The organism is Variovorax sp. OV329, assembly GCF_900114785.1.
Classification (GTDB): domain Bacteria; phylum Pseudomonadota; class Gammaproteobacteria; order Burkholderiales; family Burkholderiaceae_C; genus Variovorax.
The window spans coordinates 1-56,963 of record NZ_FOUG01000025.1; the positions used below are offsets into that span (position 1 = coordinate 1).

A 56,963-nucleotide genomic window follows, 5' to 3' on the forward strand; every position below is an offset into this window, starting at 1 on the left:
CCTGAGCTACTACAACGCCCGAAGGCCGCACTCGGCCTTGGGATACCAGCCGCCAGCCTCCCGCCTTGGCGGGAAGAACCTATTGCAACTCAACACCTAGATGGCGCCTTCGCGCCGCATGAATGCAATGTCGGGGTCCGGCCACCCCAGCTCGCGCAGGATGGCGTCGGTGTGCTCGCCCAGGGCCGGCACCGCATCCATGCGGGGTGCGTAGGCCTGCGTCCTGCCCGGCGGCAGGAGTGCCGGAATGGCGCCCTGCGGCGTGGGCACCTCGGTCCAGCGGCCGCGCGCGCGCAGTTGCGGATGGGCCCACACGTCGTGCATGTCGTTCACGCTCGCGTTGGCGATCTGCGCCTGCTCCAGCCGGGCGACCACCTGCTCCGCCGTCAGGCTGCCGAAGCATTCGACGATCAGCGCGCGCAACTCGTCCCGCTGCGCCACGCGCCTGGAATTGGAGGAGAAGCGCTCCTCTCCCGCCAGACCGGGCCGCTGCATCACCAGCCGGCAGAAGGCCTCCCACTCGCGCTCGTTCTGCACGCCCAGCATCACCGTGCGCCCGTCGCCCGCCGTGAAGGGGCCGTACGGAAAGATGGTGGCGTGCGCCGCACCGGCGCGCGGCGGGGGCGGGGCGCCCTCGAAGGCGTAGTACATCGGGAAGCCCATCCACTCCACCATGCTCTCCAGCATGGAAATGTCGATGCGGCTGCCCTTGCCGGTTCTTCCACGCTGCAGCAGGGCCGCCAGGATGCTGCTGTAGGCATGCATGCCCGCCGAGATGTCCGCGATGGAGCAGCCCGCCTTGGCCGGTTCGTCGGCGGAGCCGGTCACCGACAGGAAGCCCGCCTCGCTCTGGATCAGCAGGTCGTAGGCCTTCTTGTCACGATAGGGACCGTCGTCGCCATAGCCCGAGATGTCGCACACGACGAGGCGCGGGTGCTTCTCGTGCAGCGCCTCGAAGGACAGACCCAGGCGCCCGGCCGCGCCTGGCGCGAGGTTCTGCACCAGCACGTCGGCACCCTCCAGCAGCCGCGCAAGCACCTCGGCTGCCTTGGGATGCTTCACGTTCAGCGTAAGGCTTTCCTTGGAGCGGTTGGTCCAGACGAAATGCGAGGCCATGCCGCGCACCCGCTCGTCGTAGGCGCGCGCGAAGTCGCCCACGCCGGGCCGCTCGACCTTGATGACGCGCGCGCCCAGGTCGGCCAGCTGGCGGGTGCAGAAGGGCGCGGCGATTGCGTGCTCCAGCGTGACCACCGTCACGCCGTCCAGGGGCCGTGTCATCAGCGTGTCTCCCCAACTCAGAACGAGCGCGGCAGCCCGAGGATGTGCTCGGCCACGTAGGAATAGATGAGGTTGGTCGAGATCGGCGCCACCTGGTAGAGGCGCGTCTCGCGGAACTTGCGCTCGATGTCGTATTCCTTGGCGAAACCGAAGCCGCCGTGCGTCTGCAGGCACACGTTGGCCGCCTCCCAGCTGGCCTTGGCCGCCAGGTACTTCGCCATGTTGGCCTGCGCCCCGCAGTTCTGCTGCGCATCGAAACGGCGCGCGGCCTCGAAGCGCATGAGGTTGGCCGCCTCCACCTCGATGAAGGCATCGGCCAGCGGGAACTGCACGCCCTGGTTCTTGCCGATGGGCCGGTCGAACACCACGCGCTCGTTGGCGTAGTTGCGCGCCCGCTCGATGAACCAGTAGCCGTCGCCGATGCACTCGGCCGCGATCAGCGTGCGCTCGGCGTTCAGGCCGTCCAGGATGTACTTGAAGCCCCTCCCTTCCTCGCCGATCAGGTTCTCCTCGGGAATCTCCAGGTTGTCGAAGAACAGTTCGTTGGTCTCGTGGTTGACCAGGTTGGGAATGGGCCGCACCTCCAGCCCCTTGCCGATGGACTGGTGCAGGTCGACGATGAACACCGACATGCCCTCGGACTTCTTCTTCACCTCGGCCAGCGGCGTGGTGCGCGCCAGCAGGATCATCAGGTCGGAGTGCTGCACGCGAGAGATCCAGACCTTCTGTCCGTTGACCACCCAGCGTCCGTCCTTCTTCACCGCCGTGGTCTTGATCCTGGTGGTGTCGGTGCCGGTGGTGGGCTCGGTCACCGCCATCGACTGGATGCGAAGGCGCCCGGCGGCGATCTCGGGCAGGTACTTCTTCTTCTGCGCGGGGCTGCCGCTGCGCAGCAGGGTGCCCATGTTGTACATCTGGCCGTGCACCGCACCGGCGTTGCCGCCGCTGCGGTTGATCTCTTCCATGATGACGCTGGCCGCGGTGAGCCCCAGGCCGGTACCGCCGTATTCCTCGGGAATCATCGCGGCGAGCCAGCCCGCGCTCATCAGCGCATCGACGAAGGCCTCGGGGTAGGCCTCCTTGCGGTCGACCTCGCGGAAGTACTCGTCGGGGTACTGCCTGCACAGCTGGCGGATCGCGTCCCGGATCTCCTGGAACTCGTCGCTTTCGTTGAACATGGATGCTCTCTTTTCTGTCTGGCTTCAATCAATCAATGGTGGCGCTGGCTTCCATGGCCAGTTGGCCATCGGCATTGCGCGCCCACAGGCTGACTGTCTTGCCGTCCTGTGGGCGGCCGCATACCCAGAAGGGCGCGATGTCGAACAGCGGCTTCACCGCCCGGAAGCTGAACGCCTTCACCGTCGCCTGCGGCATTTCGCGGCGCAGCAGGTCCAGCAGCAGCGTGGCGATCAAGGGCCCGTGCACGACCAGGCCTGGGTAGCCCTCGACCTCGGTGACGTAGCGCCGGTCGTAGTGGATGCGGTGGCCGTTGAAGGTGAGCGCGGAATAGCGGAACAGCAGCACGTCGTCCGGGTCGATGCGGCGCGACCACGCCTCGCCTGTCGGCGCCGCCACGGGGGCCGGCGCTGCTTCGCCGGGCGTGGGCAGCTCCCGGTAGACGATGTCGTGCCGCTCCAGGATGGCCCGCTTGCCCTGGGTGCGCACCTCGTGGTCGACGTTGACGAAGACCAGCGGTCCGCTGCGACCCTCCTTGAGGCGCACGTCCGCGATGCGCGACGTGCGCGTCATGCGCTGGCCCGCGCGCAGCGGCGTGAAGAACTGCAGCTGGCTGCCCGCCCACATGCGGCGCGGCAGCGGCACCGGCGGCAGGAAGCCGCCGCGCTTCGGATGCCCGTCGGGGCCGATCTCCGATTGCCGCTGCACCGGCAGGAAGTAGAGCCAGTGCCAGCAGGGCGGCAGCGACGCATCGGGACCGATGGGCGGGTCGTCCCGGTCCAGCGTGGCCGTCATCGCCTGCAGCGGCACGGGCGTGACCACGTCCTCCGCGGTGACGCTCTGGCCGATCCAGCTGCGCAGGTGGTCGATGTCGATGCTCATCGTCGGGCTCCTTGTCTGCCCCCGATTGTGCGAAGACACGGCCTGCGTGTGAAATACATAATCGGGCTATCCGCTAGAGGAAATCCATATACCCTCGCCATGGAACTGAGACAGCTGCGCTACTTCATCGGGGCGGCCGAGGCCGGCAGCCTGCTCAAGGCCTCGGCGCGGCTGCACGTGGCGCAGCCGGCGCTCAGCCAGCAGGTGGCCGCGCTGGAGGCGGAAGTGGGCGCGAAGCTCTTCGACCGCTCCAGCCGCGGCGTCACGCTCACCGACGCCGGCAAGGTCTTCCTGGTGCATGCCCAGGTGGTGCTGGCCGACCTGGAGCGCGCGCGCGACGCGGTGCGCGAAGTCCATTCGGTGCCGCGCGGCGAGGTAGCCGTGGGCCTGCCCACCACCGTCGGCCTCACCGCCACCCTGCCCGTGCTCGGTGCCTGCCGCGCGCAGCTGCCCGAAGTGCGCCTCAAGGTGGTGGAGGCTTACAGCGGCTTCCTGCGTGAATGGCTGCTGTCGGGACGGCTGGACGTGGCGGTGCTCTTCGGCGACGCCCCCGAGCCCGGCCTGTACAAGGAGGTGCTGCTGGACGAATGGCTGGTCTTCGTCACCGGCCCCGAGGGCCCGCGGCTGCCGAAGACGCTGGCGCTGCAGGCCCTGGCGCAGTGGCCGCTGGTGCTGCCGGGCAAGGAGCACGGCCTGCGCCGCATCATCGACGAGGCCTGCGCGCCGCACGGCGTCGAGCTGAACGTCGTGGCCGAGATCGAGTCGCTGCGCAGCGTCAAGCTGGCGGCCCAGCACGGCCTGGGCGCCACCATCCTGCCCATGGCCGCGGTGGCCGAGGAAGTGGCCGCGGGCCAGTTGCGCAGTGCGCGCCTGGACAGCCCCGCCATGACCCGGCGCGTGGTGTGCGCCACCAGCACTTCGCGCCCTTCCACGCTGGCTCGCTCTGCCGTGCATTCGATACTGGTGGGCGTGGTGAAAGACATGGTCCGCTCGGGCGCCTGGCCCGCGCGCCGGCCGGTCGACAAGCCAGGCCGGGGCTGAACGCCGGCTCCTTTCGAGTATGGACGCGGGACTACAGCAGAAGCCGCCGCAGGCCTACAGGGCCGGCCCGTGCATGCGGTAGCTTCGCCAACCGGTTGGAACCCACAATGCGATGAATCAGCTCGAACACCCCGCCGGCACCATGAACGATGCGGACTACCGCCTGATCGTGGAGTCGATGCGGGACTACGCGATCTTCATGCTCGATCCGAGTGGCGTGGTGCTGAGCTGGAACCCGGGGGCAGAACGGCTCAAGGGATACACGACGCCCGAGATCATCGGCCAGCACTTCTCCCGGTTCTACCCGCCCGAACTGCTGGCCAAGGAATGGCCGCGCCACGCGCTGGAAACGGCCCGCGACACGGGCAAGTTCGAGGAGGAAGGCTGGCGCCTGCGCAAGGACGGCACGCGCTTCTGGGCCCACGTGATCCTCACCCGCCTGGACGGGCCCGACGGCCGCCTGCGCGGCTTTTCAAAGTTCACCCGCGACCTCACCGAGCGCCAGCAAGAGCAGGAGAAGCTGCGCGCCAGCGAGGAGCGCTTCCGCCTGATGGTGGAAACCGTCAAGGACTACGCCATCTTCATGCTGGACCCCAGCGGCCACATCGTCAGCTGGAACGCCGGTGCCCGTGCGACCAAGGGCTACGAAGCCACGGAGATCGTGGGCAAGCACTTCTCGATCTTCTACCCGCCCGAGGTCGCCGCCACCGGCTTTCCCGACCACGAGCTGAAGGAGGCCTACCGCACCGGCCGCTTCGAGGACGAGGGCTGGCGCGTTCGCAAGGACGGCAGCCGCTTCTGGGCCAGCGTGGTGATCACCGCGGTGCGCGACGCCTCGGGCCAGCTGCACGGCTACTCCAAGGTGACGCGCGACCTGAGCGACCGCCGCAAGATGTCGCAGCTGCAGGACGAGAACCAGCGCATGAACAACTTCCTGGCCGTGCTGGGCCACGAGCTGCGCAATCCGCTGGCGCCCATCGCCAACGCGGCCGAGGTGCTGAACCGCCGCGAGCAGTCGCCGGCCATCCAGCGGCTCTCGCAGATCATGCTGCGCCAGGTGCGGCAGATCACGCGCCTGGTGGACGACCTGATGGACCTGGGCCGCACCACCGGCGGCAAGATCCGGCTTGAGAGCCGCCCGGTGTCGCTGGCCGACGTGCTGGAAGAAGCCATGGAGTCCGCCCGCCCGGCGGTGCTGGCCAAGTCGCATTCGATCAGCCTGTCGGGCGATGGCTCCCAGCCCTGGATCCAGGGCGACCGCGCGCGCATGGTGCAGGTGGTGGTCAACCTGCTGAACAACGCCGTCAAGTTCACCCCGCCACAGGGCGCCATCTCGGTGTCGCTGGAGAGCGAGGTGGAGGACGCGTTGATCCGCGTGCGCGACAACGGCCCGGGCATCGCGCCCTCCGCCCTGCCCCGCGTCTTCGAGATGTTCCAGCAGGGCGACGAGCGCGCCCGCGCGCTGGGCGGCCTGGGCCTCGGGCTGACGCTGGTGCGCCAGCTGGTGCAGCTGCACGGCGGCGAGGTCACGGCGCACAGCAGTGGCATTGCCGGCGAGGGCAGCGAATTCACCGTGCGGCTGCCACGCATGGCCGCGCCGGTGGTCATCGGCAGCTCGGCGGAGACCCTCAAGCGGGTGCTCATCGTGGACGACGAGGAGGATTCCGCCGAGACGCTGTCACTGCTGGTGGAGGCCATGGGCTACGAGCCCTTCAGCGTGAGCGACGGCTTCCGTGCGCTGGAGGCCATCAAGTCCAGGCACCCGCACGTGGTGCTGCTGGACTTCGGGCTGCCGGGCCTCTCGGGCCTGGAGGTGGCGCGGCGCCTGCGCATGGAGGTGGCCGACCCGCCGCCCCTGGTCGCGGTGACCGGCCACGGGCAGGTGACCGACCGGCAGGCCAGCCTCAATGCCGGCTTCTACGCGCACCTGTCCAAGCCCGTGGACGCGGGCGAGCTGCAGCGCATCCTGGACAAGCTGCTGGGCTGAGGCCCAAAGCACTCGCGCCGCCGCTCCTACCGGAGCGACTACGCACAGTGCGCGCAACGTCCGACGTGCCGTGCGGCCCAGGCTTGCTACGTTGGCACCTTGCCTCCCGCCACCGCATCGTCGCGAAACCCTTGCGGCAGTCCGGGGGCCCGTTGCCTCCCCACGAAAGTCCTCCATGAACACAGACACCACATCGCCCTGCCCCGGCGGCAGCGGCGCGGCAATCACGCGCCGCAACCTGCTCGCGGCAGGCGCGGCGTCGGCCACGGCGGTGGCCGTACCCGCGACGGTTCACGCGCAGTCCCGGCCCCCCGCGACGCGCACGCCCAGCGGCGGCAGCGGCGACGGGGCCATCCCGATGGCGACGGTGACGCTGATCGTCAACGGCACGCGCCACCGCCTCGAACTGGACAACCGCACCTCGCTGCTGGACGCACTGCGCGAGCACCTGCACCTGACCGGCACCAAGAAGGGCTGCGACCACGGCCAGTGCGGCGCCTGCACGGTGATGCTGGACGGCCGCCGCATCAATTCCTGCCTGACGCTGGCGGTGATGCACGAAGGCGCCGCCGTCACCACCATCGAGGGCCTGGGCACGCCCGAGCGCATGCACCCGCTGCAGGCAGCCTTCGTGAAGTACGACGGCTACCAGTGCGGCTACTGCACGCCGGGCCAGATCTGCTCGGCCGTGGGCATGCTGGACGAGCTGCGCGCCGGCGTGCCCAGCCACGTCACCGCCGACCTCAACACACGGCCGCTGCTGTCGGCGGACGAGCTTCGCGAGCGCATGAGCGGCAACATCTGCCGCTGCGGCGCCTATTCCAACATCGTCGAGGCCATCACCGACGTCGCGGGAGGCCGCTCATGATCCCCTTTGCCTACCAGCGGGCGCGCACGCCCGCCGAAGCAGCCGCCGCGGTGGCCCGCAATCCGGACGCGCGCTTCATCGCCGGCGGCACCAACCTGCTGGACCTGATGAAGCTGCAGATCGAGACGCCCACGCAGCTGGTGGACGTGAACGGCCTGGGCCTGGACAAGATCGAGTCCGGCCCGGACGGCGGCCTGCGCATCGGCGCGCTGGTGCGCAACACCGACCTGGCGGCCGACGAACGCGTGCGGCGCGACTACGCCGTGCTGTCGCGCGCGCTGCTGGCCGGCGCATCGGGCCAGCTGCGCAACCGCGCGACCACCGGCGGCAACCTGCTGCAGCGCACCCGCTGCCCCTACTTCTACGACACGCGCCAGCCCTGCAACAAGCGCCAGCCCGGCAGCGGCTGCGGCGCGCTTGCGGGCGTGAGTCGGCAGAACGCAGTGATCGGCGGCACCCAGGCCTGCATCGCCACGCATCCCAGCGACATGGCGGTGGCCATGCGCGCGCTGGACGCGACGGTGGAGACCGTGCAGCCCAGCGGCCAGATGCGCCGCATCCCCATCGCCGACTTCCACAAGCTGCCCGGCAACACGCCGCAGGTGGAGACCACGCTGGCGCACGGCGAATTCATCACCGCGGTGACGCTGCCGCGCCCGGTGGGCGGCGTGCAGCTCTACCAGAAGGTGCGCGACCGGGCTTCCTACGCCTTCGCACTGGTGTCGGTCGCCGCCATCGTGCAGAAGGACGGCAGCGGCCGCGTCGCGCTGGGCGGCGTGGCCCACAAGCCCTGGCGCGACGAGGCGGCGGAAGCCGAGCTGCCGCGCGGCGCCCAGGCCATGGCGGCCCGGCTGCTGCAGGGCGCACAGCCCACGCCCGAGAACGCCTTCAAGGTGCAGCTGGCCGAGCGCACGCTGCAGTCCGTTCTGAACCAGGCCAGGGGACAGGCATGAAATTCGACACCCCCGCCACCACCAACCCGATCGACCGGATGAAGGTCATCGGCCAGCCGACCGACCGCATCGACGGCCCCTTGAAGACCACCGGCACCGCACGCTACGCCTACGAGTACCACGAGGAGGTGCCGGGCGCGCCGGCCTACGGCGTGATCGTGGGCGCGGGCATCGCCAAGGGCCGCGTCGTCTCCATGGACCTCAAGGCCGCGCAGGCCGCGCCCGGCGTGCTGGGCATCGTCACCGCCGAGACCGCCGGCAAGCTGGGCAAGGGCAAGTTCAACACCGCGCGCATGCTCGCCGGCCCCGGCGTGGAGCACTACCACCAGGCCGTGGCGCTGGTGGTGGCGCAGACCTTCGAGCAGGCACGCGCTGCCGCCGAACTGGTGCGCGTCGACTACGAAGTCAGCCGCGGCGCCTTCGACCTGGAGGCAGCCCGGCCCTCGGCCTCGGTGCCGCAGGACGAACAGCCGGCGGACACCCGCGCGGGCGACTTCAGCACCGGCTTCGCATCGGCCCCGGTGCAGTTCGACGCCAGCTACACCACGCCCGACCAGGCCCACGCGATGATGGAACCGCACGCCACCATCGCGGCCTGGGAAGGCGACAAGCTCACCGTCTGGACCGCCAACCAGATGGTCGACTGGAGCACCGGCGACCTCGCCAAGACGCTCAACCTCCAGAAGAACCAGGTGCGCCTGATCTCGCGCTACGTGGGCGGCGGCTTCGGCGGCAAGCTCTTCGTGCGCGCCGACGTGGTGATGGCCGCGCTGGGCGCGCGCGCCGTGCGGCGGCCGGTGAAGGTGGCGCTGGCGCGGCCCATGATCTTCAACAACACCACGCACCGGCCCGCCACCGTGCAGCGCATCCGCATCGGCGCCGGGCGCGACGGCCGCATCGTGGCCATGGCGCACGAGAGCTGGTCTGGCGACCTGCCCGGCGGCAAGCCGGAGATGGCGGTGGCGCAGACGCGGCTGCTGTATGCGGGGCCGCATCGCCTCACTGCCACGCGCCTGGCAGTGCTGGACCTGCCCGAGGGCAACGCGATGCGCGCGCCCGGCGAGGCACCGGGCCTGATGGCGCTGGAGATCGCCATGGACGAGATGGCCGAGAAGCTGGGCCTGGACCCGGTCGAGTTCCGTGTGCGCAACGACACGCAGGTGGACCCCGAGAAACCGCAGCGACCGTTCTCGCAGCGCCAGCTGGTGCAGTGCATGCAGCTGGGCGCCGAGCGCTTCGGCTGGAGCAAGCGGCAGGCGCGGCCGGCCAGCGTGCGCGAAGGCCGCTGGCTGGTGGGCATGGGCATGGCGGCGGCCTTCCGCAACAACCTGCTGACCAAGTCGGCCGCCCGCGTGCGGCTGGATGCGCGCGGCATGGTGATCGTCGAGACCGACATGACCGACATCGGCACCGGCAGCTACACCATCATTGCGCAGACGGCCGCCGAGATGATGGGCGTGCCGCTGGAGCGCGTGCAGGTGCGGCTGGGCGACTCCAGCTTTCCGGTGTCCGCCGGTTCGGGCGGCCAGTGGGGCGCCAACAACTCGACCTCGGGCGTGTACGCGGCCTGCGTGAAGCTGCGCGAGGCCGTGGCCCAGCGCCTGGGCATGAATGCCGCCGAGGCCAACTTCGCCGACGGCAAGGTCAGCGCGGGCGGGCGCGCCGTGCCGCTGGCCGAGGCGGCGGCAGCGGGCGAGCTGGTCGCCGAAGACGCCATCGAATATGGCGAGCTGGACAAGAAGTACCAGCAGTCCACCTTCGGCGCGCACTTCGCCGAGGTGCGGGTGGACAGCTACACCGGCGAGGTGCGGGTGCGCCGCATGCTGGCGGTGTGCGCGGCCGGGCGCATCCTCAACCCCAAGTCGGCGCGCAGCCAGGTGATCGGCGCCATGACCATGGGCGTGGGCGCGGCGCTGATGGAGCACCTGGCCATCGACAAGCGGCGCGGCTTCTTCGTCAACCACGACCTGGCCGGCTACGAGGTGCCGGTGCATGCCGACATCCCGCACCAGGACGTGCTTTTCCTGGACGAGGCCGACCCCATCTCCTCGCCCATGAAAGCCAAGGGCGTGGGCGAGCTGGGCATCTGCGGCGCGGCGGCGGCGGTGGCGAACGCCATCTACAACGCCACCGGCGTGCGCGTGCGCGACTACCCGGTGACGCTGGACAAGCTGATCGGGCGGCTGCCGGACGCGGCCTGAGCCGCAGCCTCAGACGCGGCGCCCGGCGTCCAGCTTCGGATCGGCCTTGCCGAGGAAGAAGCCCATCGCCAGGCGCTGCACCCAGCTGCCGTAGGGCGGATAGAACAGCCCGATGGGGAAGAAGCGGTGCCGCTTGAACACGGTGCGCGCATGCGAGAGCTCGCGGAAGCCCTCCACGCCGTGGTAGCTGCCCATGCCGGAGTTGCCCACGCCGCCGAAGGGCGCGTCGTGGTTGACCACCTGCCAGCCCCAGTCGTTGATGGCCACGCTCCCCGACTGCGTGCGCGAGAGCACCGTGTCGCACTCGGCGCGGTCGCGGCTGAAGCAGTAGAGCGCCAGCGGATGCGGGCCGCGCCCGACGAGGGCGATGGCTTCGTCCAGCGTGTCGTAGGGGATCACCGGCAGGATGGGGCCGAAGAGCTCTTCCTTCATGAGGCGCATGTCTTCCGTCACGCCGGTGACGATGTGCAGCGGCATCTGCCGGCCGGCGCCCGCGGGCATGGGTCCGCAGGGAATCACCTTCGCTCCCTTGCTGCGCGCATCTTCCAGCAGCGCGCGCATGCGCGCGTACTGGCGCTCGTTGACGATGGCGGTGTAGTCCTCGTGGCCATCCACCTTGCCGCCGAAGAAGCCCTGGAAGGTGCCCTGCACGCCTTCGACGAACTGCTCCACGCTCTCACGCGGCACCAGCGCGTAGTCGGGCGCGACGCAGATCTGGCCGGCGTTGGCCGACTTGCCGTGCGCGATGCGGCGGGCCGCATCCGCGACCGGGTAGTTGCGCGTGACCAGCGCGGGCGACTTGCCGCCCAGCTCCAGCGTCACCGGCGTGAGGTTGTCGGCGGCGGTGCGCATCACGATGCGGCCCACGGCCGGCGAGCCGGTGAACACGATGTGGTCGAAGGGCTGCGAGGTGAACACGTTCGGGTCCACGAGCTCTTCGCCCACGAGCGCCACCAGGTCCTCGTCGAAGACCTCGGCCAGCATCGCCTTGAGCACCGCGTTGGTGGCCGGCGTGACCTCCGGCATCTTCACCATCACCCGGTTGCCCGCGGCCAGCGCGGCGGTGAGCGGGCCCAGCGCGAGATAGACCGGGAAGTTCCACGGCACGATCACCCCCACCACGCCCTTGGGCTGGTAGCGTACCTTCACGCTGTTCGTGAGGAAGAGCAGCTCGGTGCTGCGGCGGCTGTCCTTCATCCAGCGACGCAGGTGCGAGATGGCGTGGTTCAGCTCCAGCGTGCTGCCCAGCAGGTCCAGCATCTTCGATTCGGCATGCGAGCGATGTCCGAAGTCCTGGCTCATGGCATCGGCCAGCCGATCCTGGTAGCGCTGCACCTGGCGCTTGAGGGCCCGCAGGCGCGCGCGCCGCGTGGCGGCCGTCGGACAGGCGTCGGCGCCGAAAGCGGCGCGCTGGAGGACGAGCAGGCGCTGTACGCGCTCGTCGGCTTCGTCCATCCCGGTGGTCGGGGTTGCGAGGGTGGTCGTCAGATCCAAGGCAGGTCTCCGTTTTTTCCAGGGCGCACGGCCCCACCCCCGACTCTAGGGTCGGCGCGGATTCGCGCCCAGGTTCCGCTGCGACACATTCGGGGTGCCAAACTGCCACGCACAATCACGCCCTCATGCACGCCACGACCACGCTGACCCGTTACGACGCCGACCTCGACGGCCCGGTGCTGGGCATGCCGGGCGTCACGGCGCTGGTGGAGGTGCTGGCCGAGCGCGGCGTGCAGTTCGAAGACGTGCTGGCCGGCACCGGCATCACGCCCCCGATGCTGCGCGATGCCAGGGCGCGGCTGTCGCACCGGCAGAAGATGGCGCTGTTCACCAACGTGCAGCGCCTGAGCCCGGAGCCCGCCATCGGCCTGGTCGCCGGGCAGCGCCAGCGCATCTCGGATTTCGGCGTGTACGGCTACGGCGTGGTCACCAGCGCCACCTTCGGCGAGGCGGTGGACTTCGGCATGCGCCATGTGCGGCTGGCGGGGCCGGTGTTCGAGAAGCGATTCAGGGTGGAAGGCGGCACCGCCCTGTTCGAGGGCACGCCGATGTTCGAGCTGGGTCCGCTGCTGCCGCTGCTGACCGAGTTCTGGTTCAGCTCCATTTACACGCTGATGGGCAAGGTGCTGGAACGGCCTTTCGAGGCCCGCGCCCTTCTACTGCCGTATCCCGCGCCCGCCCATGCCGCGCGCTATGCCGAAGTGCTGGGCTGCGAGGTGCGCTTCGGCGCGCCGGTGATGCAATGGCAGTTCGACGCTGCCCTGCTGGCGCTGCCCCTGCCCAACGCCAACCCGATGATGGCCGGCGTGTGCGCCGAGTTCTGCGCCCGCATGCTCGAGAGCGTGGAGGCCGAGCCGGAGGTGGTGCGCGCCATCAAGGAAGCCTGTCTGGCGAGCCCCTCCGCGCTGCCCGGGGTGCACGAGATGGCGGCGCGCCTGCACCTGTCGCCGCGCACGCTGCACCGACGGCTGGAAGATGCGGGCACCAGCTACCAGGCGATTGCAGACGGCATCCGCCAGCGGCTGGCGGCGGAACTGCTGGAGCAGACGGACGTCGGCATGGACGAGATCGCCGAGCGTGTCGGATTCTCGGACGTCTCGAATTTTCGCAAGGCCTTCCGCAAGTGGACCGGCCGAACGCCCGCCGAGACGCGGGCCGCGCTGCGCGGCCGAAAGGACTGAACCGCCTTACCAGAAGCGCCAGAAAGGCTTCCTGGGCGGGGTGGGTTCGAGCGTGGCGCTCATGGTGGTCTGGCCGCTGAAGCGGCGACGCACCTCGCGCTCGTGCGCATGCGCCAGGCCGCGCGCGTCGGCGTGGCCGCGCAGCGCGAGCAGCCGCAGCTGGTGCGCGCGCTCCAGGAGGTCTTCGTCGGTCAGCTGGCCTGGCTCGGTCATCATGGTGCGGGAAATTCCTGGCGGCGCCCTGGCGGTGGATAAGCGATGTTCCTCGCCGGCGAGGGCGAGAACAAGGGCCAGGGCCGATTGCGGCTGTCCGTTTGGCCTTTGCGCAACAAACTGTATCTGATCTCCCCCATCGGGAGGAGGCGTGGAGAGCCATTTCCCAGTGTCGCGGGTGGTCAAGTGCGCCCGGGCGGCTTTTCCCCGGGTCAGCGGTGCGAGAACTCGGGCGCGCGTTTGGCCAGGAAGGCCTTCATGCCTTCGTGCGCATCCTCGCTCGCAAAGCGGCCGTAGAGCTGCCTGCGCTCGAAGAGGATGCCTTCGCCCAGCTGGCTCTCGTAGGCGCGGTTCACCGATTCCTTGATGGCGATGAGCGCAGGCAGCGAGTAGGCCGCGATCTCGCGCGCCAGCGCCAGCGCCTCGTCCATCAGCCGCTCGTCGGGCACCACGCGCGAGACCAGGCCATGGCGGTCCGCCTCCTGCGCATCGAGTTGCCGCGCCGACAGGCACATGTCCATGGCCTTGGCCTTGCCGATGGCGCGCGGCAGCCGCTGCGTGCCGCCAGCGCCGGGCAGCATGGCCAGCTTGACCTCGGGCAGCGCGAAGCGCGCGGTCTGGGCCGCGACCACGATGTCGCAGGCCAGCGCCAGCTCACAGCCACCGCCCATGGCGAAGCCGGCCACCGCCGCGATCACCGGCTTGCGCACGCGGCGGATGGTCTCCCAGTTGCGGGTGATGAACTCGCCCTGGCTCACGTCCATGTAGCTCCAGTCGACCATGGCCGCAATGTCCGCGCCGGCCGCGAAGGCCCTGGGCCCGCCGGCCAGCAGGATGGCGCCGATGCCCTCGTCCGCATCCAGCGACAGCAGCGCCTCGCCCAGCGCATCCATCAGCGCGTCGTTCAGCGCGTTGAGCTGCCGTGGCCGGTTGAGCGTGACGATGCCCACGCGGCCACTGCGCTCGACCAGGACGATGGCTTCTTCCACGGCGGTCTCCCTGTTCAGTCCACCGCGACCTTGCGGTCCCGGATCAGGGCGGTCAGCACCTTGCCCTCGTCGTCCAGCAGCTTGCGGAAGGCCACCGAGTCCATGGGGGCGGGCTCCGCGCCCAGGTCGGCGAATCGCTGCCGGATGGCGGGCTGCGCCAGCGTGCGTGCCAGTTCGCGGTTCAGCCGCGCGATGATGTCCGGCGAGATGCCGTTGGGCGCCCACACGCCGAACCAGATGTCCATCTCCGCGCCCTCGATGCCTTGCTCGGCCAGCGTGGGCGCATCGGGGAAAAAGGGCGAACGCTTTGCACTGGCCACGCCCAGCAGCTTCACCTTGCCGGTGCGGATGTGCGGAAAGGCGATCCCCGGGTCGAACACGTAGTCCACCTGCCCGGCCATCACGTCCTGAAGCGCCGGCGCGGCGCCGCGGTAAGGGATGTGCGTGGCGAAGATGCCGGTCTGCTGCTTGAACAGTTCGGCCGCCAGGTGCGGCGGCGTGCCGGTGCCGGCCGAAGCGTAGGAGAGCTTCCCGGGGTTGGCCTTGCCGTAGGCGACCAGGCCCTTCGCGTCCTTCACCTCCAGGCTGTTGCGGGCCACCACGTACATCGCGCTGCGGCCCACCGCGCCCACGGGCGTGAGGTCCTTGGCCGGGTTGAAGCTGGCCTTGAAGAGCGATGGGTTGGCCGTCTCCACCGAGGTGGGTGCCACCAGCAGCGTGTAGCCATCGGGCGTGGCCTTGACCACGTCCTGCGCGGCCAGGTTGCCGCTGGCGCCGGGCTTGTTGTCCACGATCACGCTCTGGCCGAGCGCCTCGGTCAGCACCTGCGACATGGTGCGCGCCATCACGTCGGTGGTGCCGCCGGGCGCGAAGCCCACCACCAGCCGGATCGGCCGGGCCGGCCAGGCGGCCTGCGCCTGCGCGCCCGCATGCACGCTCATCAGGCAAAGCGCGGCCGACGCGGCCGCCAGGGCGCGGGAAAGAAATCCATTCATGTCTTGTCTCCTGTCTTCTCTTCTTGCTGGGGGTGGATGCAGGGCAATGGACGCAGCGCCGGATGCCGCGTCAGATCTGGCCGTCGCGCAGCATGTCGCGCAGCCTGAACTTCTGGATCTTTCCGGAGGGCGTGGCGGGCATGGCCTCGCGCACCACCAGCCGCTCGGGGATGTACTGCAGCGCGACCTTCTGCGACTTGAGGAAGTCCTGCATGGCGCCGAACTCCAGCCCCTGCCCCGGCTTGGGCACGACCACCGCGCAGGCCCGCTCGCCCAGCCGCTCGTCGGCGTAGGCCACGATGGCCACCTGAGCCACCGAGGGATGCTTGTAGAGCAGGGCCTCGATCTCGAACACCGGGATGTTCTCGCCGCCGCGGATGATCACGTCCTTGCTCCGTCCGCTGATGCGGATGTAGCCCTGGGCATCCATGTGCGCCAGGTCGCCGCTGTCGAACCAGCCGTCCGCATCGGTTCCGTTGAGGTGCGGGCGCTTGAGGTAGCCGCCGAAGTTGGAGCAGGCGCGCACCACCAGCTTGCCCACCTCGCCCGTCGGCAGCGTGCTGCCGTCCACGTCGATGATCTTCAGCTCCACGCCCGGCAGCGGGCAGCCGTCGGTGGTGAAGGCGCGCTCGTCGTCGTCGTCCAGGCGGATGAGCGTGACCGCACCGTTCTCCGACATGCCCCAGGCCGAAACGATCTTGGTGCCCAGGGTCTTGCGGGCCTGCTCCACCAGCGCGCCGGGAATGGGCGCCCCGGCACACAGGAAGGTGCGCAGGCTGGGCACTTGCAGGCCGCTTTCCTGCACCGTGCGGGTCAGGTCGGCGAGGAAGGGCGTGGAGGCCATGGTGAAGCTCACGCCCTCGCTGCGCACCAGATCCACCGCGCGGCGCGGCTCCCACACGTCCTGTATCACCGCGCTGGCGCGCAGCATGATGGGCATCATCAGTCCATACATGAAGCCGGTCTGGTGCGCCATCGGCGATGCCATGAGCACCACGTCGTCCTGGTTCAGCCGCAGGCGCTCGGCGTAGGCCACGATGTTGGCCATCAGCGTGTTGGCCGAGTGCATCACGCCCTTGGGCTCGCCGGTGGTGCCCGAGGTGTAGATGAGCTGCGTGATGTCGTCCGGGCCGGGACGGCTGCGGGCGAGGATCTGCTGCGCATCCGGCGCCTTCTCCCATTCGGGCTGCACCAGCAGCGCCTCGAAGTCGTCCTCGCCGCCACCGCCCACCACCAGGATGCGCTGCAGGCTGGGCAGCTCGGACTGCAGGCCGCGCGCCATCGTCTCGTGGTCGAAGCCGCGGAAGACCTTGGGCACCACCAGCAGCTTGGCCTCGCCGTGCCTGAGCATGAAGGACAGCTCGCGCTCGCGGAAGATGTGCATCAGCGGGTTGATCACCGCGCCGATGCGCGAGCAGGCCAGGTACAGCAGCGTGAACTGCCACCAGTTGGGCAGCTGCATGGCCACCACGTCGTTGCGGCCCACGCCCAGCTTCGCGAGGCCCACCGCCATGCGGTCGGCCAGGCGCGCCACCTCGGCATAAGTGAAGCGCTGCGTCTGACCGGCGTCGGCGCGCACCGCGGTGAGCGCGACCTTGTCCGGGTAGCCGGCTGCGCAGGCATCCAGCTCGTCGTTGATGGTGCGCTCATGCCAGTGGCCGAGCTTCACGCTGTGGTCGCGGCGCGGGGGCAGCAGGACGGGATCGAATTCCATGGTCTGTCTCCTTCGTTCGTGTTCGTGGACTCAGGCCGGCACCGCATCGCGCCCCGCGCGGGTGCGGGCGATGATGGTCTTCATGATCTGGGCCGTGCCGTCGCCGATCTGGAAGCCCAGCACGTCGCGCATGCGCTGCTCCATCGGCCCGCGGTCGTAGCCGCCGTGGCCGAACATCAGGAGGCACTGGTGGATCGCGTCGTAGGCCAGCTTGGGCGCCCACCACTTGCACATGGCCGCCTCGCTGCTGTGCGGCGCGTTGCGGTCCTTGAGCCACAGGGCCTGCAGGCATAACAGGCGCGCTGCCGTCACCTGCGTGTCGAAGTCCGCCAGCGGGTGCGACACGCCCTGGAAGGCCGAGAGCGGCTTGCCGAAGGCCTCGCGCTGGGCCACGTATTCCCAGGTCTCTTCCAGCGCCACGCGCGCCACCGCCAGCACCTGCAGGCCGATCAGGGCACGCGAGAAGTCGAAGCCCTGCATCACCTGCACAAAGCCCTGGTTCTCGTCGCCCAGCCGGTGCGAGACCGGCACGCGCACGTTCTCGAAGAAGATGGAGCCGCGGCCGATGGCGCGCTGCCCGTGGCAGTCGAAGCGGTTGCGCGTGACCCCCGGCAGGTCCATGGGCACGAACAGCGCCGTGACGCCACGCGCACCCGACTCCAAGGTGCCGGTGCGGCCGAAGACCACGGTGGCGTCGGCCTGATCGGCGGCCGAGATGGAGGTCTTCTCGCCGTTGATTACGTAGTCGCTTCCCACCCGCTCCACCCGCAGCCGCAGGTTGGCCGCGTCCGAGCCGCCGCGCGGCTCGGTGAGCGCGATGGCCACCAGCGCCTCGCCGCGCGTCAGGCGCTGCAGCCAGGGCGCCACCACCTCGTGCTGGCCGTGGTGCGACAGGATCTGCGCATTCAGCGAGGCCAGCAGGTTGATGTAGGAAAGGCTCAGGTCGGCGCGCGCCACTTCCTCGTGGATCACGCCGGCCGCCAGGCAGCCCAGGCCCTGGCCGCCCATTTCCTCCGGCAGCTCGGGCGCGATGAAGCCCATCCGGCCCATCTCGGCCATGAGGGTGCGGTCGAGCACGCGGGTGCTGTCGCGCTCCAGGAAGCCGGGAGCGATTCGTTCGCTGGCGAAGCGGCGTGCGTGCTCGCCCAGCGTGATCAGGTCGTCGTCGAGGTAGGGGTTCATGGCGGTCTCCGTGATGGGCGCCGGCCCTATTTCGCGTACTTGCGGAAATCGGGCTTGCGCTTTTCCTTCAGGGCGGCCACGCCCTCGCGCGATTCCTCGGTGTCGTAGTAGAGCTTCAGCGCATACATGCCCATGCCCGCGATGCCCGCCTGGTGCGCCGTGTCCATGTTGAAGCTGCGCTTGGCAATCGCGATGGCGGTGGGGCTGCGCTCGCAGATTTCCTCGGCCCACTGCTGCACCGTGTCGTCCAGGCTCTCGGGCGGCACGCAGACGTTGGCCAGGCCCATGGCCACCGCTTCCTGTCCCGAGTAGCGCTTGTTCAGGTACCAGATCTCGCGCGCCTTCTTCTCGCCCACCACGCGGGCGAGGAAAGCGGTGCCGTAGCCGGGATCGACCGAGCCCATCTTGGGCCCGACCTGGCCGAAGACGGCCTTCTCGGAACAGATGGTCAGGTCGCAGATGGTGCACAGCACGTTGCCGCCGCCGATGGCAAAGCCCTGCACGCGGGCGATGACCGGCTTGGGCACGTTGCGGATGGCGTCGTGCAGCTCTTCCATCGGCAGCCCGATGGTGCCGCGGCCGTCGTAGTTGCCGTCGTGCGCCGACTGGTCGCCGCCGGTGCAGAAGGCGCGATCGCCCGCACCGGCCAGCACGATCGCGCCCACGGCGCGGTCGTAGCCGGCCTTGTTCAGCGCGCGGATCAGCTCGTCGCAGGTCTGGCCGCGGAAGGAGTTCATCTTCTCCGGCCGGTTGATGGTGATCCAGGCCACGCCCTTGCGGACCTCGTACAGGATGTCTTCGAAGTTCATGCTCGTTCTCCTTGGGTTTGAGGCGGCTTGTCAGCCGTTCATCGTGAGACCGCCCGAGACGCTCAGCACCTGGCCGGTGACGAAGGCGGCGTCCTCGCTGGCGAAGAAGAGAATGGCGCCCGGCAGGTCGTCGGGCTGGCCGATGCGGCCCAGCGGAATGGAGCGGGTGAAGGCCTCCATCAGCTTCTCGGGGTTGCCCGCGCCTTCCTTGTAATCGGCGAAGAGCGCGGTGTCGGTGGGGCCGGGGCACACCACGTTCACGGTGATGCCGTGGCGCGCATGCTCGCGCGCCACCGTCTTGGAGAAGGCCACCAGCCCGCCTTTGCAGGCCGCGTAGACCGCCTCGCCCGAGGAACCCACGCGAGCGGCATCCGAGGCGATGTTCACGATGCGCCCCGTCTTGCGCGCCGCCATGCCCGGCAGTACCGCGTGGTGCATGTGCAGCGCGCCAGTCAGGTTGATGGCGATCAGTTTTTCCCACTGCGCGGGCTCGGTCTTCGTGAAGGGCTTGAAGACGTCCCAGCCGGCGTTGTTCACCAGCACGTCGACGGGGCCCTGGGTGTCGTGCACCGTGGCCACCGCGTTGTCGACGCTGGCGCGGTCGGTGATGTCGCAGCGGTAGGCCTGCGCAGTGCCGCCATCGGCGCGGATGTCGGCGGCCACGCGCTCGGCGGCCTCCAGGTTCAGGTCGAACACTGCCACCTTGGCACCCTCCTTGGCGAAGCGCCTGCAGGTGGCGCCGCCGATGCCGCCGCCGCCGCCGGTGACGACCACGGTCTTGCCAGCAAATCTCGTCATGATGTTTCCCTTTCTCGGAACTGCCTTGCTATCGTTTCGAACAAGTACCCAGGAAGTCCGGCAAGGCATCGGCGCAATCGGGTAAACATGTTGACGTAATATTAGGACGCGGGCTGCTGCTTGGCAAGCCCTTCTCCACACCGGAAATCCCATGGAAAACCCTAGCAGGAAGACGACAGAAACACGAATGGAGCTGGCCAACCGGCTCTTCTTTCGGCTCTACCAATGCGCCAACATGTTGCATAAAACAGGCTCGCGTGCGGTGGAAGAGGAAGGTCTCACCACGCAGCAGTGGGCGGTGCTGGGCGCGCTGTCGCGCGAGAGCGTGAAGCCGGGCATGAGCATGGGCGACCTGGCGCGCTACCTGATGGTGAGCCGGCAGAACCTGTCGGGCCTGATCAGCCGCATGGAGCGCGACGGTCACGTGAAGATCGAGCCCGACGAGCGCGACCGACGCTCGCGGCTGGTGACCATGACCGACTCGGGCCAGCATGTGTGGCAGGTCCTGGCGCAGCCGAAGATCCGCAACTATTACGAAGACGTGCTGGGCGACTTCTCGGTCAACGACCTGACGCACACACTGCACTACCTGCTGAAGATGCTGGAGAACATGCAGCGCATCGACAAGGAAACTCCGCAGGACGCCGAGAGCGCCGAATAGGCGCCGCACTTCTTCGCTGCAAAGCAGCTTTGCGCAGCACGCCGACCGGCGCGCCACCCTCGCCCTAGAGTGGCGCAAGAAGGAGACGCAAGGCGTGACGACACAGCGATTCGAAGACGACACGGTGGCCCTGGTCAGCGGCGCGAGCCAGGGCATCGGCAAGGCGATCGCGGTCGCCCTGCTGCAAGCGGGTTGCCGCGTGGCCATCACCGACGTGCAGCAGGACAAGGCCGAGGCGGCCGCGCGCGAGACCGGCCTGGGGCCCGGGCGCTGCCGCGCCTATGCGCTGGACGTGCGCGACACGGCGCAGTGCGAAGCCGTGGTCGCGGACCTGCGCGAGCACTGGGGTCCGGTGGGCGTGCTGGTGAACAACGCCGGCATCCCCGGCCGCAGCCCGACGGTGGAATCCAGCGGCCTGGCCGAGGACATCGACCGCGTGATGGCGGTCAACGTCAAGGGCGTGGTCAACCTCACCACCGCCTGCAGCGAGGACCTGAAGCACACGCGCGGCGCGGTGGTGAACATTGCATCCATCACCACGCTGGTGGCAACCCGCGCCCACATCGCCTATGGCGCCTCCAAGGGCGCGGTGGGCCAGCTCACGAAGTTCCTGGCGCGCGACCTGGGCCCGCACGGCGTTCGCGTCAACGCGGTGGCCCCCGGCCTGGTGATGACGCCGCTGACCGACCACATCGCCAACGATGCACAGCGCCTGGGCAACATGGTCGAGCGCACCCTGCTCAAGCGCGTGGCGCAGCCCGAGGACATCGCGGGGCCGGTGGTGTTCCTGGCCTCGCCGCAGGCGCGCTACGTCACCGGCACCATCCTGCCGGTGGACGGCGGCTACACGGCCAACTGAGTTCGATCAGGCGCCTTCGGCCAGCGCCGCCGCGCGTTCCAGTTCGCGGCGGAAGAAGCGCTGGTCCATGGCAACCAGGCCGGGCAGGCGCCTCAGCGCCTGCTCGCGGCAGCGCGCGAAATCGGCACGGCGCGCGGCGCCCGCCAGTTGCCAGCCATGCTCGACCAGGGCCGCGGCCTGCTGCGCCGGCGTGTATTCGGTCCGCGCCGCGAGTGCGCTTTCGGCCAGCATCGCGCTCAGGTCGATCCAGTCGCGCACCTGCCCGGGCGGCCCCAGCAGCGCGGCGGTGACGCCCACCTTCTCGCGCACGCGCGCCAGCGCCAGGGCGGGCGCGCTATCCGCGTCCGGCGTCTGCCCGGCACCCCGTGCCACCCGGCAGACGTTGATGAGGTTCCACGGCGAGCCCGCCGCCAGGCCGTGGCGCTGGCACAGCCATTCGCCCAGCAGGATCCAGCGGATGGCCTCCAGGCGCGTGCCCTGCCGCGCGACCTCGGGCGGTAGCCAGGCCTCGAGCAGCCACAGCGTGTAGCCCAGGTTGGCGGCCACGCTCTCGAGCAGCGTGAAGGCGTCGCTCTCGGTGGCGCAGATGAGGGCCTCGCGCAAATCCGCCAGGACGCCCCGCACCGCCTCGGGCCGCGCCGATACGGGCACGGCGCCTTCCACCAGGCGCGCACGCATCACCAGGGCGCGCAGGTTGTGGAACTCGCAGGCGATGCGCGAGTTCACGCGCCACACGGCGCCGCCGGGGCGCTGCGCCTCCAGGCTCAGTGCGCGCAGGCCAGCTTCGGCGCGCGCCAGCCGGCGCGACTGGTGGTCGCACCACACGAGACCGATGCGGGCCAGCGCCAGCGCCACCTGCTCACGCGGGTCGGCGGGGTGCGCGCCCATCTCGCGCACGAGCGTGCGCAGGCCGCGGCGCGCGGCCTCGACGTCGCCGGCGCGGCGCCCACTGCGGGCGGCATAGAAGCGGCTCCAGGCCCGCGCCAGCCGCTCGTGCGGCGCCAGGCGAAGCTCGGCCAGCGACTGCATGGAGCGCGCATGGCGGGCGCCGCCCTCCTCCTCGCTGCGCTGGCGCGCGTCGAGCAGCGCATACCAGCGGTCGAGGTCGTCGGGCACGCCCGGGTGCGGGATCTCGGCTGCCGCCGACCCGGCGCGCTGCGCCCGGGCCAGGCCGACGAAGCGCTCCAGATCGGCAGGCGTGGCATCCTGCTCCCCCATGCGAAAGCGCAGGCGTGCGAGGCACGCCGCGTCCAGCCAGAAGGGGCCGCGCGAGCGGCCGCGCAGTGCCAGCGTTCCGGGATGCGCGTCGGGGTCGCTGCCCCAGCCCAGCGCCAGGTCCAGCGGCTGCAGGCTGGCGAAGAGGCGCGTGAGCGCCATCGGCAGCGCCGAAGGCGACTGGAGTTGCGCCGCCACTTCGTGCGCGCTGACCAGGCCGCTGCCCTGCCCGCCTTCGCGCGAGCGCCAGGCGATGGCCGCGAGCAGCCACGCGCACACCCTGCCGACCGGCGTGCCGCCCACGGAGAAGGGCCGCTGGAGCTGAACTTCGATGGTGTCGGATCGGGACATGGCAGCAGCTTGTTATGTTCGTGATGACGGTGACGAAAGTTGCATTCTCGCGCCTTGCACCGGCCGCGCGGCGCCCGGATAGTGCCAGCCAGGCGAGCCATTCGCCAGCCCAATCACCGGAAGACTCCACGACACCATGATGAAGAACAATCGCCCCGCTTTCGACACACCCATGCTCTCGCGCCGCGGGTTGCTGCTCACCGCCATGTGCTCCGCCAGCGCGGCCTGGGCCACCGATGTGTCCGCGCGGCGCGCCGGTACTGAAGCGCAGGCCGCCGCGGCCCTGGCCGAGATCGAGCGCCGCAGCGGCGGCAGCCTGGGACTGCATGCCATGGACACCGGCAGCGGCCGCACGCTGAGCCACCGCGGCGAGGAGCGCTTCGCCATGGCCTCCACCTTCAAGCTGCTGCTGGCGGCTGCGGTTCTGCATCGCAACGACCAGGCGGCGGGTGTGCTCGACGAGCGCTTGCCCGTGCGCAAGACGGACCTCATCGCGCATTCGCCCATCACGTCCAAGCATCTGCAGGCCGGCTTCATCACGGCGCGCGAGGCCTGCGAGGCCACGGTGCAGGTGAGCGACAACGCCGCCGCGAACCTGCTGCTCCCGCTGGTGGGCGGGCCCGAGGGCCTGACCACCTTCGTGCGCGAGCGCTGCGGCGACGGCGTGACGCGGTTGGACCGCACCGAGCCGACCCTCAACACCAACCTGCCGGGCGACCTGCGAGACACCACCACCCCCGCCGCGATGGCGCGCACCACCGCTCGCTTGCTTACCGGCGACGTGTTGTCGGGCCCCTCTCGGACGCAGCTGAAATCATGGCTGGAGGGCGCGAGCACCGGCATGGCCAGGCTGCGCGCGGGCCTGCCCAAGGACTGGCGCACCGGCGACAAGACCGGCACGGGCGCCAACGGCGCCGCGAACGACGTGGCCGTCACCTGGGCGCCGGGCCGCGCGCCCATCGTGCTGGCGGTCTACCTGAATGGCTCGACGCAGCCGCCAGCGGTGCTCGACGCCACGCACGCGCAGGCCGCCGCCGTGGTGGCGGCCTTCTTCACGGGCCCGAAGGGCTAGCCCGCGCCCGCCTGCGCCGGTGCGGGTGTGCCGGGTGGCTCGCGCACCGGGATGTTGGGATGGGCGGGCGGATCCTCCACATCAGGATGGTGTGGCAGCGGCTGCGGCGGGACCTGGGGCTCATCCGGCAACTCGATGCCTGGGACGTCGGTTCCAGGCATGGGCGGCACCGGCTCGGGCGGGGGCACATCGCCCGGCTGCAGTACCCACGGCTTTCTCTGGGGTTCGTTGGCTCGCATGGCGTCCTTGCGAAACTTGCGTCGAAGCTCCAGCCTAGAAGCTCCATCGCCTGGCATCTGTCAGACGACGCGCCCGGCCGGCGCGGGCTTGGAGCGACGCTGCTGGCGCAATTGCAGCTTTCGATGCCTTGACCTAGATTGCTCACGGGCACGATGGCGTGCCGAGCCTCTTCCACTTCGAAAAGGAGTCCCCGATGTCCGACGCCCAAGTCACCCCGGAATTCCTGCAAGCCTTTGCGGACGCCTTCAATGCCCACGACGCCGACGCGCTGATGCGCTTCATGACGCCGGACTGCGCCTTCGAGGCCTCCGCCGGCCCGGATGCGTGGGGCACACGTGCAGAGGGTGCCGCGGCGGTGCGGGCCGCCTTCGTCGACGTCTGGACCCAGTTCCCCGATGCGCACTGGGGCGAAGCGCGTCACTTCGCCCTTGGAGACCGAGGTGTGTCGGAATGGACGTTCACCGGCACGCGGCGGGACGGCAGCCGGGTCGAGGTGCACGGCTGCGACCTCTTCACCTTCAGGCACGGGAAGATCGCATTGAAGAACTCGTATCGCAAGAACCGCCCGCCAATGCCAGCGCCGACGGCGGTTGCCCCTTGAAGGACAACAACATCAAGGCCAAGTAGGCCTGCCCCGGCCACGCTTTCAGCGCCGCACCGTCACCTGCCGGATGCTGAAGCGCGCGTTGTCCGGCGTGGGTGCATAGAAGCAGAAGTTGTAGCCGTACAGGCCCACGAAGCGCGCGTCCGGCAAGGTCCAGGTCTTTTCTCGCAGCGAGGTGCCGCGAATGCGGAACCAGCCGCTGTCCACCGCCTTCAGGTTGTTGCCGTCGGTGGCTGCGATCGGCGCGCCCGACTCGTAGACGAGCGTGAAGCCTGGGTCGCCGCTGCCGTGGCCGCGCAGCTGCGCCGTGATGTGCACCGGCCGGGCGGCATAGGCATAGCTCATGAAGACCGGGTCCACCGCGAAGCAGGCGCCGATGCTGCCTTCGACGTCGAATTCCGCCTGCCCGTCGGCCACGGTCACCGCCGGCGGATGAACGATGAAGACGCCGTCGGGCCGCTCGCCGGCCGTGAGCTGCACCGAGGTCGATGCACTGTGGTCGCCGTTCCACGGGAAGGGCTTGCGCAGGTTCGCCGTGGCTTCGGTCAGCCATTGGAGTGCGGTGGCCGAGCCCGCCGGTGCGACCAGGATCGACGGCGCGGCGCCCAGGGTCGGCGTGCGCGTGGTGGTGGCTGCGCCGGTGCGAGGGTCCACCTTCTGCACCTCGGAAGGCAAGGACAGCGTGGCCGATTGCCCGGGCCGCGCCCATGCCGACAGCACCACGCCCTGCGGACCGAGGAAGACGAAGCCGTACCACGCATTGCCGGGCTGCAGCCAGCCGGCAAAGCTCGGCCGCGGCCCCAGATGCGTCGTCATGCTGCGCATGGCGAACCACGCAGGCCGCTTCGCGCCGTCGGCCGTGGTCAGGCCCATGCTCAGGCCTTCGCTGTCGCGCGGGTCGAACCAGTACACACGCGACACGCCCTGGGCAAAGGCCATGGTGTAGATCTTCGCCAGCGAGTCCGCCTGCCCGGCCGCGCCGCCACCAATCCGGCCAGGCGGCGGCGCCGCCGCGGAAGCGCCGATCTCGGTGAACCACACCGGCACGCCCGCCCTGGCGGGGTTGCGCGCCCTGAGCATGCTGCGCACGCGCGGCACGATGGACATGAACTGCCCTTCCCAACCTTCAGGCAGCAGGTCAGCCACTTCATAGGGATGCAATGTGACGAAATCAAACTTGTCCGCTGCTCCCGCCTCGATGGTCTCGGCCAGCCAATTCACATGATTGCTCTTGGCCGCCAGGCCGACCTGAACGCTCGCATCGACCGCCTTGGCCGCGTCGTAGGCGGCCGCCACCACCTGGGCGTACGAGCGAGGGGACTTGTCCTCGGTGAAGTTGGGCGGCTCGTTCCAGACCTCCCAGTACTTCACCTTCCCCTTGTGGCGCCGCACCTCCTGGGTGACGTAGTTGCGCCAGCCCGCCAGGTCATCCACCGGCAGCGCGAATGGCGGATCCTTGCTGCTCCATTGCAGGATGCCCACGGCCGACATGCCGGACGCGAGGATGGGCGCGAGCTGGTCGTCATTGGCCACCGCGTGGAAGTTGCGCACCGAAGTGATGCCTGCCTCGGACATGGCCGGCAGCCACGCCTGCGGATTGCGCGAAAGCGCGGCCGAAGGCGCGGCGCCCCAATGCTCGCCGTCTGCAAGAGCAGCAGCCTGTTGCACATCCGGCGTGATCAGCCCCGCCACGGTATCCGTACTGCGAGATGAAGTCGCGGTCATGTCCGACACGCCTTCGTCCGTACCGCCGCCACAGTTTGAAAGCGGCAACAGCGCGGACACGACAAGCGCCATGGCGACGAATTGGCGGCGCGACACGTGGTGGAGGTCGAGATTCATGACTCGTGGGGCTCCCTTGCGTGCAGTGCCTTGGAGGGCAACTGCGGCTGCAGCGGCAACTGCCAACATCACGTCACCGCTCTTGCAATGGGCCACGTGCGCCGATGCGAAGGATGGTAGGAGATATCACGGAGTCCCTCATCGAAGAGGGCGTTACCAAACGCATCGCGCACGCCATGTCGGCACGGTTTCTGCAGGCCATCTCTGATGACCGTCGCATGACAGCGTGGCGCGTGCACCAACAACTGCTCTTGCCATGAACCGATTTCCGATTGCATCGACAACCGCGACCGACCTGCGACAGCGCCCGGCGCGCGCCGCCGGTCCCGCCAGCGCGCCTGTGGTGCTCGAACAGGAAGAGGCGCCACGTCTGGCCGTGTACAAGGACATCCTGCTGGACCACAAGTGGCTCATCGCAGGCACCCTCGTGGTGGCCCTTGTCCTTGGCCTGCTCTACATCGCCTTGGCTACGCCGGTCTACCGCGCCAACATCCTGGTGCAGATCGAGGACTTCTCGCCCGAGAGCAAGAGCACGCTCAACGAGGCCTCGGGCCTGCTCGATGCAAAGACACCGGCCACCGGTGAGATCCAGGTGCTGGCCTCGCGCCTGGTGCTCAATGCTGCGGCCGAGCAGACCGACATCCAGGTCGACGCGAAGCCACGCCTGCTACCGCTCATCGGCGGCTGGCTCTCGCGCCGCGCGAGGCAGCTGTCGGAGCCGGGCTTTCTCGGCCTGGGCGGCTTCGTGTCCGGCACGGAGCGCATCCGCGTGGCGCGCTTCACCGTGCCCGACTCTCTGGAGGACGGCAAGCCCTTCATCGTGACGGCCAAGGGCGACGGGCACTTCACCGTGCGGCACGAGCTGCTCGATGCACCACTTGAAGGCGTGGTCGGCAAGCCCCTGCGCCACGCGCTGCCCGAGGGTGCGCTGGACATCCAGATCAGCGAACTCACCGGCAAGCCCGGCGCCGACTACACCGTGGCCGTGGCCTCGCGTTTTCGCGCCATCGAGAGCTTGCAGGAACGGTTGCAGCTGGGCGAACAGGGCCGCCAGTCGAACGTGATCGGCGTCAGCCTCGAAGACACCGACCGCGAGCGCCTCGCTCGCACCCTCAACGCCATCGGCGAGCAGTACGTGCGGCAGAACATGGAGCGCCGCGCGGCCGAGGCCGAAAGAACCCTGGCCTTCCTCAACGGGCAGATGCCGCAGTTCCAGAGCCAGTTGCAGGCCTCCGAAGATGCCTTTGCCCGCTTTCGCAACAAGAACGGCACCGTCGACTTCGACGAGGAAGCCGCCGTGTGGCTGAAGAAGACGGCCGAGCTGCAGACCATCCTCATGGAGCTCAAGCAGAAGCGGCGGGAATCCGAGCCCACCTTCACCGACCAGAGCCAGCGCATGCAGACCCTCGACAAGCAGATCGGTGCGGTTCAGGGCGAACTCGATGCGCTCAACGCCAAGGTGTCCGGCATGCCCAACGTGCAGCGCGACGCGCTGCGGCTGGAGCGCGACGTGCGCGTCAACAGCACGCTCTACCAGTCGATGAAGAACAACGCGCTGCAGATGCGGCTGATGAAGGAAGGCAAGATCGGCAACGTGCGCCTGATCGACAAGGCGATGGTGTCCAAGGTGCCTGTCAAGCCCAAGAAGTCGCTGGTGCTGGCACTGGCGCTGGTGCTGGGCTGTTGCGTGGGGCCGGGGCTGGCCATCCTGCGCACGCGCACCAAGGCGGGCGTTCGCAATCCGCAGGAGATCGAGGACCACACCGGCCTGGACGTGTACGCCGTGGTGCCGCAGAGCGAGGAGCAGCTGGTGCTGGACCGGCAAGGCGACAAGACTGCCACCGCGTCGGTGCTGGCCGACGCCAGCCCGCGCAGCGCCGCCATCGAGGCCCTGCGCGCCCTGCGGGTGGGTCTCAAGCCCGCGCTGGCGGAGGCCAGCAACAACCTCATCTTCATCACCGGTGCCACGCCGGGCATCGGCAAGAGCTTCATCGCGCGCAACTTCGCCGCGCTGCTGGCGCAGTCGGGCAAGCGGGTGCTGCTCATCAACGCCGACTTCCGCAAGGGCGAGCCTCTGGGTGCCTTCGGGCTGCCGCAGACGGGTGGCTTGTCCGAGATGCTCGGCGGCCGGCTGAGCGCGGCGCAGGCCATCCATGCGCATGTGCGACCGCACCTGGACGTGCTCACCACCGGTGAGTTGCCCGAACTCGCCGCGGACATGCTGGAATCCGAGAGCTTCAGCCGTGCGCTGGAGGACTTCTCGGCCCGCTATGACCTGGTGGTGATCGACGCGGCCCCGGTGCTGGTGGCGGCCGACGCGGCCGCGGTCGCCCCGGCATGCGGCGTGGTGCTGCTGGTGGCGCGTGCCGACCACAGCGAACTGGGCGAGCTCAACGAAAGCATCCGGCGCCTGAACCAGGCCGGCGCGCGCATCAGCGGCGTGCTGCTCAACGGCATGGACTTCAGCCGCCGCTACAACGGCGCCAACGGCTATCGCATGGGCAGCTACCGCTACTCCGACCTGAAGTCATCCATCTCGCGCCCCGTCCAGGGCTGAGCCGGCAGCGGCCCGCTCAGGAGAAGGTGTTCGAGATGCTGAACACGTTCTCGTTGCGGTAGATGAAGTCGCGGTTCTTCTGCGAGATAGCCTGCAGGAAGTTGTGCGAGGTGGCCTGCTTGGGCAGCATCCAGTCGTGCAGCTCGATGATCAGGAGCGGAAAGGCATCGAGCCACTCGGTGTTCTTCTCGAACAGGTTTTCCTCGAAGCCTTCGATGTCGATCTTGATGATGAAGGGCGTGCAGTCCTGGTACTGCGGATCGCCGAGGATGGAATTGACGCTGATGATCTGCGTCTTGCCCGTGTCGCTGGTTTCGGTGCGGTAGGCCCAGTTGCCCCGCCCCGGGTCCACGATGTCGGCCCATGCGTCGGAGTTGCCGATGCCCGCGAGCAGGAAGCTGACTTCCGTCTCGGGGTTGTTGAGCCTGGCCATGGCCATGTTCTTCTCTTCCGGCTCCACGCAGACGACGGTCGCGCCCGGGTAGGTCTCGGCGAAATACCGGGTGGCCAGGCCGGTGTTGCCGCCGCAGTCGATGATCAGGGGCCTGCGGCCCGACTCGAGGATGCTGTCGTAGAAGCGCTGCAGCGCGGCGGCATGGTCCTGGCTTTCCACCGCGTAGTCCTCCTGCACGAAGATCTGCCGCACCACCGAGACATCGATGTCGTCCCTGGACCTGACGCTGAAGAAGGACCGGTGGTCGCGGTCGTAGATGAGCTGCGTCGAGAACACGCCTGGCGTCACCTTCAGGAAGCGGGGCCGCTTGCCGAACAGGCGGGCTGCATAGAAGTTCGGCAGGCCGAAGGCCCATCTCGCGAGTTCCTTGGCATGCTTCGAATACGACATGTGGACGAACATCGTTGTTGTCTCCTTCTACATTCATTCCATCGAGGGAGGCCGGCACGGCCGGCGCTCAGGATTCGACAACCGCACGCGCCTTGCGCGCCGCGCCGCCACCCAGGCAACGGCCCGCGTAGCCCTCGGCCCGGCCCAGCGCCACGTTCAGGTAGTACGCGGCCCGGTTCAGCTTGCCCTGGAGCAGCGACAGGCCCGCGCCGCCGATGGGCCGTATCAGGTACCTGGCCTTGTAGGCCCAGCCGTAGCCGTGCTTGCGCAGCACATGGCCCATGCCCCTGGCGTAGCGACGCCCCTTGTCCTTCATGGCGTCGTCGGGATTGCGCGTGTCGAGTTCGGGATGGTGGGCGAATATCTCGGGGTCGTACCAGGCCGAGAAGCCGCCGCGCAAGGCGCGGATGGTGAGCTCGGGCCCTTCGCAGGACTGCCAGGGCGTGTCCGCGCCCACGCCGATCGCGTCGTCGTAACCCCCGATCGCCTCGAACACCCGCCGCCTGAAGAACACCACCCATTCGATCTGCGTGGTGAACACGTTCTGCAGATCGACCCGCTGGGCGCGCGCTTCGAAGCGGCCGTTGATCGAGCGGCCGTCGGGCGCCGCCGCCCGTCCGCAGACGATGTCGGCGCCGGTGGCCTCGAAGCACTGCAGCACCTTGGCGATCAGCTCGGGCGGGTAGGTGCAGTCGTCGTCCGGAAAGCAGAGGATCTCGCCGCTGGCCTTCGCCAGTCCCAGGTTCCTGCCCCGGCTCAGGCCCTTGGACATCGGGCTGGCGATGACCTGGAGCGGGAATCCGGGCTCGAGCGCGCTGCAGGCCTTGCGCACGCGGCCGTCGGGGTTCTGGTCCACGATGATCAGCTCGAAGCCGCCTGGCTCCAGCGCCGCCAGTGCATCGATGAAGTGCAGCACCTCGTCGGTCCTGCCGCGGGTCGACATGACCATCGAGAGTTTCATGGGCGCATCCATTCAGGTCCTTTTCTCTCAGAAGCGAAGAATGCGTTCCGGATCCACGCGCCCGCGCATCCAGTCCCACAGGGCCATCACATTGCCTTCCAGGCGCCCTCGCCGGTCGACCCAGGGCTCCGGCCGGAGGCTGTGCACCAGGTTGGCGGCAATGTTCTTCAGGTTGCCGTGCACGGCCTGCAGTGGCGACATGTTTCCCTTTCTCATGATGTAGATGCGGTTGGCAACCTGCGAGTAGCCCAGTTGCTTGCCGGGGCTGCGCCCCGAACGCTTGGTGCCCAGGTGCACGCCCCGCAGCGCGGTCGAATGCACGATGCGCCCGTATGGCGCGAGCTGCCGCGAATAGTCCACGTCCTCCAGCCAGCCATACAGCGGCAGCCGCTCGTCGAAACGGATGAGGTGGCTGCGCGCAGGTGCCAGGCGGATGGCCATGTTGCAGCCGTAGGCGTTGAAGGTGGGCGTGAGCTGGGGCGCCTGCGGATCTTCCCCGGCCAGCGAGAGAAGGCGCAGGCCTTCGTCGTGGCTGAAGCCCGGTCCCAGGATGCCGTCGGCGAGGACCCGCCCGGTGGCCACCACGACGTCGGGCCGGTCGGAGAACAGGCGCTCGGTCTGCACCAGGTAGTCGTCGGCGGCCAGGAAGTCGTCGTCGAAGAACACCACCACGTCCGCATCGGTGGCAGCGATGAGCGCGTTGCGCTGCGCCGGCAGCCCGATGGGCCCGCTGACCACCCGCGTGGGACAGGGGAAGCCTTCGAGGCATCCGAGGTCGATATCGGTGGGCCGGGCGGGGCACACCAGCAGCTCCTCGGCCGCACGGGTCTGCCGCGCCAGGTGGCGGATGGTGTCGCACAGCACCTCGCGACGGCCGGCAGTGGCAATGGCGATGGCGATCTTCAGGCGCATGAAGTCCTCCCCTTCGTCGTCATGAACTCAGCCCGCGCCGCAGCGCCGGCGCCGCCTGCGGCTCGCCGCGCTGCAGCTGCCGCTCGGCCGCGCCCAGCTGCGCCTGCATCAGGCCGGTATCGGCCAGCGAATGGCCCAGCACGGTTTCCAGCAGCCGGCAGGCGGCCCGCCGCCAGGTGAACTGCGCGGCATGCGCCCTGCCCCGCTCCTGCGTCTGGTCGCGCAGCTGCGCGTCGCTGCACAGGCGGCGGATCTGCTGCGCCCACTCCTGCGGATCCTGCGGATGGGCCCACAGCACCGCGTCGCCGCACACCTCGGGCAAGGCACCGCGCGGTGCGACGATGGCCGGGCAGTTGCGCAGCATCGCCTCCAGCGGCGGCAGGCCGAAGCCCTCGGTGGTGGACGGGAATGCCAGCGCGGCCGCCTGCTGCAGCAGTCCGGCCAGTTCCTCGTCGCTCACGAAGCCGAGGAAGCTGACGTTGGACGGCACCTTGTGGCCCTGGCGCTCGAAGTCCTCGCGCGTGGCCGGCCCGAACAGCGCCAGCGTCACGTCCTTGAGCATGGGCGACTGGAAAGCCTTGAGCAGCACCCCCACGTTCTTGTGCGGCTGCGTGTTGGCCAGCGCCAGCACATAGGGCTGGGCCGCCAGGCCGGCAGACTGCACCTTGGCCGGGTCCGGCGCGAGCCGCAGCACATGGTCGACGCCGTTGTGGATCACGCGGATGCGCGCGGCATTGGCCACGCCGAAATGGGCCAGCTGCTTGCGCGAGTACTGCGACACGGTCAGCAGGCTGCGGTTGCTCCTGCCCAGCAGGGGCAGCACCGTCCGGTACCAGGCGCGGAAGGCGCGCGAGTACGAGGCCGGCGAGCTGTAGACCTGTGCGTCGTGCACCAGGGTGAAGGCATTGCGATAGACCACCGGCCCGATGTTGCACAGGCTGACCAGCGTGCTGCCGCGCGCGCGCCACGGCAACACCAGCTGTTCCCACAGCAGGCCGGTCAGGCGCATGAGCCTGGGCCCCATCTCGCGGCGCCGTTGCCGGCGGTCCACCTGGATGCACGACAGGCGCAGCTCGCCCAGGGCGGCCTCCGGCAGCCCGCCCGGCACGAGCAGCCGGCAAGGCATGGCGGCAGCCAGGGCCGGGTTCTCGGCGAGAACCTTGTCCAGGGCCACCAGCATCTCGCGTGCCACCCGGTAGACGCCGGAGCGGCTGGTGGTCGGCTGGAGGAACTTGCCGTTGATGACCAGCCCCGGCGCGGCGCCGCCCTCGGCCATGGGCATCAGATCAGGAAGGTCGTTTGGCATGGGCCTCCATGGCGCCGTCCGGCGCGGTTGCGGTATGGGCATGCACCCGTGCGCCGGCAGTGCGCCGCCGGGCGAAGCGGTTGCGGATGGACTCGACCAGGTGCTGCTCGAGACCGCCGGGGCGGCCGGCGATCTGCCAGGCCAGCAAAAGCGCGGCGGCATAGGCCAGCCCGCTGGCCAGGCCGATCGGCACGGCCAGCGCAAGAAGTTGCGGCACGCCCCGCGCGGCCATCAGCGCGGGCTCGGTGAACCACAGCAGCGCGGCCGCGGGCAGCATGGCCGCCATCGGCCTGAAGAAAGTCATGAGCTGCGCCCCGACGCCCGCGCCGATCAGCCGCCGCACGACGAACAGCGCCGCCACGGTGCCGAAGAAGGTGGACACCAGGCTGCCGGCCACCGCGCCCGCGATGCCCCAGTGCACGGCCCCCAGCCAGACCAGCGGCAGGCGCACCAGCAGCTCGATCATGGTGCGCATCGCCAGCCAGCGGGTGCGGTCCAGCGTCATCGCCAGCGGCGAAAGCAGCAGGCCGGGCAGCGAGCACAGGGCCATCACGCTGATCCAGCGCAGCCACTCGGCCGCCGGCAGCCAGTTGGCACCCAGGGCAACTCGCACCAGCACCTCGGGCCACAGCACGGCCAGGCCCATCACCGGTGCCATCACGGCGGTGATCGCGTGGGCGAGCCTCAGGTAGCGCGAGGCGCGCGCATCGTCCTTCGCCGAGGCCAGCGCGGGCATCGCCGGGCGCACCAGCGGCTGCATCAGCACCTGCAGCGGAATCTCCGCCAGCTGCTTGCCCATGGTGTACTGGCCGAAGGCGGTGGCGGTGGTGAAGCGCGGCAGGATCAAGCGGTCGATCTGCCAGCTGAGCGCCGCGAACAGCTGCGAGATGAAGTTCCAGCCCAGCAGGTCGGAGAAGCGCGACCAGTGCACCAGCGTCAGCCGCGGCTGCAGCGGCGCAATGACGTAGGACAGCAGCGTGGCCACCAGCGGCGCGCTGACCGTGGCCGCCGCGATGGCCCAGTAGCTCTGCGTGCCGACCGCGATGCAGACCGACACCACCAGCGCCACCACCTTGCCCGAGAGCTCCATCACCGCATCGGGCCGAAAGTTGAAGTTGCGCGCGAACTCCACCATGCGCGGATTGACCAGGCCGCGCATGGCCGGCGCCAGCGCCAGCACCGCCAGCAGCGCCACCAGCCGCGGCTCGTGGTTGAAGGCGGCCAGCGGCCAGGCCACGGCCAGCAGCAGCAGCGCCACGGCCAGCCCGCGCAGCAGGCTCAGCGTGAAGGCGGTGTTCAGCATGTCCGGCGTGAGCTCGGGCACACGGATCAGCGCGGCCGCCATCGGCAGGTCGAACAGGGCCTCGATGATCAGCACCGCTGCCATCGCCATGGCCACCAGGCCGAACTCCGCCGGCCCCAGGAATCGCGCCAGGCACAGCAGCAGCACCAGGTCGATCGCCTTGGTGCCCAGGCGCGTGCCGACCGTCCAGGCGCCGGCGCCGAGGGCACGGCTGGCCACGCTGGGGCGCTCAGTGCCGGGCATGGGCCTCCCGATCGAATGGCAGTGCCGCGGATGGCTGCCACTGCGCCGCCAGCTGGCGCTGCCTGAAGACCAGGGGCCGCGTCACTGCGACAGCGAAGCCGTAGAGGAAGGCGTTGAAAAGGCCGAAGTCCGGCGTGGTGGCGATCAGCAGGCTGGTGAAGAAAGGCGGGAGGCAGGACCAGCGGATGGCCGACAGCAGCGCGCGCGCCTGCGGGTCCTGCTGCGGCGGCTTGCGCAGCACCAGGTTCTGCAGCAGGAAGACGCCATAGCAGGCGGTGGCGATCAGGCCCGCATTGCTGGACAGCGCCACGGCGAAGTTGGACGCGCGCGTGCTGCCCAGTCCGACCCCCAGGCCCTGCGTGGCCATCAATGCATGCAGCGAGACCTGGGTCCACATGCCGCGCTCCTCGTAGGAGCTGCTGGCGGACTTCTGCAGCACCATCAGGTCGAAGATCTCGCGCATCGAGGCCAGCACCTGCGGCATGGCCAGGAAGAACAGGCCCAGCGCGGCGGCACCCAGGGCACCCAGCCAGAACTCGGCGGCCAGGCCGCGGCGCAACTGGGGCAGGATCCGGCCCGACACGGCCATCCGCCAGCACCAGTCGCCCGCCACCGCCAGCGCGAACAGCCCCAGGCCCAGGTAGGCGGCCGACGAGGTGGACATCCAGGTCAGCAGCAGCAGCATCACGATCAGCACCGGCACCAGCCGCCCGCGCACGAAGCCGGGCGGCATGGCGCGCCTGAAGAAGTACAGCGAGGCCAGGAAGCCCAGTGCCAGCGTGCCGTAGGAGGAGGCCTCCGGCATCAGGCCAACCAGGCGCTTGACATCCAGCAGCTCCACATCGGTCAACAGCGCGTAGCTGGCAGTGCGGAACAGTTCCAGCGCGGGCCCGATGGGCAGGTACTGCGAGGCCAGGTCGAGCACGCCGGTGAGCACCGTGAGCGCCGCGCCCAGACACAGCGCCCGCATGGCGTGGCGCTGCATCGCTTCCGCGCGCAGCATGTGGGCGAAGCTGAAGACCGCCAGCACCGAGATGCTGACGTACACCAGCTGCGAGATGTTCTGCGTGGTGGGCGCGAGCAGCGCGGTGTCGGCCTGGCCGACCGAGCGCACCGGCACGATCTCGATCACACCAGCCAGCAGGCGCGGAACGAAGGCAGTGGTGACGGCAGCCACCAGCCAGAACAGGAACAGCGGCAGCAACTGCGAGCTCTTCAAGGCCGCGTCCACCGCCGTCCTCACGCCGCCCGGGCTCAGCATCCGGCGGGCGATCAGCAGCATGGCGACGATGGGCGTGGGCGTCAGCGTGAGGCCGCCCGTCACCTCGGTCGGGATCGCGGCGAAGGAGCCGAAAGGCATGGAGGCGAAGAACAGGTACATCAGCGCCTGCTCCTTGCGCTGCAGCAAGGTGACGAGCACGAAGGTCCAGAAGACGGCGATGGGGATCGCTTCCATGGCTGCGCCCTAGGCTGTGGCCCGCCGGCGCACGGCGAGCAGCGACTCGATGAGTTCGGAAAGCCTGGCCCGGAACACGGAGGTGTCGAAGCTCTGTGCATGCGCCTGCATCACCTCGGGGCGGAAGGCATCTTCATGAGCCTCGAAGCGCTGGATCGCCTCGATGAGCGAATCGGCACTCTGCTCCTCGAAGAACAGGCCCGTGCTGCCGTCCATCACCGTCTCCAGCGCGCCGCCCTGCGCGAAGGCGATCACCGGCCGGCCGCTGGCCATGACCTCCAGCGGCACGATGCCGAAGTCCTCCACGCCCGGGAAGACCAGCGCCTTGCAGTGCGAGAAGTGTTGCGCCATGACCGCGTCGTCCACCTTGCCCAGGAACTCGACGGTGGGACCCGCCAGCTTGCGCAGGGCCGGCCCCGCGCCCGCGCCGATGACGACGAGCCGCCGGTTCAGGCGAGTGCAGGCTTCGACCGCGATCTCGATCTTCTTGTAGGGCGTGATCTGCCCCGCGCACAGGTAGTAGTCACCCGGCTCCTGCGCGACAGTGAAGCGAGGCAGGTTCACCGGCGGATGCACCACGTAGGCGCTGCGGCGGTAGTAGCGCTCGATGCGCTGGGCCACGTAGGCCGAATTGGCGATGAAATGGTCGACCCGGTGCGAGGTGCTCACGTCCCACTGGCGCAGCGATGGCGCGGTCAGCGAGAGCACGGCGCGGGCCAGCGGGCCGGCCGACGCGCGGTACTGGGGGTACAGGTCCCAGATGTAGCGCATCGGCGAGTTGCAGTAGCAGATGTGCGTGGCGCCCGGCCCGGGGATGATGCCCTTGGCCGGGCCGGCCTCCACCGAGATGATCAGGTCGTAGCCCGTCAGGTCGAAGGACTCCAGCGCATGGGGCATCAGCGGCAGCATCTTCTTGTAGTGCCGCACGCCACCGATCTTCTGCAGGAAGGAGGTGGTGATGCGATGGCGACGGATCTTCTCCGAGATGGCCTTCTCGTCGCACACCAGGGTGAAGATGTCCGCCTGCGGATAGAGGTCGCAGAGCACCTCCAGGACCTTCTCGCCCCCGCGCATGCCGACCAGCCAGTAGTGAACCAGTGCAACCTTCATGTTCGTGGTGCCGCTCTCAGTAGGCGTTCTTGTCGGAGAAGCCCTTGAACACGGTCAGGGCGATGATCTGCAGGTCAAACTTCAGCGACCAGTTCTCGACGTAGTACATGTCGCACTCGATGCGCTTGGCCAGGTCGGTGGAGCCGCGCCAGCCGTTGACCTGCGCCCAGCCCGTGATGCCGGCCTTGACCATGTGCTTCTTCATGTAGTCGGGGATCTCGTGCTTGAACTGCTCGACGAACACGGGCCGCTCGGGCCGCGGCCCGACGATTGACATGTCGCCCCACAGCACGTTGAAGAACTGCGGCAGCTCGTCCAGGCTGGTCTTGCGCAGGAAGGCGCCCACGCGCGTGGCCCGGTTCTCGCCCGCCTTGGCCCACACCGCACCGGTGCCCTGCTCCGCGTCCACCGGCATGGAGCGGAACTTGAGCATGTAAAAGCGCCGGCCGTTCCAGCTCACCCGCTCCTGCCTGTAGAACACGGGCCCTGGCGAGCTGAGCTTGACCGCGCCCGCGATGGCCAGCATGAGTGGCGAGATCATCGTGAGGATCAGCAGCGACAGGAGCCGGTCTTCCGCTGCCTTGACCAGCCGCGAGGCCCCGTGCAGGGGTGACTGCTGCAGCGTGATCACCGGCAGGCCCGCCACGGTCTCCACCGACTGGTTGAGCAGGTGCAGTCCGAACATGTCGGGCACCAGCTTGATGTCGGCGGTGGAGTACCTGAGCTGGTTGAGCGCGTAGGAGATCTTGCCCTGCTCCCGCATCGGCAGCGCCAGCCAGACCAGGTCGACGTTGCGCGACTCCACGTAGCCATCCAGGTTGTCCAGCCGACCGAGCATGGGCGCCCCCGTGAGCTCGGCGCGGTCCGCATGCGTGGCGAACCAGCCGTTGACCTCGATGCCGCAGTTGGGGTCCTGCTGGATCGCATCGACGAGGCGTTGCGCCTCGGGATTGGCGCCGACCACCACGGAATTGAGCTTGTCCATCTGGCGCGCCAGCCCCCGGCGCGCGCGCACCGCCATGCGCAGCAGCACCGAGCCGCCCAGGCTGAAGACGAGCCAGTTGGCCCACCACAGGCGCGAGGTGTCGTGGCCATCGCGCATGGCCAGCGCGTAGACCGCCATGGAGCAGAAGAGCAGCGTGAAGAGCGTCGAGAGCTTGAGAAGCTCGGCCGCGATGGTGCGGCCGCGCCAGAGGCGATAGAGCGAACTGCTGTTGAGAATGATCAGTGCGAACAGCACCCCGCGACTGATGCCATGCAGGTAGTCGGGCTCCAGCTGCGCATGCCCGAAACGCACCAGGTAGGCCAGCACGCCCGCCACCACGAAGATGGCCACGTCGCCAATCCGCAGGATGAGATCGAGCAGCAGGTTGAGCCGACCCGCCGCAGGCAGGGAGCTCTCACGGACTCCAGTTGCAGGACCAGACAGCATCAAGACGCTCCCTTGAGAACACATCGTCATGTAACCGACCGTAGTCGGACCGCTGCCTCCTAACTCTTTGTTGTGCACATCGAAGTTGCAAAACCGATGCCAGGCAATGAACCGCCCTGCGACTTGCGTGATCAGCCCACGCCCATCACGTGGTCACCACCTCGACTTTTCCCGCACGCAAGTGGATGACCCTGCGCCAGCGACCGCATTCGATGTGATGCTGCAGTCGCACAAAAAGCTTAGCAGTCATCCACGGAAGAAATGCGACCGCGCACGCAAACGAACAAAGCTTGCACCGCGTTGCGACGCATGAATGGATGTTCATAGTGCGGCGCGCTTCGTTCTTGTGCAGCCACAGTGCGCCTTCAGGGCGATGTGCCGCAGGACGCTGGTTGCAATTGCAGACGCCAAGCCTTTGCAGCCATGGCAACCAGACCACAGGTTGTAGGACTGGACCCACGCGATCGTGGCTGCACCTTCGGGGTACCATCCAGAACGCCGTCAACAAGAGCCAGGAAAGACCATGAGCGGTGCAGCTTCCGAACCTTCCGAGGAACAGACCGGGCTTCTGAGCACCGGGGTGCCCGGCCTCGACGACGTGCTGGGAGGAGGGTTGACGCCCAATCGCCTCTATCTGATCGAGGGAACGCCCGGGGCCGGCAAGACGACCATCGCCATCCAGGTGCTGCGCGACGGCGTCGCACACGGGGAATCGGTGCTGTACGTGACCCTGTCGGAAACCGAAGCCGAGCTGGCGGGCGTCGCGCGCTCGCACGGTTGGGACATCCGCGGGATCCATGTGCGCGAGATGCTCCCGAGCCTTGATACGCTCGCGCCGGACGAGCAATACACCATGTTCCACCCCTCCGAGGTGGAACTCAGCGAGACAACCCTGCGGATCCTCGCGGACGTCGATGAAATCAAGCCCACCCGCGTGGTGTTCGACTCGCTGTCGGAGCTGCGGCTGCTGGCGGGCAGTTCCCTGCGCTACAGGCGCCAGATTCTCGCGCTCAAGCAGTTCTTCACCGGGCGCCAGTGCACAGTGCTCCTGCTGGACGACCTGACGGCGACCGAGCAGGACCTGCAGGTCCAGAGCATCGCGCACGCAGTGATTCGGCTGGAGCAGTTGAACCCAGGCTATGGAACGAGCCGCCGGAGACTGATCGTTCCCAAGTACCGGGGAAAGGAGTACCGCGGCGGCTACCACGACTACAAGATCGTGCGCGGCGGGCTTCAGGTCTATCCCCGGCTCATCGCGGCAGAGCACGTCGACCCGCAGCCGCAGACCAAGCTGCCGAGCGACCTCCCGGAGCTGGACGCACTGCTCGGTGGAGGCATCGAAAAGGGCACGAGCACCCTGCTCGTCGGCGCACCTGGAACCGGCAAGTCGAGCATGGCCGTCCAGTTCGCGGTGGCCGCGGCGCGCCGGGGAGAGCACGCGGCCCTGTTCATCTTCGACGAGAGCATCAACACGCTGCGAACCCGCACCGAAAGCATGGGCATCGGCCTGGGCCAGTGCATCGATTCCGGACAGATCCAGGTGCGCCAGGTCGACCCGGCCGAGTTGTCGTTCGTCGACGCCATCCGCACCGCGGTGACCGTGCAGAACGCCTCGGTGATCGTGATCGACAGCCTGAACGGCTATCTCAATGCAATGCCCGATGAACGCTTCCTCACGGTGCAACTGCATGAACTGCTGACCTACCTGGGTCAGCAGGGTGTCGCGACATTGCTGATCGGCGCGCATCACGGCGTGATCGGCACGCAGATGCAGATGCCGGTCGATGCCAGCTATCTGGCGGACGCGGTGGTGCTGCTGCGCTACTACGAACACGCGGGCGAAGTGCTGCAGGCCATCTCGGTGCTCAAGAAGCGCGGCGGCGTGCACGAGCGCACCATCCGCTCCTTCTCCCTGACTTCCAGCGGAATCTGCGTGGGACCGCCCTTGCGCCAGTTCCGCGGCATTCTCACCGGCGTCCCGGTGCCCCTTGGCGGAGAGCGATCCGATTCGTGACCGCGACCGTCTCCGAACTCGACGAGCGCGTGCTCATGCGCGCGGCCACGGCCAAGGACGCGACGATGGCCCGCGCGGTTCTGGAGCGGGCGAATCTCATCGTCCACATCTGCCCTGACATCGAAGACCTCGTTCGCGAGATGGCGCGTGGTGTCGGTGTACTGGTACTCGCCGAAGAGGCCATCGGCGGCGACAAGGTCGAGGCCCTGAAGGCCGGGCTGACAGCGCAGGGCGAATGGTCGGATGTCCCGGTGATCGTCCTGGCCCGGCAAGGCGCCGATTCACGGGCCATCACCCACATCATGGATGAGTTCGCCAACGTGACCGTCATCGAACGACCCATGCGGATGACTTCGTTCGTGAGTGCGATACGAACGGCGCTGCGCGCCCGGCGGCGCCAGTACGAGCTGCGCGGTTTGCTGGCCGGCTTGCGCGAAGCCGACCAGCGCAAGACGGAGTTCCTGGCCACGCTGGCGCACGAGTTGCGCAACCCGCTGGCGCCCATGAGCAGTGCCTTGACGCTTCTCACGCTCAAGAAGCCCACGCCCGAGGACGCCGTCAAGTACTACCAGCTGATGGGTCGCCAGGTCGACCACATGGTGCGGCTGGTGGACGACCTGCTCGAGGTGTCGCGGATCACGCGCGGCAAGATCGAACTGCGCAAGGAGCCTGTCGTGCTCGATGCGGTCATCCAGGATGCCGTCGAGCTGAGCCGCCCGCTCTTCGAGCGCTCGGCTCACACCCTGAAGGTCGATCTGGCAGGCGAGGCCCTCGTCCTTCACGGAGACGCGGTCCGCCTGACACAGGTCTTCTCCAACCTGTTGAACAACGCGGCCAAGTACACGCCGCCTGGCGGACAGGTCAGCATCGTCGCGCGTGCGAGCGGCCGCCAGGTGCTGGTCGAGGTGACCGACAACGGGGCGGGCATCGAAGCGCCCATGCTGGCGTCGATCTTCGAGATGTTCGTTCAGGTCAGCGACACGTCCAGGGCCGCGCAGGGGGGGCTGGGCATTGGCCTCACGCTCGTCAAGGCGCTGGTGGAACTGCACGGCGGACGGGTATCGGCATCCAGCGCGGGCCTCGGCCATGGCGCCACGTTCTCCGTGTGGCTTCCCTTGTCGAACGCTGCCGCCAACGCACAGCGCCGGCCGCTGCCCTACCACGAGGGGGGCAGTCCGTTGCGGGAGCGAGCGATCCTGGTGGTCGACGACAACGTGGACGCGGCCAACGCCCTGGGCGAGCTGCTTTCTTCCCTGGGCGCTTCGGTCTTGATCGCCTATGGTGGAGAAGAAGCCCTTGGAGTCGCCCGCACGAACGATTTCGACGCCGCCGTGCTGGATCTCGGAATGCCCGGCCTGGATGGCTTTGAACTGGCGCGCAGGCTGCGGGCCGAACAGCCCGCACGCAAGCGGACCTTCATCGCCCTGACCGGCTGGAGCCAGCAGGGCTACGGGGAACGCATCTCGAAAGCCGGCTTCGATCACCATCTGCTGAAGCCCGTGAGTCTTGCCGACCTGTTGAGGGTGCTGCAGGGGAACTGAGAGGAGCGTCCTCGAGGGCGCTGTTGGCGTCGACACGGCGCTTGATGACCGTGAGATGCACATCGGGAGTCCGTCCCCCAGCACCGTTGCCGACGAGCGGGTCGACCCCTTGCGCGCGATGGCATCACTGATCCATGCCGCTTCCAGCTGCGTATGCAGTTCGGGGCGCCATGCATGGAGCTGGCGTGCCTCATCAACCATCGGACTGACAGAGGAGTGACCATGATCGTGCGCACATTGAGTCTTCTCGCCGCCGCCACCGGACTTGCAGCATGCTCGGGCATGGGCATGGGTGGCTCGGGCAACACCTACTCGCAGGCCAGCCTGCCCGATGCGGTCAAGGTGCCCTCCGGACACAAGGTCGCCATGGAGACGAAGGGCACCGGCACCATCACCTACGAGTGCCGGGCCAAGGCCAATTCGCCGGGCGACCATGAATGGACCTTCATCGGTCCGGATGCCCGGCTGGCCGATCGCACGGGCCGGCAGGTAGGCAAGTACTACGGCCCGCCCGCAACCTGGGAGAGCGCGGACGGCTCGAAGCTCACCGGCACGCAGGTCTCCACCGCGCCCAACGGCAGCACCAACATCCCCTACCAGCTCGTCAAGGGCAACCCCGCGACGGGCCCGGGCGCGATGCAGGGTGTGACCTACATCCAGCGCGTGGCCACCATGGGCGGCACTGCGCCGGCCATGACTTGCGAGGCCGCCAAGGCTGGGCAGAAGCAGGTGGTGAACTACAGCGCCGACTACATCTTCTACCGCGCGATGTAGCGGCTGCGGCGGAGGTGCTCCGCCTCCGGCAGGTTTCGAAGGGCGCCCGGCGGCATGCCACCGGGCGCCCTTTCCATTGGTGGACGCGCCTTCAGTCTCCGGTCCGGGCAGCGTGGCGCAGCCGATAGAGCCCGACATCCACCCGTCCCGCCCTGAAGCCCGCCTCGCAATAGCACAGGTAGTAGCGCCACAGGCGCCGGAAGGCCTCGTCGAAGCCTTGCGCCTGCAACTGGGGCCAGGCCGCTTCGAAGCGCTCGCGCCATTCGACCAGCGTTCGCGCATAGCTCGCGCCGAAGCGGTCGGTGCATTCGATGCGCAGGCCGGCGCGCGCGGCCTGCTCGCGCAGCGCGGCATTGCTGGGCAGCATTCCGCCGGGAAAGATGTGGCGCTGGATGAAGTCGGCGCCGCGGCGGTAGCCCGCGAAGCTCGCGTCGTCGATCAGGATCACCTGCAGCACGGCGCAGCCATCGGGACTCAGCCGCTCGCGCAAGGTGTCGAAATACCGCGGCCAGTAGGCCTCGCCCACCGCTTCGAGCATCTCGATGGACACGATGCGGTCGAAGCGGCCCTGCACCTCGCGATAGTCCTGCAGGCGCAGTTGCACCGAGGCCTGCATGCCGGCCCTGGCGACTTCGGCCTGCGCATGTTCGAGTTGGCGCTGCGACAAGGTGAGCCCGGTCACCTGCACGCCCTGCTCTCGTGCCAGGTCGACGGCCAGCGCGCCCCAGCCGCAGCCGATCTCCAGCACCTGCTGGCCCGGCTGCAGCGCCAGCAGCCGTGCGATGCGGGCCAGCTTGCGCACCTGAGCTGCCTCCAGCGTGGCATCGCCGGGCGCGTAGAGCGCGCTGGAATAGATCAGCCGCGGATCGAGCCAGGCCGCATAGAAATCGTTGCCGAGGTCGTAATGCGCGGCGATGTTGCGGCGGCTGCCGCTTCGCGTGTTGGCATTCAGCCGGTGACGGACGCGGGCGGCCAGCCGGGCGAGGCGGCTGCCGTCCAGACGGGCACCCCAGGCGGCCTCGTTGCGCAGGCCCAGGTCCAGGAGCGCGGTCAGGTCGGGCGTGGACCAATCGCCATCGGCATAGCTCTCCGCCAGGCCCAGGTCGCCATGGGCCAACAGGCGACGCAGCACCCGCCAGCGGTGCAGTTGCAGCGTGGCCTGCGGCCCTTCGATGCGGCCGCGCTGGCTGATCACCTGCCCGTCGGGAAGCTCGACCCGCAAGCTTCCGCACTGAAGACGTGCCAGCAGTTGCTGCAATTGACGGCGTGCCAGCCAGGCGATGCCGGGCAGGTGCCACGTGGACGGGGTTGCCGAGGACTGCAGGGAGCTTGTGGTGTTCATGGTGTGTCGTGCAGCCGGGTGACGGTCATGGTCCGGTCCGGTGGACCAGGATGGCGGCGCAAAGGCGCGCCCTTCAACAGCATTCGCAGCGCCTCCCAATGGATGCCGGCCAGCACCTTCAGCCCCAGTAGCGGGTGGGTGACGAAGGCGCGCAGCAGGTGGCCGTCGTCCAGTGGCTGCCGGGAGCCGTCGAGTTGCGCGACCAGGACCACCCCGGCCTCGTCGGCGCTCTGGATGCCCAGGTGCAGGCCCTCGCGACCGGGCAGAGGTGGCGTGAGCATGAAGTGGTAGTGCAGGTCCATGTCCATGAAGGGCGACACGTGGAAGCGCTTGGCGCAGCTGTGGCGCAGGACCTGCGCGCGCTCCTCGCCGGGCGCCACCTCGACCACGTAGCGGTGGCGCTCGCCGAAGGTGTTGCGCACCTCGTAGACCAGGGCTGCCAGCCCGCCTCCCGGGTGCTCGCACAGGTAGACCGACAGCGGGTTGAAGGCAAAGCCCAGGATGCGCGGCATGGCCAGCAGGCGGATCGGCCCGCCCGCGGCGATGCCGGCCTCGGCCAGCAGCGCATCGATGTGGTCGCGCAGGCGCAAGCCATCCGGTGCGCCATGGTCGCGCTCATGGAGGCTCAGCAGGTTGAAGCGGTTCAGCGAGAAGAAGCGCAGGCGCTGGTGCAGGCGGGGCAGTTCGTCCAGGTCCAGCAGCAGGAAGAACAGGCGATAGCGCAGCCGGTGGCGCAGCGGCCGCAGGCGCTGGTGCATCACCGCGCCGCAGTACAGGGCGCTGCCGGCGTTGGTCGTCATGCCGGCTGCACCCAGGCATGGGGCAGCACGATGCGGCCCGATTCGTTCGCCACGGTCCAGGGGCGGCGGACCGCGCCCAGCGCTTCGGCCACCGCCAGGCCGGACTGCAGGCCGTCCTCGTGGAAGCCCGAGCCGAAGTAGGCACCGCAGAACCAGGTGCGACGCTGCCCCTGGAGCGACCAGAGTTCCTGCTGGGCACTCAGCGCGCCGACGTCGAGCACCGGGTGCTCGTAGGTCTGCGCATGCAGCAGGTGGCCCGGTGCGGGCTCATGAATCGGGTTGAGCGTGAGCATCAGCGGCGTGGTGGTGGCCAGCGGCTGCAGCCGGTTCATCCAGTAGCTCACGCACAGCGATGCGGGCTCGCCGGCCTCGCCGAGGTAGTTCCAGCTCGACCAGGCGCGCCGGCGGCGCGGCATCAGGCGCGTGTCGGTGTGCAGCAGCGCCAGGTTGCGGCTGTAGCCGAAGGCGCCCAGCACGCTGCGCTCCTGCTCGCTCGGTGCGTCCAGCAGGCGCAGGGCCTGGTCGGCATGCGTGGCCAGCACCACGGCATCGAATCGCCTCGGATGCCAGCCGGCGGCGGTGCGCACCTGCACGCCCTCGGCGCTGCGCCCCAGCGCGAGCGCGGCGCTGTCCAGGCGCAGATGCTCGCCGCCCAGCCGCGCCACCAGGCTTTCCACGTAGTGCCGGCTGCCGCCGGTCACGGTGCGCCAGCGCGGCCGATCTCCCAGGTCCAGCAGTTGGTGGTTGCTGCAGAAGCGGATGAAGGAGCCGGTGGGGTACTGGCCGATGCGTGCCACCGGCGTGGACCAGATCGCCGCGGCCAGTGGGTAGAGATGGTCCTCGCGGAAGGCGCGGCCGTAGCCGCGCGCGTCCAGGTAGTCGTCCAGCGGCACCCGGTCGAATTGCGCGGCATCGCCGGGCGCCTCGCGGTAGAAGCGGACCAGCTCGCGCAGCATGCGCCAGAAGCGCGGAAGCAGCGCGTTGCGCGGCTGGGCCAGCAGGCCCGCGAGGCCGCTGCCCGAGTATTCGAGCCGGCCGCCATCCAGGCTGACGGCAAAGGACATGTCGCTGGGCTGCGTGTTCACGCCCAGGTGGGCGAACAGCGCCGTGAGGTTCGGGTAGGCCGGCTCGTTGTAGACGATGAAGCCGGTGTCCACCGCCACCGCGTCGCGGCCGACCTGCACGTCGACCGTGTGGCTGTGGCCGCCCGGGCGCGGCTCGGATTCGAACACCGTCACCCTGTGGCGCTGCGCGAGGAGCCAGGCCGCCGACAGGCCCGAGATGCCGCTGCCGACGACGGCGATCTGCATCGGCGCGTCGCGCCCGGGCAAGGACGGGCGGGCGATGAAGGGCGGCGTTTCTGTAGGCGGGTGGTACATGCGGTTCTGGCGTGCCATGGATGGCTAGCGGCCTTTACGCAGGCCGCGCCGCCCTGGATCAGTCTGGCATGCTGCCCGGCATGTGATCCAATGGCGAGGCCATTGCGTACAGTCGCCCATGACCACCCTGCGGCAGCCTGCGGCGAGCGACCCCGCCCGGGGACAAGCGCTACCTCCCTACCTGTCCATCGCCATGCCGCCAGACAGTCGCACGACCCTGCCCTCGACCGAACAGCTCAGCGAGCTGTTGGTGGCGGTCGGGCAGCGCGGCGACCGGCAGGCCTTCGCGGCCCTCTTCAAGCACTTCGCGCCACGGATCAAGAGCTACCTGGTGCGCTCGGGCAGCAGCGATGCCCAGGCCGAGGAGTTTGCCCAGGAGGCGATGGTGAACGTCTGGCGCCGGGCCGCCAGCTTCGATCCGGACCAGGCCGCCGCGTCGACCTGGATCTTCGCCGTGGCGCGCAACCTGCGCGTGGACCACTTCCGCCGCCTCGGGCACCGCATGGAGCAGACCGGCCTGGCGGCCGACGAAGGCAGCGGGGCGGAAGAAGCCGACGAGGCGCCCACGCCGGAAGCGCGGCTGTTCGGCCTGCAGTGCGAACGCGGCGTGCGCGCGGCGCTGGCCACCCTGCCGCCCGAGCAGCAGCAGGTGCTGAAGCTGTCTTTCTACGAGGAGCACCCCCACGCGGTGATTGCCGCCGAACTGGGCATTCCGCTGGGCACGGTGAAATCAAGGGTGCGGCTGGCCCTGGGCCAGCTGCGCCGCAAGCTGAACGGACTGGAGCCATGATCCGACACCACCCCGACGACGCCCTGATGCTGGCCCACGCGGCCGGCACGCTGGGCGCCGGCCATCGACTGCTGCTGGACGTGCACCTGGAAGGCTGCGCGCATTGCCGCGAGCGCCTGCAGCGCCTGGACGCACTGGGCGGCGTGCTGCTCGATCAGCTCGCACCGGCCGAGCTGGCGCCCGATGCGCTGGAGCGCACCCTGGCCCGCATCGACGCGCCGCAGCCGCAGGCGGCGGCGCTGGCCCAGGGCGCCAAGCCGCAATTGCCCACCGCCTGGCCGCGCGCCATGGCCGGCTGCAACGTCAGCCGCTGGCGCTGGATGGGTCCGGGCATGTACTGGAACCGCGTCACCCTGCCGGACGCGGACGATGCCAACGTCTTCATGCTGCGCATCGGCGCCGGGCGCATGCTGCCACAGCACACCCACAGCAACAGCGAGCTGACCCAGGTGCTCTACGGTGCCTTCGACGACGGCCGCAGCGCCTTCGCGGAGGGCGACTTCGACGAGACCGATGCCGCCATCCGCCACCAGCCGGTGGTAAACACCGGCGGCGAGTGCATCTGCCTGGCCTCGGTCGAGGGCAAGGTGCTGTTCGAAGGCTGGCTGGCGCGCACCATGGGCGCCATGATCGGCATGTAGTGACTAGCGGCCGTCGCGCCGGGCCGCATGGCGACGGCCGATGGCCAGCGTGGCCTTGCACGCCAGGCCCGCCGCCACTGCGGTCGCTCCGCAGCCCCAGGCCAGGTCGGCCAGTGTCACGCGCCACGGCCACCCTGTGAGCGTGGCCTGGTTGGTGAGGTCGTAGGCGCCGTAGGCCACCAGGCCCAGCAATGCGCCGCGCCAGGCCGCGCCGCCGGGCCTTGCCTGCGCGAGCGCGGGCGCGATCGCCAGCATCACCATCCCGCTGATGTAGAGCAGGTAGAACAGCAGCGCCGCCAGCAGGTCGACGGATTCGCGCATCAGCCCGCCGATCTCCGGGCGGTACAGGCGCGGCGTCATCAGGCTCAGCCAGACGGCGTCCATGGCCAGGAAGAGCGCTGCGGCGAGCAGCCAGGCGATGGCGAGCGAGCGGAGGGTGTTGTGAGGAGGTGGGTTCATTCGGTCAGTCCAGACGGTAGCTCAGTTGGCGGCCGCCCCGCACGGTGGCATCCAGGCCGACCCAGCGGCCGTCCTCGGTCCACCACACGTCCAGCGGCCGGTCGGTGCCCGACAGGCGCCATCGTGTCGCCTGGGTCGTTTGACCGCGCACGGCCACGGATGCGTCATCCAGCCGCTGCCACTGCACCTGCTCGATGCGGCCGGTCTGCACGTTGAGCAGCCGGGCCTGGCGGCGCAGCGACGGGTTCCAGTAGGCGAAGCTCATGAGGCAGCCAGTGGCCACCGATTCGCCCTGCGGCGATTTCAGCTGCAAGCCACCCTCCGCTTCGCGTGCCTGCACCTGGCTGCGCTCGCCGTCGTCATCGGTGTCCGCGTCCAGGCGCTGCAGGCAGTCGCCCCGCCAGCGCTCCTCGGCGAGGTGGCGGTAGCGGTACACCGGCACGCCCAGCAGGCGCACCCGGAAGGTGGCTTCGCTGCGCAGGCTGCGCAGGCCGTTCCCGGCCGGCTGCAGCACGAAGCGGTGCGTGCCGATCGCCTCGCCGTCCAGCCGCACGGTGAAGCTCCATTCCTCGGCATGCGCCGCCAACGCTTGCAGGCAGAGCACGGCGGCTAGAAGGCGGATGGAAGGACTCATCGGCGCCCTCCCCTGCGCGGCCGGCCCGGCACGAAAGCAGGCGTGCGCGCCACGTAGTCGCCATAGGCGCCGTGGCGTTCGGCCATGTCCGCCTCCAGCAGCACCACGCCCGAGACCCTGAGCAGCAACACCGTCATCAGCAGCGGCGACACCAGGCTCCACGCCCCCGCCCACCCGCCGCCCGCGAGCGCGACCAGCCCCAGGCCCCACCACATGCAGGCCTCGCCGAAATAGTTGGGGTGCCGGCTGTAGCGCCACAGGCCCCGGTCCATCACCTGGCCCTGCCGGGCCGCGTCGGCCCGAAAGCGCGACAGCTGCCTGTCCGCGACGCCCTCGAACACCACGCCGAACAGCGCCAGCGCCGCACCCGCCGCGTCGAGCGCATTCAAACTGCGGCCCGCTACCTGCGCCACGCCCAGCGGCGCCGACACGCACCAGGCCAGCACCGCCTGCAGGCCGAACACCAGGTACAGGCTCTTGAGCGCGAAGCCGGGTTCGTTGCGCGCCCGGATGGCCTGGTAGCGGCGGTCCTCCCCGTGACCACGCTTGCGCCAGGCCAGGTGGATGCCCAGGCGCAAGGCCCAGGCCCACGACAGCGCCAGAACCAGCCAGCCGCGCGCACCGGGCGCCGCTGGCAGGCACAGGGCATAGGCCAGGCCCGCGCCGGCGATCATGAAGGGCCAGAAGGGGTCGACGAGGCTGACGTCGCGCAGCCGCAGGCTGATGGCCCAGGCCAGCAGTGCCAGCGTTCCGCTGGCCGCAAGGCCGTAGAGCGCCAGCCCGAAGTGTTCAGTCATGGGGGGCCACTCCGTCCAGCCGCTCGGCCAGTGCGAGCAGCATCGGCATCAGCAGCGCCCAGGCCAACGCCATGCAGCCCAACGCCGCAGGCATGTCGATGAAGGTGGCGGCACCCAGCCTCGCGCCGCCGGCAAAGGCCGCCGGACCGCAGACCGCTGCAAGCAATGCAGCCAGCAGCGGCCGACCGTGAAGCCAGCGCATGCTGAGGTTGAGGGTGGACGCCAGCAGCGCCCACAGCAGCAGGATCCAGGGTGGTGGCCAGAGGGCGCGCTCGGCCAGGCCGGCATAGCGTATGAAGCCCAGCCGCAGTTGCAGCGACTCCACGGCCCATCCGATGAGGCCCGCCACAAGAAGCAGCAGCGCCTCGCGCGCCGGGCGGGCGGCCAGCGCCAGGTGGCAGGCCAGCACCGCGGCAACGACGAGGCAGCCCGCCAGCACATGCCCGTGCGCCGCACCGCTCACGGCGGCGAGCCAGGCCAGCTGGAACAGCACGAAGTTGCCGATCCTGTGCGACAGGCCAGGCGCGCCGGCGCCTTGCGCAGCGGTCCGCGTACGGCCACGCGCTAGGCGCGCGGCTCGAACAGGTAGTGGCCAACCCACCATTGCTGTCCCTCCTGCCAGGCAAACAGCTCTTCCACCGCCATGAAGAACAGGCGCCAGCGCATCCACCACATCTCCGCGGCGCCGCCGTGCCCGGCCTTCACGACCGGCAGCAGTTCGGCGCGATGCGCGTCCATGTTGTCCAGCCAGGCACGCGCGGTGCGAGCGTAGTGCCGGCCGTCCCAGCGCCAGCGCTGCAGCAATCGCAACTCGTCCTGGAAATGCAGCGGCAGGTCGTCGCTGGGCATCATCCCGCCGGTGAAGAAATGCCGGCTCATCCAGTCGCTGGCATCGCGCACCTCGAAGGCATAGGGCGCCTCGCGGTGCGCGAACACATGCAGGAAGAAGCGCCCGCCCGGCCGCAGCCAGCCGGCGACCTGCGCGAAGGCGCGCGGCCAGTTGCGCAGGTGCTCGAACATCTCGACCGACACGACGCGGTCGTAGTGCTTCGCGGGTGCCTCGAAGTCGTTGAAGTCGCAGGTCAGCACACGCAGGTTGGTCAGGCCGCGCGCCTGCGCACGCGCCTCGATGAAAGCGCGCTGCGATGCCGAGTTCGACACCGCCGTGATCCGGCTCGACGGGAAGTGCTCGGCCATCCACAGGCTCAGCGACCCCCAGCCGCAACCCAGCTCCAGCACCTCCTGGCCGTCGGCCAGTTGCGCGCGTTCGCAGGTGGCCGACAGGGCGTGCGCCTCTGCTTCGGCCAGGGTGGCGTCGCCACGGTCCGGCCACAGGCAACAGCTGTACTTCAGGCGCGGGCCCAGGACGCGTTCGAAGAATGCGGCGGGCAGTTCGTAGTGCTGTTCGTTGGCCTGCTCGGGGTGCAGGGCGAGCGGCGCCGTGTGCAGCGCCTGCGCAAAGGCCTGCGTCAGCTCGGCCGTGGCCTGCGCATCGCCACTGCGCAGCTCGGCCAGGCGTTGGCGCAACAGGCGCCGGATGCCCAGGCGTATCACGCGATCGGGCACCAGCCCCTGTTCGACCCAGTGGATGGCAGCTTGCTGCGGCATGGAGGCTCCGGCAGTGGATTGCCATCCTGTACGCAGCACAAGCGAGTTTGGATCTGCGGCAAGGCGCGCCCCCATGCGCAACCGGCGCAGCAGGTGCGAAACGGCCCTACCCGGGCAACTCGTCGCCCTGATCCGCCTGCAGCGACCCGACGTTGAACGCCTTGCTGTGCGGGCCGCCCTCGAAGCCGTCAATCTCCCACACGGCGTCGGAGGCACGCCCTCCCAGCTCGCGCCGGCACACGATGCGCCCTTCTGCCAGGTCCAGCGTGACCGAAAGCGTCCAGCCGCCCTGCAGTTGCGGCTCAACGCGCACCAGCGCATAGCCGTCGCTGGTGCCGGCCGCCGCCGTCACCGCGTGCCCCTCGATCTTGCGGCCGTCGAAGCTCATCGATACCGGTCCGTCCAGCCAGAATTCCTCCGGCCGCGCATTGGCGAAGGGCCATGGGGCATGCAGGCCCGAGGAGACGATGGAGATCACCTCCACCGTGCCGCGCGCACCCTTCATCCACAGGCTGGAAACGCTGGACATGTGTCGATCGCCCGCCAGCAGGATCACCTGCCGTGCCGGTCCGTCGCGCAGGAGTTCGAGCAGATCGAACTGGGACCTCGGGTAGCCGCTCCAATCGTCCAGGCCAATGCGTTCCGGCCCCTGGCCGAACAGCGAACGGCGCGGCAGCGGTAAAAGCGCCACGGAGGACACGAAGAACGCGGGCGAATCCGTGGGCAGGTTCTGCCACAGCCGCGTCATTTCGGTGATGTCGAGCGACTCGTGGATGAGCGCCTCGCGCAGCAGCCGGGCGTCCTTCACAGGACGCAGCACGCGCCGCTCCCGCTGGCTGCGCGTGTCGAGGACCTGGAAGTACCGCCCTGCGGACTTGAAGGCGTAGTTGAAGTCGTCGCCCGGCTTCGTATCCTGGGCCCACTTGTGCTGGTTGCGACGGTAGGCACATCGACCGGCCTTCTCCAGCTCGGGATCGAGCGAACCCGGCTCCCAGTTGTCGCTCACCTCGTGATCGTCGAGGATGGGATAGGTCGGCAGCCGGCGCGTCACGGCGCGCCAGGCGTCCAACCCGAAGGCCTGGAAGTAGGCGTGCTGGACGCCGTCCGTACCGGTGGGCTCGAACAGGCCGGCGGTCGCGTCCACGTAGACCTGGTCGCCCACCAGCAGCAGCAGTTGCGGCCGCTGATCGGTGGGGGTGCCTTCGATGTGCTGCAACAACCTTTCGCAGGAACGCTGCGCGGGCGTGTCATCGAGCAGGCCCGCCGGGTACTGGCAGCTTGCCAGCGCGAAGCTCAGCGCCACAGGCGCGCCCGATGTGTGCAGGGCGGCCCTTGTCCAGGCGGGGTCGATGCGCACGACCGCGGCGTCGATGGCGGGGCTCAGTTGTTCGGCGCACCGCGGCTTGAGCAATTCGATGACCACATCCCTCGCCCTCCCCTTTGGCGCCAGCGCGGGCCGATGGAACAGCGACTCCGTTGGGTCCCATTCCCTGGTGTCGATGGTGGTCGCCAGCGGCAGGTCGTTGTGCACCGTGACAACGGCGAATCCCACATACCGGTCGAGCTTGCTGGCGTACAGCTCGATCTCCAGCGCCTTGCTTTGCAGCTCGTCATTCGAGCTCGTGTGCGCAACCATCTCGTCGAAGTTGAAGCACAGGCCCTCCTTCTTGCGCTCCAGCGGGACATAGACTACGGCCAGGGTGGTTGCGCGCGCCGGCGGCGGCAGCACGGCCAGCCGGCAGCCGAGCACATCATTCCCCGCCGGCCCGACACGCCCCAGCACCGGGCCCTTCCACGGCAGTTCCGCGCGCAGGTCCGGCTCCTCGCTCCCAGGCGTCTCCTGCGGGATATTCCTGTATTCATCGAGAAAGCCGACGACGTGGGGGAACACGTCTCGGTAGGCGTGTTGGCCGATCAGGCAATCCTGGTGACCGTAGGCGTCGAGCACCACGAGTCGTCGCCTCGTGTCCTTGCCGCAGACGATGTCGCCGCCTTGATCCGGAGGCAGGTCGCGCCAGTTCTTCCTGCGCTTGCCGAAGACCGCGCGCAGCAGGACGAAGCTGTCCCACGCACCGCGCCAGTCGAAAACGGCGTTCCGCCGGCCGTGCACGAGCATCACCGGGAAGGCGAAGCGTTCGGACAGATTCGCGTGCGTCACCACCCGGTTCATCCCTTCAGCATCGGTCAGCAGTTGCTCGCGCGCATAGTGACTGACCTGCGCGAGCCCCTTCACCATGACCCAGCCGTAGATGTCGGCGAGCGAGCGCAACAGGTCGTTGCCGATGTTGGCCAGGCGCATGGTCTGGCCGAAGATGCCGTCCGCGCGGTGGCGCACCGCCGCGAACTCGGGCACCTGCCGCACGCGCGATGCCTCGCCGTCGCCATCGGGATAGGGGAAGGTCGCCAGCACCGCATCGGCGAGAAGCACGGCGGGTGTTCGTTCCGGGGGCAGGACGTCGAAGGACTTCACCCCGATGTATTGCTGCAGGTAGCTGGCCACGTAGCCGCGAAAGCGGTTCATCGGGCTGGCGCGCAGCAGGGGGCCGACCTGCGAAAGCACGACCGCGCCGATGGACTTGTACAGGTGCTCGTTTCGCAGCACCTCCACGCAGAACATCGCAGAGCCGATGCAATGGGCCACGATGTCGACCTGCACGGCGCCCGATTGCCTCAGCACCTGGGCGATGGCGTCCGGGATGTCCTGCTGCGCCACGTCCTCGAAGGACCAGTAGCGGCGCTGGTCCAGGCCGATGCTCGTGCGCAGGTCCAGCACCCAGACCTCCCGGCCGGACTTCATGAGCGTGGAGACCAGGTTGCGGGGGATCTTCGGATGCGCGAAGGTCGACCCGCCTGCGCCGTAGCCGTGGACCAGCAGCACCGGCCGTGTTCCGGCGTCGCGGGCCTTGGGAACATAGCGCGACAGCCTGCGCACCGGCGGCGTTTCGCCCCCGGCGAATCTGCGCGAATGGGGATGCTCCACCACCTCCTTCACAGGGTCCACGCCATCCACCACCCCCGGCAGCCGGTCGCCAGGATTGCTCTTCAGGTCCTTGAGCGGCGGCAGGAAGCTGACCAGGTGGATGTTCAGGATGACGCGCAGCGCCCACAGGCCCAGTTCGACCAGGTCGCCCAGTGCGTTGGGTGCATCCTGCTGGCCCGTGATCTTCAGCAGTGGCGTCATCTGCTCCACGAAATAGTCCAGGTCCAGGCACAGCCGCCCGCCGTTGCCCGAGCCCATGTCGAGGCTGCCTTCGCTGAGCTGGCGCCAGGGGTTGCGCCCCTCTTCCAGGGCCAGGCGCTTGTCGAAGCGCAGCACCTGGCCCTTGTGGATGGGCGGCGCATCATGGGTGTCGACCACCGTCCATGCGTAGCGGATCAGCCGCGCCTCGCCAAAATGGGTGCACAGGTTGCCCAGGAGGTATTCCGTGCCCGGGCTGGTGCCGATGTTCAGGTCCGCCACCTTGCGCCGCACGAATCCGAGGACGCGCAGAAGGCGCTCCTGGCGGCCGGAGGCCTCTCGGACGAGGAGCTGGACCTCCCCTCTGCAGGTCGCCGAAGAAGGCTTGCCGTTCGCATCGCTGAACTGCAGCGTCACGCTGGGCTGGTAGAGCGTGCGCGGCAGGCGGCGCAGGTCCTGCGCTGCAACGGGCGCGAACTTCGCCACCGCCTGCAGGGCGAATTTTCTGCCATCGACATCGACGTCGCCATGAAGGCGCTCCTGGATGGCGAAGAGCGTGGGCCTGGGCGTGACCGGATTGCTGCGGTCTCGCCGCACCGGTCGGGGCACCTGCTGCAGCTTGTCGTCCGCACGCAAGTCCAGGTGCCATGCAGAGGCCAGTTCGGGGATGGCACGCTCAGCCAGCGCTGCGATGGTCAGCGCCGGGTTGATGCCCAGGGAAACAGGCACGATGGAACCGTCGAGCACCGCGAGCCCCGGCAACTCTCTGGTCTTGGAGCCTTGCGGCGCAAAGACGCGCCCGTACGGGTCCACCACCCCGCCAGCCACGCTGTCGGCCATGGGGCAGCCGCCCAGCGGATGAACGGTGGTGGCACCGATCTTGATGCCCAGCGGCCCCAAGTCGGGCAGCGGCTGCCAAAGTGGATTGGGCAGCACGGTGCCGCCAATGCCGAAGAGCCGGCCGTGCGCCTTGCGCAGCGCGTCCATCTGAAGCTCGAACACAGGCAGGTCGCCCACGCCGTCCCAGTCGATGCTCACCTGGCCGTCGTGCATCGGCGTGTCCGCCATCACCTCGCCGTCCTGCCACTTGATCGTGCCGTTGGCACCATCGTCGCCCATCATTCCGTACACGGAGGTGTATTCGAGCGCCGTGTCGCTGACGGCCAGCGGGTCCTCCATCGACTCCCGCTCGTCGTGCAAGCTCGAGTCCGCGCGCGCCAGTGCGTGCAGGGCCGCGCTGCTCGTCACCACTTCAGCAAAGGCGCGGCGCAGCGGCGCCGGGATGCCGAACTCCTCGATCACGATCGGGCGCTCACCCCTGCGGCCCTTCTTGCGCAGCAGGCCGGTGATGGTCGGACCGACGTTGCGCCTGTCCGGTGCCTCGCCTTCCCGTGCACAGGCATGGGCGAGCGGTTTCTGGAGGTGTCCGGCGGCGATCAGGTCGCCATTGGTGGAAAAGCATCGCCCCACCTTGCCGCCGACGGGGAGGCCGTCGCGCTGCGAACGCAGCAGGATCTCGGTCGATCCCAGGGCGCCGGCCGCCAGCACGACGCGCCGGGCCCGCACCGTGTAGTAGCGCGCACGATCAGCGCGCGCCTTGTCCGGGTCAGTCAGGAAGAAGTCGACTGCATAGCCGTCGGCCACTGCACTGACCCGATGCACGGTGGCCCCGCAGAACAGCTGCGCTCCATTGGCGCGGGCCTGGGCGAGATAGTTCACGTCCAGCGATTTCTTCGCCCGGAAGTTGCAGCCGGTCACGCAGTCGCCGCACCGGGTGCACGCGCGCATGTCGACACCCGCCGGCGTCTTTGCGTCCTTGAAGGCAACTGCAAGCCAGGCCTTGTCCCCGTCGGCGCCCATGGCGTCGCCCGCCCGCATCAACGAGTCCAGCTTGGGAACGCTGCCAGGCAGCCGTTCGGGCTGCAGCATGCGCCGGACAGCCTTGTAGGGCTCGTCCAAGGCGCCGGGCTTGCGCAGGTCCTTGGGCCAGCGCGCATCGTCGAAGGCATCCTGCGTCGCGGGCTCCATCACGGCCGCGTTGATGAGCGAGCCACCGCCCAGCCCATTGCCCAGGACGACACCCACCTTGCCCAGGCGCAGGTCGAACAGCCCGGCCATGCGCCCGCGCGCCGCGTTGCCGTCCTGCTGGCTGAAACGCACATGTCCGGGCATTTCGGCGAAGGTTCCGGGAAACTCGCCCGGAAGGTATTCGTCTCCGCGCTCGATCACGTACACCTTGACCGCATCCCCGCCCGCCACTGGCCGGGCGCCGGCCAA

General features: G+C 69.1%; 47 protein-coding genes and 1 pseudogene (1 of these 48 running past the window's edge). 17 read left to right on the forward strand and 31 right to left on the reverse strand.

Features of this window, described 5'->3' with window-relative positions; translation table 11 throughout:
• Positions 1-100 (forward strand): annotated as a pseudogene (locus BM345_RS29910) (IS481 family transposase); the annotation flags it as partial.
• Here BM345_RS29910 and BM345_RS27140 read toward each other — a convergent pair.
• From BM345_RS27140 to BM345_RS27150, 3 genes are read right to left on the reverse strand one after another with little or no spacing between them, the layout of a single operon-like run.
• Positions 97-1,278: a CaiB/BaiF CoA transferase family protein gene (locus BM345_RS27140; RefSeq protein ID WP_175545167.1), complete on the reverse strand. Its 1,182-nt coding sequence runs from the start codon at positions 1,276-1,278 to the stop codon at positions 97-99. The pseudogene BM345_RS29910 and the gene BM345_RS27140 overlap by 4 nt on opposite strands.
• Positions 1,279-1,295: 17 nt before the next feature.
• A complete protein-coding gene (locus BM345_RS27145) occupies positions 1,296-2,456 on the reverse strand; it encodes an acyl-CoA dehydrogenase family protein (RefSeq protein ID WP_093386270.1) in 1,161 nt (386 codons plus the stop codon).
• A gap of 28 nt (positions 2,457-2,484) precedes the next feature.
• Positions 2,485-3,336 (reverse strand): HTD2 family dehydratase, encoded by an 852-nt coding sequence (locus BM345_RS27150; RefSeq protein ID WP_093386273.1) that lies wholly within the window; start codon positions 3,334-3,336, stop codon positions 2,485-2,487.
• A 99-nt stretch (positions 3,337-3,435) separates the two neighbouring features.
• Between BM345_RS27150 and BM345_RS27155 the strand changes: the two genes are divergently transcribed.
• The 5 genes from BM345_RS27155 to paoC all read left to right on the forward strand — a co-directional run bounded on the left by BM345_RS27155 (position 3,436) and on the right by paoC (position 10,386).
• Complete coding sequence (locus BM345_RS27155) at positions 3,436-4,377, forward strand: LysR substrate-binding domain-containing protein (protein ID WP_093386276.1); 942 nt, start codon at positions 3,436-3,438, stop codon at positions 4,375-4,377.
• A gap of 112 nt (positions 4,378-4,489) precedes the next feature.
• Positions 4,490-6,364 (forward strand): PAS domain-containing hybrid sensor histidine kinase/response regulator, encoded by a 1,875-nt coding sequence (locus BM345_RS27160; RefSeq protein ID WP_093386278.1) that lies wholly within the window; start codon positions 4,490-4,492, stop codon positions 6,362-6,364.
• Between the two features lie 175 nt (positions 6,365-6,539).
• Positions 6,540-7,232: an aldehyde dehydrogenase iron-sulfur subunit PaoA gene (paoA, locus tag BM345_RS27165; RefSeq protein WP_093386281.1), complete on the forward strand. Its 693-nt coding sequence runs from the start codon at positions 6,540-6,542 to the stop codon at positions 7,230-7,232.
• Complete coding sequence (locus tag BM345_RS27170) at positions 7,229-8,185, forward strand: FAD binding domain-containing protein (protein WP_093386283.1); 957 nt, start codon at positions 7,229-7,231, stop codon at positions 8,183-8,185. The genes paoA and BM345_RS27170 overlap by 4 nt, the downstream gene beginning before the upstream one ends.
• Complete coding sequence (gene paoC, locus BM345_RS27175) at positions 8,182-10,386, forward strand: aldehyde oxidoreductase molybdenum-binding subunit PaoC (RefSeq protein ID WP_093386286.1); 2,205 nt, start codon at positions 8,182-8,184, stop codon at positions 10,384-10,386. Before BM345_RS27170 ends, paoC begins: the two co-directional genes overlap by 4 nt.
• Before the next feature lie 9 nt (positions 10,387-10,395).
• Here paoC and BM345_RS27180 read toward each other — a convergent pair whose 3' ends face one another.
• Positions 10,396-11,880, reverse strand: coding sequence for a coniferyl aldehyde dehydrogenase (locus BM345_RS27180; protein WP_254790024.1), 1,485 nt, complete (start codon positions 11,878-11,880; stop codon positions 10,396-10,398).
• Between the two features lie 125 nt (positions 11,881-12,005).
• On the opposite strand from BM345_RS27180, the gene BM345_RS27185 reads away from it, so the two are divergent.
• On the forward strand, positions 12,006-13,061 hold the full coding sequence (locus BM345_RS27185; protein WP_093386290.1) for an AraC family transcriptional regulator: 1,056 nt from the start codon (positions 12,006-12,008) through the stop codon (positions 13,059-13,061).
• A 6-nt stretch (positions 13,062-13,067) separates the two neighbouring features.
• Here the strand turns inward: BM345_RS27185 and BM345_RS27190 are convergent, their stop codons facing one another.
• The 7 genes from BM345_RS27190 to badH all read right to left on the reverse strand — a co-directional run bounded on the left by BM345_RS27190 (position 13,068) and on the right by badH (position 19,761).
• Positions 13,068-13,277, reverse strand: a complete 210-nt coding sequence (locus BM345_RS27190; protein ID WP_093386293.1) for a hypothetical protein — start codon at positions 13,275-13,277, stop codon at positions 13,068-13,070.
• 209 nt (positions 13,278-13,486) lie between these two features.
• Positions 13,487-14,263: an enoyl-CoA hydratase-related protein gene (locus BM345_RS27195; protein ID WP_093386295.1), complete on the reverse strand. Its 777-nt coding sequence runs from the start codon at positions 14,261-14,263 to the stop codon at positions 13,487-13,489.
• A gap of 14 nt (positions 14,264-14,277) precedes the next feature.
• Positions 14,278-15,258: a Bug family tripartite tricarboxylate transporter substrate binding protein gene (locus BM345_RS27200; protein ID WP_093386298.1), complete on the reverse strand. Its 981-nt coding sequence runs from the start codon at positions 15,256-15,258 to the stop codon at positions 14,278-14,280.
• Between the two features lie 70 nt (positions 15,259-15,328).
• Entirely contained in the window at positions 15,329-16,972 is a 1,644-nt protein-coding gene (gene aliA / locus BM345_RS27205; protein ID WP_093386300.1) for a cyclohexanecarboxylate-CoA ligase, read from the reverse strand.
• A gap of 30 nt (positions 16,973-17,002) precedes the next feature.
• Entirely contained in the window at positions 17,003-18,154 is a 1,152-nt protein-coding gene (gene aliB, locus BM345_RS27210; protein WP_093386303.1) for a cyclohexanecarboxyl-CoA dehydrogenase, read from the reverse strand.
• A 26-nt stretch (positions 18,155-18,180) separates the two neighbouring features.
• Positions 18,181-18,963: a 2-ketocyclohexanecarboxyl-CoA hydrolase gene (gene badI / locus BM345_RS27215; protein ID WP_093386306.1), complete on the reverse strand. Its 783-nt coding sequence runs from the start codon at positions 18,961-18,963 to the stop codon at positions 18,181-18,183.
• Positions 18,964-18,993: 30 nt separating this feature from the next.
• Positions 18,994-19,761, reverse strand: coding sequence for a 2-hydroxycyclohexanecarboxyl-CoA dehydrogenase (gene badH, locus BM345_RS27220; RefSeq protein WP_093386308.1), 768 nt, complete (start codon positions 19,759-19,761; stop codon positions 18,994-18,996).
• A 151-nt stretch (positions 19,762-19,912) separates the two neighbouring features.
• On the opposite strand from badH, the gene BM345_RS27225 reads away from it, so the two are divergent.
• Together BM345_RS27225 and BM345_RS27230 are read left to right on the forward strand one after the other, a co-directional pair.
• Positions 19,913-20,422, forward strand: a complete 510-nt coding sequence (locus tag BM345_RS27225; RefSeq protein WP_093386311.1) for a MarR family winged helix-turn-helix transcriptional regulator — start codon at positions 19,913-19,915, stop codon at positions 20,420-20,422.
• A gap of 94 nt (positions 20,423-20,516) precedes the next feature.
• The gene (locus tag BM345_RS27230) at positions 20,517-21,281 is read left to right on the forward strand and encodes an SDR family NAD(P)-dependent oxidoreductase (protein WP_175545168.1); all 765 of its coding nucleotides are present in this window, start codon (positions 20,517-20,519) and stop codon (positions 21,279-21,281) included.
• 6 nt (positions 21,282-21,287) lie between these two features.
• Here BM345_RS27230 and BM345_RS27235 read toward each other — a convergent pair whose 3' ends face one another.
• On the reverse strand, positions 21,288-22,847 hold the full coding sequence (locus tag BM345_RS27235; protein WP_093386316.1) for a hypothetical protein: 1,560 nt from the start codon (positions 22,845-22,847) through the stop codon (positions 21,288-21,290).
• Between the two features lie 139 nt (positions 22,848-22,986).
• Here BM345_RS27235 and bla point away from each other — a divergent pair, with 139 nt between their 5' ends.
• Entirely contained in the window at positions 22,987-23,919 is a 933-nt protein-coding gene (gene bla, locus BM345_RS27240) for a class A beta-lactamase (protein WP_175545169.1), read from the forward strand.
• Here the strand turns inward: bla and BM345_RS29915 are convergent.
• The gene (locus BM345_RS29915) at positions 23,916-24,158 is read right to left on the reverse strand and encodes a hypothetical protein (RefSeq protein ID WP_139237634.1); all 243 of its coding nucleotides are present in this window, start codon (positions 24,156-24,158) and stop codon (positions 23,916-23,918) included. The genes bla and BM345_RS29915 overlap by 4 nt on opposite strands.
• Before the next feature lie 194 nt (positions 24,159-24,352).
• Here BM345_RS29915 and BM345_RS27250 point away from each other — a divergent pair, with 194 nt between their 5' ends.
• Positions 24,353-24,760: a nuclear transport factor 2 family protein gene (locus BM345_RS27250; protein WP_093386323.1), complete on the forward strand. Its 408-nt coding sequence runs from the start codon at positions 24,353-24,355 to the stop codon at positions 24,758-24,760.
• Between the two features lie 45 nt (positions 24,761-24,805).
• On the opposite strand, the gene BM345_RS27255 is transcribed toward BM345_RS27250, so the two are convergent.
• A complete protein-coding gene (locus BM345_RS27255) occupies positions 24,806-26,605 on the reverse strand; it encodes a hypothetical protein (RefSeq protein ID WP_093386326.1) in 1,800 nt (599 codons plus the stop codon).
• Positions 26,606-26,861: 256 nt separating this feature from the next.
• Between BM345_RS27255 and BM345_RS27260 the strand changes: the two genes are divergently transcribed.
• Positions 26,862-29,162, forward strand: a complete 2,301-nt coding sequence (locus tag BM345_RS27260; RefSeq protein ID WP_093386328.1) for a polysaccharide biosynthesis tyrosine autokinase — start codon at positions 26,862-26,864, stop codon at positions 29,160-29,162.
• A 16-nt stretch (positions 29,163-29,178) separates the two neighbouring features.
• Here the strand turns inward: BM345_RS27260 and BM345_RS27265 are convergent, their stop codons facing one another.
• The 8 genes from BM345_RS27265 to BM345_RS27300 form a co-directional block, all read right to left on the reverse strand.
• The gene (locus BM345_RS27265; RefSeq protein WP_175545170.1) at positions 29,179-30,006 is read right to left on the reverse strand and encodes an FkbM family methyltransferase; all 828 of its coding nucleotides are present in this window, start codon (positions 30,004-30,006) and stop codon (positions 29,179-29,181) included.
• A 67-nt stretch (positions 30,007-30,073) separates the two neighbouring features.
• The gene (locus BM345_RS27270) at positions 30,074-30,967 is read right to left on the reverse strand and encodes a glycosyltransferase family 2 protein (RefSeq protein WP_175545171.1); all 894 of its coding nucleotides are present in this window, start codon (positions 30,965-30,967) and stop codon (positions 30,074-30,076) included.
• A 27-nt stretch (positions 30,968-30,994) separates the two neighbouring features.
• The gene (locus BM345_RS27275) at positions 30,995-31,879 is read right to left on the reverse strand and encodes a glycosyltransferase family 2 protein (protein WP_093386336.1); all 885 of its coding nucleotides are present in this window, start codon (positions 31,877-31,879) and stop codon (positions 30,995-30,997) included.
• A gap of 19 nt (positions 31,880-31,898) precedes the next feature.
• A complete protein-coding gene (locus BM345_RS27280; protein WP_175545172.1) occupies positions 31,899-33,185 on the reverse strand; it encodes a glycosyltransferase family 4 protein in 1,287 nt (428 codons plus the stop codon).
• Positions 33,166-34,731: an oligosaccharide flippase family protein gene (locus tag BM345_RS27285; protein ID WP_093386341.1), complete on the reverse strand. Its 1,566-nt coding sequence runs from the start codon at positions 34,729-34,731 to the stop codon at positions 33,166-33,168. Before BM345_RS27285 ends, BM345_RS27280 begins: the two co-directional genes overlap by 20 nt.
• Positions 34,718-36,187, reverse strand: coding sequence for a hypothetical protein (locus BM345_RS27290; RefSeq protein ID WP_093386344.1), 1,470 nt, complete (start codon positions 36,185-36,187; stop codon positions 34,718-34,720). Before BM345_RS27290 ends, BM345_RS27285 begins: the two co-directional genes overlap by 14 nt.
• Positions 36,188-36,196: 9 nt before the next feature.
• Complete coding sequence (locus BM345_RS27295) at positions 36,197-37,297, reverse strand: glycosyltransferase (RefSeq protein ID WP_093386346.1); 1,101 nt, start codon at positions 37,295-37,297, stop codon at positions 36,197-36,199.
• A gap of 16 nt (positions 37,298-37,313) precedes the next feature.
• Complete coding sequence (locus BM345_RS27300; RefSeq protein WP_093386349.1) at positions 37,314-38,729, reverse strand: undecaprenyl-phosphate glucose phosphotransferase; 1,416 nt, start codon at positions 38,727-38,729, stop codon at positions 37,314-37,316.
• 523 nt (positions 38,730-39,252) lie between these two features.
• Here BM345_RS27300 and BM345_RS27305 point away from each other — a divergent pair.
• The 3 genes from BM345_RS27305 (at position 39,253) to BM345_RS27315 (ending at position 43,058) form a co-directional block, all read left to right on the forward strand.
• A complete protein-coding gene (locus BM345_RS27305) occupies positions 39,253-40,743 on the forward strand; it encodes an ATPase domain-containing protein (RefSeq protein ID WP_093386351.1) in 1,491 nt (496 codons plus the stop codon).
• On the forward strand, positions 40,740-42,284 hold the full coding sequence (locus BM345_RS27310) for a hybrid sensor histidine kinase/response regulator (RefSeq protein WP_254790025.1): 1,545 nt from the start codon (positions 40,740-40,742) through the stop codon (positions 42,282-42,284). The genes BM345_RS27305 and BM345_RS27310 overlap by 4 nt, the downstream gene beginning before the upstream one ends.
• A 222-nt stretch (positions 42,285-42,506) precedes the next feature.
• Entirely contained in the window at positions 42,507-43,058 is a 552-nt protein-coding gene (locus BM345_RS27315; protein ID WP_093386354.1) for a DUF3455 domain-containing protein, read from the forward strand.
• A 91-nt stretch (positions 43,059-43,149) separates the two neighbouring features.
• Here BM345_RS27315 and BM345_RS27320 read toward each other — a convergent pair whose 3' ends face one another.
• Genes BM345_RS27320 through BM345_RS27330 form a run of 3 tightly spaced genes read right to left on the reverse strand, consistent with a single transcriptional unit; the run spans position 43,150 to position 46,510 of the window.
• Positions 43,150-44,400 carry an SAM-dependent methyltransferase gene (locus BM345_RS27320; protein ID WP_093386356.1) on the reverse strand — a complete coding sequence of 417 codons (1,251 nt, stop codon included), beginning with the start codon at positions 44,398-44,400 and terminating at the stop codon, positions 43,150-43,152.
• On the reverse strand, positions 44,397-45,200 hold the full coding sequence (locus BM345_RS27325) for a DUF1365 domain-containing protein (protein WP_093386359.1): 804 nt from the start codon (positions 45,198-45,200) through the stop codon (positions 44,397-44,399). Before BM345_RS27325 ends, BM345_RS27320 begins: the two co-directional genes overlap by 4 nt.
• Positions 45,197-46,510, reverse strand: coding sequence for an NAD(P)/FAD-dependent oxidoreductase (locus BM345_RS27330; RefSeq protein ID WP_254790027.1), 1,314 nt, complete (start codon positions 46,508-46,510; stop codon positions 45,197-45,199). Before BM345_RS27330 ends, BM345_RS27325 begins: the two co-directional genes overlap by 4 nt.
• Positions 46,511-46,772: 262 nt before the next feature.
• On the opposite strand from BM345_RS27330, the gene BM345_RS27335 reads away from it, so the two are divergent.
• Together BM345_RS27335 and BM345_RS27340 are read left to right on the forward strand one after the other, a co-directional pair.
• A complete protein-coding gene (locus BM345_RS27335; protein WP_254790026.1) occupies positions 46,773-47,369 on the forward strand; it encodes a sigma-70 family RNA polymerase sigma factor in 597 nt (198 codons plus the stop codon).
• On the forward strand, positions 47,366-48,010 hold the full coding sequence (locus BM345_RS27340; protein WP_093386364.1) for a ChrR family anti-sigma-E factor: 645 nt from the start codon (positions 47,366-47,368) through the stop codon (positions 48,008-48,010). Before BM345_RS27335 ends, BM345_RS27340 begins: the two co-directional genes overlap by 4 nt.
• A 3-nt stretch (positions 48,011-48,013) precedes the next feature.
• Here BM345_RS27340 and BM345_RS27345 read toward each other — a convergent pair whose 3' ends face one another.
• The 6 genes from BM345_RS27345 to BM345_RS27370 form a co-directional block, all read right to left on the reverse strand.
• Positions 48,014-48,469 (reverse strand): DUF2177 family protein, encoded by a 456-nt coding sequence (locus tag BM345_RS27345; protein WP_093386366.1) that lies wholly within the window; start codon positions 48,467-48,469, stop codon positions 48,014-48,016.
• Positions 48,470-48,473: 4 nt separating this feature from the next.
• Positions 48,474-49,103, reverse strand: coding sequence for a DUF6134 family protein (locus BM345_RS27350; RefSeq protein WP_093386369.1), 630 nt, complete (start codon positions 49,101-49,103; stop codon positions 48,474-48,476).
• Positions 49,100-49,900 (reverse strand): DUF1295 domain-containing protein, encoded by an 801-nt coding sequence (locus tag BM345_RS27355; RefSeq protein WP_093386371.1) that lies wholly within the window; start codon positions 49,898-49,900, stop codon positions 49,100-49,102. The genes BM345_RS27350 and BM345_RS27355 overlap by 4 nt, the downstream gene beginning before the upstream one ends.
• Entirely contained in the window at positions 49,893-50,393 is a 501-nt protein-coding gene (locus tag BM345_RS27360) for a DUF2878 domain-containing protein (RefSeq protein WP_175545173.1), read from the reverse strand. The genes BM345_RS27355 and BM345_RS27360 overlap by 8 nt, the downstream gene beginning before the upstream one ends.
• Before the next feature lie 71 nt (positions 50,394-50,464).
• Positions 50,465-51,508: an SAM-dependent methyltransferase gene (locus BM345_RS27365; protein ID WP_093386376.1), complete on the reverse strand. Its 1,044-nt coding sequence runs from the start codon at positions 51,506-51,508 to the stop codon at positions 50,465-50,467.
• Positions 51,509-51,614: 106 nt separating this feature from the next.
• Positions 51,615-56,963, reverse strand: the 3' portion of a protein-coding gene (locus BM345_RS27370) for an alpha/beta fold hydrolase (RefSeq protein WP_093386378.1). Its footprint extends 141 nt past the window's final position; only the last 5,349 of its 5,490 coding nucleotides appear in the window; the start codon falls outside the window, past its right edge — the gene reads right to left on this strand; it ends in the stop codon at positions 51,615-51,617.

Coding starts and splice junctions, on each gene's coding strand:
- BM345_RS27190 (WP_093386293.1), bottom strand. CDS start 13,277: ATGATGACCGAGCCAGGCCAGCTGACCGACGAAGACCTCCTGGAGCGC.
- BM345_RS27320 (WP_093386356.1), bottom strand. CDS start 44,400: ATGAACACCACAAGCTCCCTGCAGTCCTCGGCAACCCCGTCCACGTGG.
- BM345_RS27335 (WP_254790026.1), top strand. CDS start 46,773: ATGCCGCCAGACAGTCGCACGACCCTGCCCTCGACCGAACAGCTCAGC.
- BM345_RS27280 (WP_175545172.1), bottom strand. CDS start 33,185: ATGCCAAACGACCTTCCTGATCTGATGCCCATGGCCGAGGGCGGCGCC.
- BM345_RS27255 (WP_093386326.1), bottom strand. CDS start 26,605: ATGAATCTCGACCTCCACCACGTGTCGCGCCGCCAATTCGTCGCCATG.
- BM345_RS27170 (WP_093386283.1), top strand. CDS start 7,229: ATGATCCCCTTTGCCTACCAGCGGGCGCGCACGCCCGCCGAAGCAGCC.
- aliA (WP_093386300.1), bottom strand. CDS start 16,972: ATGGAATTCGATCCCGTCCTGCTGCCCCCGCGCCGCGACCACAGCGTG.
- bla (WP_175545169.1), top strand. CDS start 22,987: ATGAAGAACAATCGCCCCGCTTTCGACACACCCATGCTCTCGCGCCGC.
- BM345_RS27290 (WP_093386344.1), bottom strand. CDS start 36,187: ATGGAAGCGATCCCCATCGCCGTCTTCTGGACCTTCGTGCTCGTCACC.
- BM345_RS27275 (WP_093386336.1), bottom strand. CDS start 31,879: ATGCGCCTGAAGATCGCCATCGCCATTGCCACTGCCGGCCGTCGCGAG.
- BM345_RS27270 (WP_175545171.1), bottom strand. CDS start 30,967: ATGAAACTCTCGATGGTCATGTCGACCCGCGGCAGGACCGACGAGGTG.
- BM345_RS27265 (WP_175545170.1), bottom strand. CDS start 30,006: ATGTCGTATTCGAAGCATGCCAAGGAACTCGCGAGATGGGCCTTCGGC.
- BM345_RS27355 (WP_093386371.1), bottom strand. CDS start 49,900: ATGACTGAACACTTCGGGCTGGCGCTCTACGGCCTTGCGGCCAGCGGA.
- BM345_RS27330 (WP_254790027.1), bottom strand. CDS start 46,510: ATGCAGATCGCCGTCGTCGGCAGCGGCATCTCGGGCCTGTCGGCGGCC.
- BM345_RS27235 (WP_093386316.1), bottom strand. CDS start 22,847: ATGTCCCGATCCGACACCATCGAAGTTCAGCTCCAGCGGCCCTTCTCC.
- aliB (WP_093386303.1), bottom strand. CDS start 18,154: ATGAACCCCTACCTCGACGACGACCTGATCACGCTGGGCGAGCACGCA.
- BM345_RS27350 (WP_093386369.1), bottom strand. CDS start 49,103: ATGAGTCCTTCCATCCGCCTTCTAGCCGCCGTGCTCTGCCTGCAAGCG.
- BM345_RS27150 (WP_093386273.1), bottom strand. CDS start 3,336: ATGAGCATCGACATCGACCACCTGCGCAGCTGGATCGGCCAGAGCGTC.
- BM345_RS27155 (WP_093386276.1), top strand. CDS start 3,436: ATGGAACTGAGACAGCTGCGCTACTTCATCGGGGCGGCCGAGGCCGGC.
- BM345_RS27160 (WP_093386278.1), top strand. CDS start 4,490: ATGAATCAGCTCGAACACCCCGCCGGCACCATGAACGATGCGGACTAC.
- BM345_RS27295 (WP_093386346.1), bottom strand. CDS start 37,297: ATGAAGGTTGCACTGGTTCACTACTGGCTGGTCGGCATGCGCGGGGGC.
- BM345_RS27340 (WP_093386364.1), top strand. CDS start 47,366: ATGATCCGACACCACCCCGACGACGCCCTGATGCTGGCCCACGCGGCC.
- BM345_RS29915 (WP_139237634.1), bottom strand. CDS start 24,158: ATGCGAGCCAACGAACCCCAGAGAAAGCCGTGGGTACTGCAGCCGGGC.
- BM345_RS27200 (WP_093386298.1), bottom strand. CDS start 15,258: ATGAATGGATTTCTTTCCCGCGCCCTGGCGGCCGCGTCGGCCGCGCTT.
- BM345_RS27315 (WP_093386354.1), top strand. CDS start 42,507: ATGATCGTGCGCACATTGAGTCTTCTCGCCGCCGCCACCGGACTTGCA.
- BM345_RS27145 (WP_093386270.1), bottom strand. CDS start 2,456: ATGTTCAACGAAAGCGACGAGTTCCAGGAGATCCGGGACGCGATCCGC.
- BM345_RS27260 (WP_093386328.1), top strand. CDS start 26,862: ATGAACCGATTTCCGATTGCATCGACAACCGCGACCGACCTGCGACAG.
- badI (WP_093386306.1), bottom strand. CDS start 18,963: ATGAACTTCGAAGACATCCTGTACGAGGTCCGCAAGGGCGTGGCCTGG.
- paoC (WP_093386286.1), top strand. CDS start 8,182: ATGAAATTCGACACCCCCGCCACCACCAACCCGATCGACCGGATGAAG.
- BM345_RS27285 (WP_093386341.1), bottom strand. CDS start 34,731: ATGCCCGGCACTGAGCGCCCCAGCGTGGCCAGCCGTGCCCTCGGCGCC.
- BM345_RS27300 (WP_093386349.1), bottom strand. CDS start 38,729: ATGCTGTCTGGTCCTGCAACTGGAGTCCGTGAGAGCTCCCTGCCTGCG.
- BM345_RS27305 (WP_093386351.1), top strand. CDS start 39,253: ATGAGCGGTGCAGCTTCCGAACCTTCCGAGGAACAGACCGGGCTTCTG.
- BM345_RS27325 (WP_093386359.1), bottom strand. CDS start 45,200: ATGACGACCAACGCCGGCAGCGCCCTGTACTGCGGCGCGGTGATGCAC.
- BM345_RS27185 (WP_093386290.1), top strand. CDS start 12,006: ATGCACGCCACGACCACGCTGACCCGTTACGACGCCGACCTCGACGGC.
- BM345_RS27250 (WP_093386323.1), top strand. CDS start 24,353: ATGTCCGACGCCCAAGTCACCCCGGAATTCCTGCAAGCCTTTGCGGAC.
- paoA (WP_093386281.1), top strand. CDS start 6,540: ATGAACACAGACACCACATCGCCCTGCCCCGGCGGCAGCGGCGCGGCA.
- badH (WP_093386308.1), bottom strand. CDS start 19,761: ATGACGAGATTTGCTGGCAAGACCGTGGTCGTCACCGGCGGCGGCGGC.
- BM345_RS27225 (WP_093386311.1), top strand. CDS start 19,913: ATGGAAAACCCTAGCAGGAAGACGACAGAAACACGAATGGAGCTGGCC.
- BM345_RS27140 (WP_175545167.1), bottom strand. CDS start 1,278: ATGACACGGCCCCTGGACGGCGTGACGGTGGTCACGCTGGAGCACGCA.
- BM345_RS27345 (WP_093386366.1), bottom strand. CDS start 48,469: ATGAACCCACCTCCTCACAACACCCTCCGCTCGCTCGCCATCGCCTGG.
- BM345_RS27365 (WP_093386376.1), bottom strand. CDS start 51,508: ATGCCGCAGCAAGCTGCCATCCACTGGGTCGAACAGGGGCTGGTGCCC.